Source organism: Actinotalea soli (assembly GCF_017565425.1).
Taxonomy (GTDB): Bacteria; Actinomycetota; Actinomycetes; order Actinomycetales; family Cellulomonadaceae; genus Actinotalea; species Actinotalea soli.
The window spans coordinates 1-55,129 of sequence record NZ_JAGEMK010000010.1 but is presented as its reverse complement, the minus strand read 5'-3'; the positions used below and the strand labels follow the sequence as shown (position 1 = coordinate 55,129).

Below are 55,129 nucleotides of genomic sequence, written 5' to 3'. Positions count from 1 at the left end.
CAGGCAGGAGGTCTGCAGCCCCGCCCGGCAGTGCGCGCAGGTGCCGTCGCTCCACATGAACGGCGCGATGACGACGTCGCCCGGGCGCACCGTGGTGACCTCGGCGCCGACCTCGGCCACCACGCCGAGGAACTCGTGCCCGATGCGTCGCGCCTCGCGCTGCCCCTCGCGGCGGTAGGGCCACAGGTCGCTCCCGCAGATGCAGGAGACGAGCACCTGGACGATCGCGTCGGTCGGCTCGAGCAGGGTCGGGTCGGGCACCTCCTCGACGCGGACGTCGCGGCCACCATGGATCAGCACAGCTCTCATGCCCGCCATCCTCGCACCGGCCCGGGCTTGCGAGGGCCCGGCTTTCCGAGGGCCCGGGCGGTCAGAGGGCCCGGTGGGTCCAGCGCCCCGCCAGCAGGGTCCCGGCCACCGGCATCGCCCGCAGGTCCGTCGCGGGGTCGGTGGGGTCGGCGTCGAGCACCACGAGGTCCGCGGCCTCCCCGACCGCGACCCGACCTCGCACCGAGGCGGCGACCGCCGTCGCGAGGTCGAGGCGCTGCTCGGGGTGCCACACGTCGCGCCCGTCGCGCGAGCGACGCACCGCGGCGTCGATCGCGGCCCAGGGGTCGAGGACGGCGACCGGGGCGTCCGAGCCGAGGGCCAGGGTCACGCCCGCCTGTGCGAGGGTCGCGAAGGCGAAGGCGTGCCCGGTGCGCCCGGCCCAGTGCCGGTCCGCCACGTCGCGGTCGTCCATGGCGTGCTCGGGCTGGATGCTCGCGACCAGCCCCAGGGCGGCCATGCGCGGGGCGTCCTCGGGGCGCAGCAGCTGGGCGTGCTCGACGCTGCCCCGCGCGCCGGTGCTCTCGAAGGCGTCCAGGACGAGGGTGTTCGCGAGGTCGCCGATGGCGTGGATCGCGCAGCGCAGCCCGCCCGCGTGGGCCCGGCCCATCAGCGGGACGAGCACCTCGGGGGGCACCGAGAGCACCCCGCGGGCCAGCGGGCCGGTGAGCCCCGGGTAGGGGTCGTGGCAGAAGGCGGTCCGGGTGTTGAGGGAGCCGTCGGTCACCACCTTGAACGGGCCGACCGTGACGAGCCCGTCGGGGGTGAGCGGGGTGCCGCTGGGGCGACCTGCGACGCCGTCGAGGTGCTCGGGCCACACCCCCGCCTCGACGCGCAGCGCGAGGGGCCCGGCCTCGGCCCGGCGCGGCCAGGTGACGAGGTTGTCGGCGATCTCGAGGTCCACCACGCCGACGACGCCGCGGGCCGCCGCCGCACGGGTCGCCTCGCCCACCCACGCGTCGAGCACCTCGACCGGGACGGCGTCGAGCAGGGCCGTGAGCGGCATCCACTCGGCCTCGCGCATCAGCCCCGTCGGGTGGTCGGCCACCCCGAGCTGCGCCAGGGCCGGGGAGCTCAGCCACCCGCAGTGCAGATCCCCCGAGACCGCGGTGACGGCGGTGGGAGGCAGTCCGGCAGCCGCGATCGCCTCGTCGAGCAGCGCGGCGGTCGGGGCGTCGGGCCACAGCCCGTCGCGGAAGCCGAAGGCCACGAGCATCGCCCCGTCGGGCACGGGCTGCTCGGCGAGGCGCCGGCACACCATCCCCGCGGCCTCGGCGGCGCTGCGGGCCTGGGAGACGTCGAGCCGCTGGCGGGCCAGGGCCCACTGGTCCATGTGGGTGTGGGCGTCCCAGAGCCCGGGCATCAGCCACCGCCCGGCGAGGTCGACGACCTCCTCCCCCGCCACCGCCGCGAGCGTGGGCCCGACCTCGGCGATCCGCCCGTCGACCAGGCGCACGTCCACCGGGGTGCCGGTCACGCTCGCCGGTGCGCCTGCGGGCTCGTGGCCGATCGGCACCAGCCGAGCACCGCGCAGGAGCATCGACGCGCCCGCCGCGCTCACCGCAGCTCCTCGGCGTCCTGCCGTGCCATCTCGGCCCGCATCTCCCGGGCCAGCGCCGGGTTCGAGTACGGGTGGTCCGCCTGCCCCGCCGGCTGCTCGAGGTGGGCGACGACGCGCTCGGCGACCTCGCGGGGCTTGTCCTGGCTGAGCTTCGCCTTGCCCTGCCAGCGGGTCACCCGCAGCCGGAAGCCGGCGGCCCCGGGGGCGATCCGGTGGGCGTACTCGGCGACGTCGGGCAGGCCGATCGGGTGGGGCATGGGGGCCTCGTAGCGGTCGGTGGTGTCCGAGAGCACGCGGTAGGTGTCCTCGGCGTCGAGCAGCTCGGGGGTGCCGTGCAGATGCACGGCCAGGTAGTTCCAGGTGGGGACCGCGGGGCTGGTGCCGTACCAGCCGGGCGAGACGTAGCCGTAGGGGCCCTCGACGACCAGCAGCACCTCGCCGGACCCGAGGCCGTGCAGGGCGTCGTCGGGCCGGCCCACGTGGCTGACCACGGTGAGCTCGGGGCCGTCCTCGAGCAGCACGGGCACGTGGGAGGCGACCAGGCCCTCGGCGGTGTGGCTGACCAGCGTGGCCCAGCCGTGCTCGGTGATGAGCTCCCGCACGCGCGCCTCGTCGGTCAGGGCGTAGTCGGGGGTGTCGATCATCGGCGGCCCTTCGGGTTGGGCGTCTCGCGGTCAGGGCCGACTGTGCCACGATCACGCCGCCCCAGGCTCACGGGCGCCCCGCGACGGCGGCGAAGGCTGCGGTCGCGACCAGGCCGCCCTCGTCCCGCGGCGTGAGCACGAGGGTGCCGCCGTGCGCGTCGAGGATCGACGTCACGATGGCCAGGCCGAGGCCTGCGCCGCCGTGATCGCTCGTGCGCGCCCGCCCCGCACCACGGTGGAACGGGGCTGTCAGCCGCACCACCTCCTCCGGCGTCAGGACGCCGCCGGTGTTCTCGACCGTGAGGCGGGCCTCGCCGCCCGAGCTGTGGGCGCCCACCTGGACCCACCCGCCGGTGGCCACATTGTGCACGACGGCGTTCTGGACCAGGTTGACGGCGAGCCGCTGGAGCAGGGCCTCGTCCCCGCGGACGACGGCGGGCCGCGCGTCGACCCGCAGCTCGACCCCCCGTGACTCGGCGAGGTGCGCGAGGGTCTCGACCGCGTCCTCCAGGACGAGGGCCAGGTCGACCTCGACCCGCTCGGGCGGGACGGCGTCCGTCCGCGCGATGAGCAGCAGGGACTCGGTGACGGCGACGGCCCGATCGTTCGCGGCGCGGAGCCGCGCGAGGACCTGCTGCGTGTCCACCTCCGGGTCGGCCGCGGCGACGTCGAGGACCGCCCTCGTGGTGGCCAGCGGGGTGCGGAGCTCGTGCGAGGCGTCGGCCGCGAAGCGTCGGTGCTCGTCGACGCTCCGCTCGATCCGTGCCAGCATCGCGTCGAAGGCCTCGGCGACCTCACGGAACTCGTCCTGCGGTCCGCGCGGTCCGATCCGGTGCGCCAGCGACCCCGCCGCGGCTCGCCGTGCCGCGTCGCCGAGGGCGGCGAGCGGCCGCAGCACCCGGCCGGCGAGCCACCACCCCCCGAGCATCCCGAGGGCGAAGGACAGCAGGATGCTGACGGCCGCCGCCGGCACGAAGGCGCGCAGGAGGTCGGACCGGTCGGGCACGAAGGTCGCCGACTGACCAGGTCCCAGGAGGACGATGTTGCCCTCGGGCACGTAGCGCAGGAGGAAGAGCAGGACGACCGCCAGCAGCAGCGCACTCACGACGGCGACGAGCGCCGCGTAGCTGAGGGTGAGCCGCAACCGCGCGGACAGGCCCCGCCTACCCACCCTCCACCTCCGCGGACCGGGCGGGCTCCCCGGTCTCGATGCGGTACCCCGCCCCCGGGACGGTGCCGATGAGCCAGGGTTCGCCCAGGCGCTTGCGCAGCTGCGAGATCGTGATCCGCACCGCGTTGGTGAAGGGGTCGGCGTTCTCGTCCCACGCCTGCGCGAGCAGCTGCTCGGCGCTGACCACACCACCACCGGCCGCCATGAGCACCTCGAGCACGGCGAACTGCTTGCGCGTGACCGCGACGTACCTGCCGCCCCGGAAGACCTCGCGCCGGAACGGGTCGAGCCGGAGGTCGGCGAGCTCGAGGGTCGGCGGGGTGTGCGGGGCGGCCCGGCGGCCGAGGGCGCGGACCCGCAGCACGAGCTCACGCATCGCGAAGGGCTTGGTCAGGTAGTCGTCGGCACCCAGCTCGAAGCCGCTGGCCTTGTCGTCCAGACGGTCGGCAGCCGTCAGCATGAGGATCGGCGTGCGCGACCCGGAGTCGACGATCCAGCGCGCGACGTCGTCACCCGAGGGGCCAGGGACGTCGCGGTCGAGCACCGCCACGGCGTAGGAGTTGATGCTCAGCAGCTCGAGGGCGCTGTCGCCGTCGTGCGCGACGTCCGCAGCGATCGCCTCGAGCCGGAGCCCGTCGCGGACGGCCGCGGCAAGGTCCGGCTCGTCCTCGACGATCAGCACGCGCACAGGGCGACCTTATGCGCGGGGGTGTATCGCCGGCGTATGCGAGAGCCGATACGCAGCGGCAACACCCTGCCCCGTTGGCTCGACCCATGCCCGTACGCACCGACCCCGCCCCCCAGCAGAGGACCGAGCCTCGCCCGGGTACCCCCCGAAGAGCTCGTCGTCGCACGGCCGCGACCGTCGCGGCGCTCCTGGCCCTCGGCCTCGGCCTCGCGTCCTTCCTCGGCGCGACCCTCACGGGAGGGCCGACCGAGCCCACGGCCGCCGACGGTCGCATCCCCGACGGCGAGACCGTCTCGCCGTTCGACGACTCCGTCCCCTCGGTCTCGCGTCTGGACCCCGCCCTCCTCGCCGCCCTGCGTGAGGCGGCGAGCGTCGTCGAGGCCGACGGGCGACCGCTGCACGTCACGAGCGGCTGGCGGTCCGCGGCCTACCAGCAGTGGCTGCAGGAGGACGCCCTGCGCACCTACGGTTCCGCCGAGGAGGCGGCCCGCTGGGTCGCCTCCGCCGAGACCTCGGCCCACGTGACGGGGGACGCCGTCGACGTCGGACCGTATGCGACGGCCGAGTGGCTCAGTCGCCACGGTGCCCCGTTCGGGTTGTGCCAGGTCTACGCGAACGAGGTGTGGCACATCGAGCTGCGGCCCGAGGCCCCCGAGGACGGGTGCCCAGAGCTGATCCCGGACGCGTCCGCGGCCCCGGGGGCGGGCGAGTGAGCTCCCGCGCGGCCACGACCGCGGTGCCAGGGCCCCCACCACCGCGCGACGCTCAGCTGCCCGTCGAGCGGGCAGAGCCCACGACCACGGGCCCGTCCGGTCCGGCCCTCCATGTCGACGCGGCAGCGATCGAGGCCAACGTCCGCACCATCCGCTCGCGCACCGACGCCCAGGTGATGGCCGTGGTCAAGGCCGACGGGTTCGGGCACGGCATGCTCACGGTCGCCCGTGCGGCGGTGGCGGCGGGCGCCTCGTGGCTGGGTGTCACCGACGTGGCCGACGCCGCGCTGCTCCGACGCGCAGGCATCACCCAGCCCGTGCTCAGCTGGCTGCATCCCGGAGGCATCGACGTCGACCTGGCCGCCCGCACCGGCACCGACGTGGCGGTCGGTTCGGTCGAGGACCTGCAGCACGTGGTGGCGGCCGCCCCGTCGGTGGTGCGGGTGCACCTGCACCTCGACACCGGGATGGCCCGCGGAGGGCTCCCCCGGGCGGACTGGCCGGTGGCGCTCCGGGTCGCGCAGCAGGCGCAGGAGCGGGGCCGCATCCGCGTCGTGGGCCTGATGGGACACCTGCCCGACGCCGACCACGGGGACCCCGCTCGCAACCGCACCGGGATCGGGGCCTACGCGGCTGGCCTGCAGGCCGCTGTGGCTGCGGGCCTGTGGCCTCTGCTGTCGCACCTGGGCACGACGGCCGCGACCCTGACCGACCCGGCGACGCACTTCGAGATGGTGCGGATCGGTGCGGGCCTGGTGGGGATCGACCCGTCAGGCACGACGTCGTTGCGCGGCGCCGCCACGTTGACCGCCCCCGTCGTGCACACCACCGAGGTCCCCGCGGGCACCCCGGTGGGGTACGGCGGCGCCCACGTGACGACCGCCCCGACCCACCTGAGCGTCCTGGGTGTCGGGTACGGCGACGGCATCCCGCGGGAGCTCGCCGCCGAGGCGTCGGTGGGGATCGACGGGCGCCGGTACCGCGTCGTGGGGCGCGTCTCGATGGACCAGGTCGTGGTCGACACGGGAGCCCGCGCGTTCCCGCAGGGGACGACCGCCACCGTCTTCGGCCCGCGGGGGACGAGCGCCCCGACGATCAAGGAGTGGGCCGGGTGGGCGGGGACCATCCCTCACGCGATCGTCACGGGCATCGGTCCGCGGGTGCCGAGGCAGGCACCATGAGTGAGCGCGTGGCAGTCATCGGGGGCGGGCAGAACGTCGAGCACCACGTCTCGGCCGCCTCGGCGGTCGCGGTGGCCGATGCCCTGTGGAGCTCGGGGCACTCGGTCCTCCTGCTCGAGATCGGGACGGACGGCGTCTGGCGGGCGGAGGGCGACGCGCTCGGGGCGACCGCCGGGGAGAGCCTCGTCGCGGCGACGTCGTTCCTGGCGGCTTCGGACGTCGTCTTCCCCTGCGTGCACGGGCCTCGCGGTGAGGACGGGGTCCTCGCGGCCCTGTGCTCGCTCGCGCAGGTGCGGGTCGTCGGGTCGGGGGTCACCACCGGCGCCGTGGGGATGGACAAGCACCTGGCCAAGCTCGTCGCGCAGGACGCAGGCGTGCGGGTCGCCCCCGGCGTCGTGGTGCCGGCGGTCGAGGCCGAGGCCGTGGCGTTCTCCCGGGAGGTCGTCGTGAAGCCGGTGGCCTCGGGCTCGAGCCACGGCGTCTCGCTCGCCCGGGACGCGTCCGAGCTCATGGCGGCCATCAGGGCGGCGGGCCGGGTCTCGGGCGACGGCAGGGTGCTGGTCGAGCAGCCGATCCGTGGTCGCGAGATCGACGTCGCCGTCCTGCGCGAACCGGACGGCTCTCGGTGGGCCGCCCCCGCCCTGGAGATCCACACGGACGGTCTCTTCGACACGCGCACCAAGTACGACGGCTCCGCACGGTTCACCGTCCCGGCGTTGCTCGCTCCCGAGGAGGCCGACGCCCTGACCCGTGCTGCGCTCACCCTCTTCGACGCGTTCGGCTGCGGCGGCGTCGCCCGGATGGACTTCTTCCTCACCGACGAGGGCGTCGTCTTCAACGAGGTGAACACCATGCCCGGTCTCACGGCGGCATCGCAGGTGCCGCGGATGTTCCGCGCCGCGGGGCTCGCGTACGAGGACCTGGTGGGCCGGCTCGTCGAGGGCGCGCGATGGCCGACGACGTGACGGCGAGCACCGGGGCCCGTGGCCGAGAGCTGTGGCCCGACGTCGCGAAGGGACTCTGCATCGTCCTGGTCGTGCTGTGGCACGTCGTCACCAAGCACTACCGCGACGTCGGGTGGGAGGCCGGTCTCGTCCCGGCCGCCTGGTCGTTCTCCACCGCGCAGCTGGCCCCGATGCGGATGCCGCTGTTCTTCGCCGTCTCGGGGTTGTTCGCCGCCTCCGCGGTGTCCGCGCCCTGGCGGGACCTGCTCCGGCGGCGGGTCTGGCGGTTCGCCGGGCTGTACGCGCTCTGGCTGCTGATCCACACAGCCCTCTTCTCCCTCACGCCCGGCGTCGACACCGCTCGTGCACGCTCCCTCACCGAGCTCGTCGAGCACCTGCTCCTCAGCCCGACGAACCTCTGGTACCTCTACGCCCTCGCGCTGTACTTCCTCCTGGCGAAGGTCACGGCGCGCGTGCCGACCGTCTGGCTGCTGCCCCTGGCGTTCCTGGTGTCCGCGGCGGCCTCCGCCGACCTCCTCCCGGACGGCGGGAACCGGTGGCAGGTCACCCAGAACCTGGTCTTCTTCCTCGGGGCGCTCCGCCTCCGCGTCCCGGTGCGGCGCTTCGCCGACCGCGCGACCGTGCCACGGACCGCGCTGGCCCTCGTCCTCTACGCAGGGGCCTCGGCGGCGATGGGCCTGCTCGGGGCACGGCAGGTCTACGGCGTCTGGCCGGCCGTGTCGGTGACCGCGGTCCTCTTCGGCGTCCTGCTGGCCGTCGTGGTCGCGCGTCGGATGCCGCGCGGGGCACGCGGCCTGGCGTGGCTGGGGACCCGCACCCTCCCCGTCTACGTGCTCCACCTCCCCCTGCTGGCCCTCCTCGACCGAGGAGCGGGCGCCCTCGGCGGGGGCATCCCGACGAACGGTCCGCTCGGGACGGTGCTCGCGGTCGTGGAGCCGCTCCTGCTCACAGCCCTGCTGGTGTGGCTGTGCCTCCTGGTGCACGGACGGCTGCTCGCCGTCGGGCTGGGAGGTCTCTTCGGTCCGACGGAGCACGGACCGCGAGGTCGACGGGCGGGGTCGGTCAGCTCTCCGCGCGGCCCTCGCGCCAGTAGCCCATGAACGCCACGGCACGGCGGTCGATCCCGAGGTCGCGCACCAGGTAGCGGCGGATCCCCTTGACCACGGCCGCCTCCCCCGCGATCCAGGTGTACACGCCGTCGGGGGCGCTCGTGGCGCGGGTGGTGTCCCAGAGGATCGCGTTGTCGACGTCGACGTCCTCGGGCTCGACCCCGGCGTGCCGGGCCCGAGCCAGGCGGGCCGCGGTGGTCTGGACGGCCTCGGTCATGAGGCTGCCGTGCGGCGCGACGCCCTCGCTGGTGCGGCGGGGCAGCCACCGCAGCTCGACGCCCTCGGGCAGGTGCACGTCGAGCTCGTCGTGCTCGGTGGGGACCTCGACGTAGGCGTGGGCTCGGGTGCCCGCGGGCAGCCGCTCGAGGATCGAGCAGATCGCCGGGGCGGCCGTCTCGTCCCCGGCGAGGAGCATGCAGGTCGCGTCAGCCGGGGGGCGCCACTCGATGCCCGCGCTGGGGCCCTCGTGCAGGGCGTTCGGGCCGATGAGCACCAGGGAGTCGCCGGGGCGGGCGGCCGCGCACCACTTCACGGCGGGGCCGACCTGGGCCTTGCACGCGCAGCCGATGAGCTGGGCCAGCCCGCAGCCCCGCGTGGTGACCGCGCCGGGGTCCACCCCGTGCAGCACGACGTCGACGTCGACCTCGCGCTCGAGGGGGCGCACCGCGCGCACGGTGTAGGTCCGCAGCGGGTTGCGCTGGTCGTCGGGGAGCTCGCGCCAGGCCGCGTACCAGTCGGCGCCGGTGAAGGCCGCGACGTCGACCTGGTCGCCGCAGGCGTTGGGGAGCACGAGCTTGATCCGCTGGTCCAGGCCCTCGGTGCCGAACTCGTCGAGGTCCGGGCCGGTGAAGGTCATCCGCAGGAAGCTGGGGCTCAGGCGGCGGGTGCGCGCGACCTGGACCTGGAACCCGCGGGACGCCGGCTGGACCCTGCGCTGCGGGTCGGCGGCGGCGACGACGGACATACGGCTCCTCAGGACGGCACGTGCTCGGGCCCTGCCAGTAGAGCATAGGCAAACCTAAGGAAGGTACCCCTCATCTCATCGGGGGCCGGTGACCTGGGTCACACGCTCGCCGATGGGTCAGGGCAGGACGAGGTCTGCGCCGGTCAGACGGCGGTACGCGTCGAGGTACCGGTCGCGGGTCCGCTCGACCACCTCCGCGGGCAGCGGCGGCGGCGCGGTGTCCGAGGCGCGGTCCCAGCCCGAGGCCGGTGAGGTCAGCCAGTCGCGGACGAACTGCTTGTCGAAGCTCGGCTGCGCCCGCCCGGGCTCCCACCCGTCCGCGGGCCAGAACCGGGAGGAGTCCGGGGTCAGCACCTCGTCACCGAGCACCACGGTCCCGGCGTCGGGCCCCTGGCTCTCCCGCCCGAACTCGAGCTTGGTGTCCGCCAGGATCACCCCCCGCTCACGCGCCACGGCCTCGGCCCGGCCGTAGACGGCGAGGGTCAGCGTGCGCAGCTCCTCCGCCTCGGCCCAGCCCAGCTGCGCGGCGACCACGTCGATGCTGACGTTCTCGTCGTGCTCGCCGACCTCGGCCTTGGTCGCCGGGGTGAAGATCGGCTCGGGCAGGCGCGAGCCGTCGACCAGTCCCGCCGGCAGCGGGATGCCGGTGACCTCGCCGGTCGCGCGGTACTCGACGAGCCCCGAGCCGGTGAGGTAGCCACGGGCCACGCACTCGACGGGGAACATCGTGAGCCGGCGGCAGACCATGGCGCGGCCCGCGACCTCGGGCGGCACGCCGTCGGGCGCCACCTCGGCCGTCACCACGTGGTTGGGCACCAGGTCCGCGAGCTGGCCGAACCACCACAGGCTCAGCTGGGTGAGCACCACGCCCTTGCCGGGCACGGGGGTCGAGAGCACGTGGTCGTAGGCGCTGATCCGGTCGCTCGCGACCACCAGGACGACGTCGCCGTGAGCGAGGGCCGCAGGGCTGCCGGGCTCGGGGACGTACAGGTCACGGACCTTGCCCGAGTAGGTGTGCAGCCAACCAGCCAGCTCAGGTGCCGTCGTCATGCGCGCCAGTCTCCCACCGCCGCCCGCCTCCCCCGCCACCGTGTCACCCCCTGAAGACCCACCCTCGTGTCAGAACGTGGGGATGCCCTGGGTATCCCAGCGTCTGACACGAGATCGGTGGGCGCTCGTGTCAGAACGTGGGGATGCCCTGGGTATCCCAGCGTCTGACACGAGATGGGGGTGGGGTCAGGGGGTGGGGTCAGGGGGTGGGCAGGTGGGTGGCGATGTCGGTGCGGTGGTGCGAGCCGCGCAGGGAGATCTGGTCGATCCCCGTGTAGGCCGACTCGCGGGCGGCCGCGAGGTCGGGGCCGGTGCCGACCACGGAGAGCACGCGGCCCCCGGCCGAGACGAGCGGGCCGTCCTCGGCCTGAGCGGTCCCGGCGTGCAGCACGTGCACCCCGGGCAGGGCCTCAGCCGCGGCCACGCCCTCGATCTCGTCCCCCGCCCGGACCGCGCCCGGGTAGCCGTGGGCAGCGACCACGACGGTCACGGCAGCGTCCTCGGACCAGCGCAGCGGGGGCTGCTCGTCGAGTCGACCGGTCGCGGCCGCGAGCAGCTCCTCGCACAGCGGCGAGGCGAGACGCGCGAGCACCACCTGGGTCTCGGGGTCCCCGAACCGGGCGTTGAACTCGATGACCCGCAGCCCGCGCGAGGTGAGCGCGAGCCCGCAGTACAGCACCCCGGCGAAGGGGGTCCCCCGCCGGAACATCTCGTCGACCGTCGGCTGGGCGACCCGCGCCACGACCTCCTCGACCAGGTCCTCCGGGGCCCAGGGCAACGGGGAGTACGCGCCCATGCCGCCCGTGTTGGGGCCCTCGTCCCCGTCCAGGGCCCGCTTGAAGTCCTGCGCGGGGGCCAGGGGCACCACGGTCCGCCCGTCGCTGAGGCAGAACAGGGAGATCTCGGGCCCGTCGAGGAACTCCTCGATGACCACGGCCGCACCGGCACCCCGCGCGAGGCAGCGCTCGGCGTGGCTGAGGGCCTCGTCACGGTCCTCGGTGACGACCACGCCCTTGCCCGCGGCGAGCCCGTCGTCCTTGACCACGTAGGGCGGGCCGAAGGCGTCGAGGGCCTCGCCCACCTGCCCGAGGTCGGTGCACACGTGGGCCATGGCCGTCGGGACCTCGGCGGCGGCCATGACCTCCTTGGCGAAGGCCTTGGACCCCTCGAGGGCGGCGGCCGCGGCGCTCGGGCCGAAGCAGGGCACCCCCGCCTCGCGCACCGCGTCGGCCACCCCGGCGACCAACGGCGCCTCGGGCCCGACGACGACGAGGTCCGCCCCGAGCTCGACCGCGAGGCCGGCGACCGCGGCGCCGTCGAGCGGATCGACCTCATGCAGGGTCGCGAGCGACGCGATCCCGGGGTTCCCCGGGGCCGCGTGCAGCTCGTGCCCGCTCGCCACGTGGCCGTCGAGCACCTCGGGGTCGTTCTCGCCGATCACGGCCGGGGTGACCTCGGTCGGGCCGGGGACGGCGCCGCTGGCCAGCGACCGGATGATGGCGTGCTCACGGGCGCCCGAGCCGATGACGAGGATCCGCACGGCTCAGCCCAGCAGGTCGTGCCGGACGATGGTGGCCTCGCGGCCCGGACCCACACCGATCGAGGAGATCCGCGCCCCGGACATCTCCTCGACGGCCAGCACGTAGCGCTGGGCGTTGACCGGCAGCTCCTCGAAGGTGCGGACGTGGGAGATGTCCTCCCACCAGCCGTCGAGCTCCTCGTAGATCGGGACCGCGTGGTGGAAGGCGGTCTGGTCCACAGGCATCTCGTCGTGCCGCACGCCGTTGACCTCGTAGGCCACGCACACGGGGACCTTCTCGAGGCCGGTCAGCACGTCGAGCTTGGTGAGCACCAGGTCGGTCAGGCCGTTGACCCGGCTCGAGTAGCGCGCGATGACCGCGTCGTACCAGCCGCAGCGGCGCGGGCGGCCCGTCGTCGTGCCGTACTCGCCGCCGGTCTTGCGGAGCCACTCCCCGGCGTCGTCGTCCAGCTCGGTCGGGAAGGGCCCCTCGCCCACCCGGGTCGTGTACGCCTTGATCACGCCGACCACGCGGTCGATGCGCGTGGGACCGACCCCCGAGCCCGTGCACGCCCCGCCGGCCGTGGCCGAGGAGGAGGTCACGAAGGGGTAGGTGCCGTGGTCGACGTCGAGCATCGTCGCCTGCCCCGCCTCGAAGACGACGGTCTTGTCCGCGTCGAGCGCCTCGTTGAGCACCAGGGCGGTGTCAGCGACCATCGGGCGCAGCCGCTCGCCGTAGGCCAGCAGGTCCTCGACGGTCTCCTCGACGGTGATCGCGCGCCGGTTGTAGACCTTGACCAGCAGGTGGTTCTTCTGGTCCAGGGCCCCCTCGACCTTCTGGGCCAGGATGTTCTCGTCGAACAGGTCCTGGACCCGGATGCCGACCCGGCTGATCTTGTCCGCGTAGGTGGGCCCGATGCCACGGCCCGTGGTCCCGATGCGGCGCTTGCCGAGGAAGCGCTCGGTGACCTTGTCGAGGGTCCGGTTGTAGGGCGCGATGATGTGCGCGCTCGAGGAGACCAGCAGCCGTGAGACGTCGACCCCGCGGACCTCCAGGGCGTCGAGCTCGGCGAACAGCACCTCGAGGTCGACCACCACACCGTTGCCGATGATCGGGGTGACCCCGGGCGACAGGATCCCCGAGGGCAGCAGGTGCAGGGCGTACTTCTCGCCGTCGATGACGACGGTGTGCCCGGCGTTGTTGCCGCCGTTGAACTTGACGACGTAGTCGACCCTCGAGCCGAGCTGGTCGGTGGCCTTGCCCTTGCCCTCGTCGCCCCACTGGGCTCCGAGCACGACGACGGCTGGCATGTGGTTCCTTCGGTCGGACGGCACGGTGGGCGCACCGGCCCCGAGGGGCCCGCACGCCGCACCGAGGCTACCGGAGCGCGGCCCGAGGAGGGCGGGACGCCCGCGACGGACCGCTCACCGGCACGCAGCGGTCAGCGCAGGGCGGTGACCTCGTCGACCGAGGTGCCGCAGTCGGCGAGCAGGGCCTGGCACCGCTCGGCCTCGGGCGCCTCGCCGATCCGCCCTGCGGCCTCGGCCAGAGCCAGCAGGGCCCGCAGGAACCCCTGGTTGGGCTCGTGGTCGACCGGCACCGGGCCGGTCCCGCGCCAGCCCGCGCGGCGCAGGGCGTCCAGGCCCCGGTGGTAGCCGGTGCGCGCGTAGGCGTAGGCCGCGACGGCACCGTCGAGGTCCGAGCCCTCAGCAGCCAGGGCCTCCTCGGCCAGCAGCGCCCAGAGCAACGAGGAGGCCGGCTGCTGCGGGACGACCTCACGGACCGTCGCCCCTGCCGCGAGGGACTCCCGAGCGGCGACGTCGGGGTGGTCGGTCGGCAGCAGGGTGGGCGGCGGACCGCCGAGCAGGTTCTCCATGCCCCCCATCCTGGACCCCCTCGGGGTGGAGGTGCACCACAGGCACCCCGTGGGTAGGGTCGACGACGGCCCCTGAACGGGGCCACCCCTCGAGAGAGCCGCTCCCCCCATGATCGAGATCTCGATGTCCGCCGCGACCACGACGATCGTCGTCTCGGGAGACCTCGACCTGAGCGAGCGCACGCAGTTCCCCGAGATCACCGCGCGGGTCACCGGGCTGCGCCGCCAGCTCCTGGTGATCGACATGTGCGGCGTGACCTTCATGGACTCGACCGGCGCGGCCTTCCTCATCTCCCTCGCCGACGCGGGCCGCAAGCGGGGCGGGGCCACCGTGCTGCGCGGCTGCGACGACCGCGACCTCTTCGTCCTCGAGGTGTGCGGCGCCCTCGACCTGTTCCGGATCGACGACGAGCACGTCTGCCCGCCCGAGACCGTCGTCGCCAGCACCTAGGCCCCCCAGGGCCCCGCACGCAGGGCCGCCGCACGGGGGCCCCGCACGCAGGGCCTCCGCAGGCCCGACGAACCGCCTCAGCCCTCGCGCCGCCCGCGTGCGCTGCTGATCGGCACCGGGTGCACCCGCGCCCAGACGAGCTTCCCCGAGCCGCTCGGCCGCCAGCCCCAGTCGGCGAGCCGCTCGACGATGCGCATTCCGTAGCCCCCGACGCGACCCGGGTGCCCGTCCGTGGCCACGGGCGGGGCGGGGTTGGAGTCCTCGACCTCGATGCGCAGGCCCTGGCCCGTGTCGTACAGGCGCAGCACCACGTGCCCCCACCCGTGCAGGACGGCGTTGGCGACCATCTCCGAGACCACCAGCTCAGCACTCGGCCCACCAGGGATGTCCCAGGCCTGGCACGAGCGCAGCACGGCCTGCCGGGCGCGGGCGATCGAGCTCGCCTCGCTCGGCAGGGACCAGCGGCGACGTCGCGGGGTCCCGGCCGCCGGGGCCGCCTCGCTCTCGGGGTCCGGCACGCGCACGACCACGACCGCGACGTCGTCCTCGGGGCTGTCGGCCAGGCGGGAGAGCAGCACCTCACCGGCCCCGGCGGCGTCATGCCCGTGCAGGCCGGTCGAGACCTCCTCCAGGGCTGCGAGCCCCTCGCGCTGACCGCGGTCACGACGCTCGATCAACCCGTCGGTGTAGAGCAGGAGGACGTCCCCCGGCCGCAACCGGTAGGCGGAGGTCTCGCGCGCGCGGCTGCCGAAGCCCACCAGGGCACCGCCCGCGCCGTCGAGCCTGGTCACCTCGTCCTGGCGGACGACGAGGGGCGGCAGGTGCCCGGCACGCGAGTACCGCAGCAGCCACCCCTCCTCGTCCCGCACGAGGGTGGCCAGGACCAGGCTCGCCGAGCGAGGGATCCGCATGCCCGCCACGAGCTTGTCGACCCGGTCGAGCACCACCCCGGGCTCGGCCATCTCGTGGGCGTAGGAGCGGACCACCGAACGCAGCTGACCCATCGCCGCGGCAGCTTCGACGTCGTGGCCCACGACGTCCCCGATGACCACGGCGACCTGGTCCTCGGCGACCTGCAGCACGTCGTACCAGTCGCCGCCGACCTGTGCGTGGGCCGAGCTCGGGGCGTAGTAGGTCCAGACGTCCAGGTCCTTGACGTCGTCCTGCTCGGGCAGCATCGCGCGCTGCAGGGCCTCCGCCAGGCCGTGCTCGCGGGCGTAGAGGCGGACGTTCTCGACCGCCATCCCCACGCGCCGCGCCACGAGGCCGAGCACCGCGTGCGCGGTCTCGTCGAGGTCCGAGGTCTGCGGGACAGAGACCAGCAGACCGGGGTTGCGCCGACGCCCCGGCACCACGTGCACGACGACGTGGCGCGGCGGCTCGGGCAGCCCCGCGGGGCCCGAGCGGAGGTGCTCGACGAGCCATGCGGTGGTCGGACCGGGATCGTCGGCGTCGAGGTCGAGCCGGAGCGGGCCCTCCGCGAGCCCGTCCAGGAGGTCCTGGACCTCGTCCCGAGGGGCGGTGCCGGCCCCGACCTGGCCGCCACGACCACGCCGCCCACGGGTCGCGGGGGCCGTGTCGAGGGCACCGACGTCGATGCCCAGCGCCGGCCGCAGCCCGCCGTCGTCGAGGAAGAAGCCGGACCAGGCGACCACGCGGCGCAGGAGCACCGTGATCTCGCGGAGCATGGCGGGCGCCTCGAGGTCGACGAGCAGGTCCGAGACCTGCGCCACGATCGCCAGCCCGGACCGGGTCCGGCGCTCGGCCTCGATCGAGCTCTGCTGGGCGTCGGCGTGCTGCACCTGCGCGGTCACGTCCACCTGGATGCCGACCCAGTGGCTGATCTCACCGTCGGCGTCAGGCACCGGGGAGACCGAGACCTGGTTCCAGAAGGTGGTGCCGTCCTTGCGGTAGTTGAGGACCGTCGCCGTGGCGTGCCGCCCCTCCTGGACGGCCAGGCCCAGGGTGCGCGCGGCGTCGCGGTCGGTGCCCGGGCCGTGCAGCAGGCTCGGGTCGCGTCCGAGCACCTCCTCGGCCGAGTAGCCGGTGATGCGGCAGAAGGCCTCGTTGACCCAGACGATCGGGCTCCCGACGGCCCGCGCGTCGGTCATCATGACGGCCACGTCGGTCGCGTGCAGGGCCCGGTCCCGGACCTCCGCGAGGTCGTCCAGGACGGCGTCCGGCGGAAACACGCCGTGACCAGGCGGGACGGAGTTGACCACCACACCCTCCGATCGTCTAGCGTTCGGACCAGACCCGTCGTGGGACCGATAGACCCCACGGTCCGCGGCAGCCCACCGGGGCGGCACGGGTCAGAGACCGAGGAGAACGACGTGCGCGACGTTAACAGCCGCTCGGGGGCTCGGCCCACCGAGGCGGGACACGCCTCGACCTCAGGCTCAGGGACCGGCGGCTCAGAGCCGGGCTCGGTCCACGTCATCGTGCACTCGGACCGCACCCGCATCGTGCTCTCGGGCGAGGTGGACGCCGACCTGGGGCCCGACCTCGCCGAGGCCACGGCCGACGCCGAGTCCACCGGTCTGCCGATCGAGGTCGACGCCCAGCACGTCACCTTCATGGACTCCTCGGGCATCGCCTTCCTGGCGCGGCTCGCGACCCGGGTCACCGACCGGGTGCGGATCATCCACGCCCCCGAGACCGTGCTCTTCCTGCTCGAGGTCACGCGCATCGGAGAGCTCCTCGACGTGGTGCCCGAGGGCCAGGAGGACGCGGCCCCGGTCACCGCCCCGGACCACGGCCTGCCCACCATCGGCCCCGGCGGACGGCAGTCGCCCGTCGGGCCGGACGACGTCGCCTGAGGCACCCCACCGGCAGCTCGGCCTGAGGCGAGAGGCTGCCCCGGACGACGAACGGCGCCGCCGCACCGAGGTGCGACGGCGCCGTTCGCGCGTCAGGCGGAGGACTCAGCCGAGCGTGTGGCCGGCCGAGCGCAGCTGGCGGCAGGCCTCGGCGATGCGCGCGGCCATGCCCGCCTCGGCGAGCTTGCCCCAGGCACGCGGGTCGTAGGCCTTCTTGTTGCCCACCTCGCCGTCGATCTTGAGCACGCCGTCGTAGTTGCTGAACATGTGGCTGACGACCGGACGCGTGAAGGCGTACTGGGTGTCGGTGTCGATGTTCATCTTGATGACGCCGTTGTCGACGGCCTCGGCGATCTCGGCCTCGGTCGAGCCCGAGCCGCCGTGGAAGACGAGGTCGAACGGGTTGGTCTTGCCGACCTTCGCGCCGACGGCGTCCTGGATCTCCTTGAGGATGGCCGGGCGCAGCTTGACCGCACCGGGCTTGTAGACGCCGTGCACGTTCCCGAAGGTCAGGGCCGTCAGGTAGCGGCCCTTCTCGCCCGAGCCCAGGGCGGCGACCGTGGCCAGGCCGTCCTCGACCGTGGTGTAGAGCTTGTCGTTGATCTCGGCCTCGTGGCCGTCCTCCTCGCCACCGACGACGCCGATCTCGACCTCGAGGATGGTGCGCGCGGCAGCCGAGAGCTCGAGGAGCTCGGCGGAGATCGCGAGGTTCTCCTCGAGGGGGATGTCCGAGCCGTCGAACATGTGCGACTGGAAGGTCGGCAGCTTGCCGCCCTTGACCTGCTGCGCCTCGATCTGGAGCAGCGGGCGCACCCAGGTGTCGAGGTTGCTCTTGGTGCAGTGGTCCGTGTGGAGGGCGACGGTGATGCCGTAGCCCTTGGCGACCTCGGCCGCGTAGGCGGCGAGGGCCAGCGAGCCGGCGACGCGGTCCTTGACGGTCGAGCCCGAGGCGTACTCGGAGCCGCCCACGGAGACCTGGATGATGCCGTCCGACTCCGCCTCGGCGAAGCCCTGGAGCGCGGCCGTGAGGGTCTGCGACGAGGTGACGTTGACGGCGGGGTAGGCGAAGCTGCCCGCACGCGCCCGGTCGATCATCTCGTTGTAGACCTCGGGAGTGGCGATAGGCATGGGGTCTCCTGCGGTGAGTGGGGTGGTTTTCGGTCCCATGGTGGCACGGATCGACCCCGTCGCGTCGGGACCTCCCGCCCGGTGGCGCGCGGGCCGCGAGGCCGGCGGAACCGCGGCAGACCGCCGGTTCAGGCGTGCTGGACCACCCAGGTGTGCATCGCGATCGCCGCCGCAGCCCCGGCGTTGATCGACCGGGTCGAGCCGAACTGGCGGATGTGCAGGACGTCCTGGCACGCGGCCCGCGCGGCCTCCGACAACCCCGTACCCTCCTGGCCCAGGAGGAGGACGCAGGCCCGCGGCAGCGCGTACCCCTCGAGGGCCACCGATCCCGGCAGGTTGTCGATGCCGAGCACGGGCAGCCCCGCCTCCTCGGCCCAGGCCGTCAGGTCGGCGATCTCGGGGTGGTGCCGCAGGTGCTGGTAGCGATCGGTGACCATGGCCCCGCGGCGGTTCCACCGGCGTCGGCCCACCACGTGCACCTCGGCCGCGGCGAAGGCGTTCGCGGTGCGGACCACCGAGCCGATGTTGAGGTCGTGCGCCCAGTTCTCGATCGCGACGTGGAAGGGGTGCCGTCGGGTGTCGAGGTCGTGGACGATCGCCTCGACCGTCCAGTAGCGGTACTCGTCGACCACGTTGCGGCGGTCCCCGTGCTCGAGGAGCTCGACGTCGTAGCGCAGGGCGCCGTCGACCTCGAGCGCCGGCCACGCCTCAGGACCGCCCGGCCAGGGGCCGACCCCGACCTCCTCGTCCTTGACCGCCGCGGGCCCCTCCACGGAACCCGTCACCGGAGGCCTCGACGCCAGGCGTCCCGGGCCGTGAGGCGGGAGGCGGTGTGCAGCACGGACCGCTCGTAGAGCCGCGTCCCGAGGACGACGAAGAGCCCGGCCGTGCCCAGCACGACCAGCGCCGCGACCACGGGCTCCCAGGGCTCGGCGTTGTCGAGCACCACGCGCGCGGGCATGAGCAGCGGGGCGGTGAACGGCACGTAGGAGAGCACCCGCTGCGTCGGGCCCGGGTCGATCGCGAAGATGGCCGCGAAGAACGGGGCGATCACCAGGACCTGCATGAAGATCGTGGTGGAGTTGAGGTCCTCGACCCTCGAGGCCAGGGCCCCCGCCGCCGCCCACAGGCAGGCGAGCATGGTGAAGCCGAGCAGGAAGAACAGGACGAACCAGCCCGAGGCCCCGAGCACCACCTCGACCAGCCGGCCCTGCCCCGCGAGGGTCGCGGCGAGCAGACCGGCCCCCAGGATCACCACGATCTGCCCCACGGCCATCAGGGTGTTGCCCAGCACCTTGCCGGCCAGCAGCCATCGCACCGGGACCGCCGCGACCAGCAGCTCGACCACCCGGGACTGCTTCTCCTCGACCACGCTCTGCGCGATCGACATGCCGAAGGTCAGCACCGAGAGGTAGAAGAGGAAGGCGAAGAGCAGCACGAGCAGCTGCGGGGGCACGACGCTCGCCGGCTGCGCGTCGAGGAGCACGACCTCGGGGGTCGCCGGGGTGGTCAGGGACCGCACCTCGGCCGCGCTCAGGCCCGCCTCGGCCGCCGCGCCCGCGACCTGGACCTCGTTGGCCGCCGCCCGGACCAGGGCCTCGAGCTCGACCGGCACCGCCTCGGAGCCGACCAGACGCAGGTCGGTGATCCGCTCCCCGAGCAGGGCTGCGGCGACGTCCCCCGACTCCACGAGGGCCGCGGCGTCCCCCTCGGGCTCGACCTCGACGGCCGTGACGTCCGCCGCGGGCAGACCGGGGGCGCCGAGCATCAGCAGGGCCGGTGGCAGGTCGGCGTCGGGCTGCTGCGCCTCGGCGCCGAGCTCCGCGGCGCGCTCGACCACCTCGGCCGCGGCCTGCCCCTGCACCGCGACCCTGATGCTCGGGGTCTGGTTCGAGATCAGCACCGGGATCACGGTCGCGGCGATCACGAGCAGCAGCAGGAACAGGGTCGACCCGAGGAAGGCCTTGTCCCGGAGCTTGACGGTGATCTCCCGTGCTGCCACCACGCGGACGGTCGTCCAGCCGCTCATCGCACGGCCTCCCGGAAGATCTCGGCGAGGGTCGGGAGGACCGGGCTCATCTCGCGGACGAGGCCGTGCCGTTGGGCCTCGGCGAGCAGGGCCTGGTCGTCGGCGTCCTCCGCGAGGTCCACGACGACGACCGTCCCGTCGTGCGCGTGCAGGCTCACCCCGGGCACCTGGTCGAGGAAGGCCGCGACCCCCGACGGCGCCTCGGCCAGGGCTGCGGGGTCGCTCGCCGGGCCGGTGGCCGGGTCCTCGGGGAAGGGGTCCACCCGGAGCCGGAGCCGGCGTCCGGCGCGCTCGGTCCGCAGGCCGTCAGCCTCCCCCGCGGCGACCACCCGGCCGTGGTCGATGATCACGACGTCGTCGCAGAGCCGTTCGACGAGCTCGAGCTGGTGGGAGGAGAAGAGCACCGGGACCCCGGCCGCGGCCCGCAAGCGCAGGATCTCGGCCATCGCGTCCACGGCGATCGGGTCGAGGCCCGAGAAGGGCTCGTCCAGGACCAGGAGGGTCGGCTCGTGGACGAGGGCGGCGGCGACCTGCACGCGCTGCTGGTTGCCCAGGGAGAGGGTCTGCAGCAGGTCCTCGCTGCGGTCCTCGAGGCCGAGGAGCTCGAGCAGGGCGCCGGCGCGCTGCCGGGCGGTGGCGCCGCCCAGGCCGTGCACCCGGCCCAGGTACACCAGCTGCTCGGCGACCTTCATCTTGGGGTAGAGGCCGCGCTCCTCGGGCATGTAGCCGAAGCGGCGTCGCATCCCCAGGTCGAGCTCGGTGCCGCCCAGCTCGACCCGGCCGGAGTCCGGGGAGAGCACCCCCATGATGATCCGCATCGCCGTGGTCTTGCCGGCCCCGTTGGCCCCCACGAAGCCGGTCATCCGCCCGGGGCGGACGGTGAAGCTCACGTCCTCGAGGGCTGTCCGGTCTCCGAAGGTGCGGGTGACCCCGCTGAGCGTGAGCTCTTCTGGCACGGCGCGCCCTCCTGATGGTTCGTGCAGCCGACCCTAGCCGCGGACGGCGGTCCGGGCGTGCCGGGCTCAGGCCTGCCCGGGAGGCACCCCGAGGCGGGTCAGGAGGACGCGCGGTCCAGCAGGTCGGCCGCCGCGTCGCGGGCCCGGGCGAACGGGGCCTCGAGGGTGCCCATCCCGACCGTGACGATCGCGCCCTCGTAGAGCAGCATCAGGGTCTGGGACAGGGCCCCGGGGTCGCTGACCTCAGCCTCGGTGAGCAGGCGCTCGAAGAGCCCGAGGAGCCACCGCTTCTGCCGGAGGCTCTCGCGGGAGACGGGGTGGTCGGGGTCGTCGGTCTCGGCGCGGGCGTTGACCGCGCTGCACCCCCGCGGGCTGTTCGCCTCGGACCAGGCGGCGGCCGCGTCGAAGACGGCCAGGACGCGGGCGGTCCCCCCGGCGGCGACCGCGTCGAGGACGCCCTCGAGGTGCTCGCGCCATCGGAGGTCACGCTCCTGCAGGTAGGTCAGCACGAGGGCGTCCTTGGAGCCGAAGCGGTCGTAGAGGGTCTTCTTGGTCACCCCCGCCGCCTCCGCGATCGCGTCGACACCGACCGCGTGGATGCCGCGGGCGTAGAAGAGGGCCGAGGCCGCCGTGAGGACGCGACGCGCGCCAGGGGTCATCGCCGGGAGGGGATCGGGCGTCGCCATGGCTCGACTATACAGATCGGTATAGTCTCGCCGCATGAGTACACCGATCGGTATACCTGCCCGCGTCGTCGTGCCCCTCGCCTCGGTCGCCTTCGTCCTGTGCTGGAGCTCGGGGTTCCTCGGCGCCAAGCTCGGCAGCCACGACGCCCACCCCGTGACCCTGCTCGTGTGGCGGTTCGTGCCGCTGCTCCTGCTGCTGCTCGCCCTCGGAGCCCTGCGCCGACGCCGGCCCGGTCACCGGCTCGAGCCCGGTGAGGTCACGACCCACCTGCTCGTCGGGCTGCTCTCCCAGGTGGGCTACGTGCTGCCGGTCTACCTCGCGATCGGTGCGGGGGTCGCCTCGGGCACCACCGCCCTCATCGACGCCGTGCAGCCCCTGGTCGTGGCGACGCTGGTCGGCCCGCTGCTCGGGCTCCGGGTGGTCGCCATGCAGTGGCTCGGCCTCGTGACCGGCGCCGTCGGCGTGGTGCTCGTGGTCGGGGCCGACCTCGCCACGGCCTCGGCCCCCGCCTGGGCCTACACCCTGCCGCTCGCGGCGATGGCGAGCCTGGTCGCCGCGACCTTCGTCGCGCGCCGTCGTCCGACGACGACCAGCCCCCTGACCGCGCTGACCCTCCACGGCGCCGTCGGGGTGGTTGTCATCGGCGGGATCGCGCTCGCCACGGGCACGGCGGCACCACCGGCCCAGGCCTCGTTCTGGGGCGTCGCGCTCTTCCTCGCCGTCGTGCCGAGCCTCGGGGGCTACGGGCTCTACTGGGCGCTGCTCACCCGCATCGGCGTCACGCGGCTCAACGCCCTGCTGTTCCTCGTCGCCCCGACCACCGCGGTCGCGGGCGCCCTGCTCTTCGGCGAGCCGTTCACCCTCGGGACTGCGGCGGGCCTGCTGCTCAGCGGCGTGGCGGTCGCCCTCGTGCTGACCCACGAGCAGGCGGAGACCGACACCGCGCAGCAGGCGCCGCCCAGGGCGGGGGCAGGGGCGACGGCCGACGGGCAGGGCGGGACGAGGGATCCGGCCCAGGCCGAGCGACAGCCTGCGTCGTAGGCTCGGCACGTGACCCGCGACCACACCGCCCCGCGCGAGATCCACAGCTGGCTGACGGACATGGACGGGGTGCTGGTCCACGAGGGCAAGGCGCTGCCCGGCGCCGCGGACTTCGTCCGGACCCTGCGCGAGGCCGGTCGGCCGTTCCTCATCCTGACCAACAACTCGATCTACACCGAGCGGGACCTGCGCGCCCGGCTGCGCGCCGCGGGGATCGACGTCCCCGAGGGGGCGATCTGGACCTCGGCCCTCGCCACGGCGCAGTTCCTCGCCGACCAGGTCCCCGGGGGCAGCGCCTACGCGATCGGCGAGGCCGGGCTGACCACGGCGCTGTACGAGGCGGGGTACACCCTCACCGAGACCGACCCGGACTACGTGGTGCTGGGCGAGACCCGCACGTACTCCTTCGAGGCGATCACCCGGGCCGTCCGGCTCATCCAGGGCGGGGCGCGGTTCATCGCGACCAACCCGGACGTGACCGGGCCCAGCGCCCAGGGTGACCTGCCCGCGACGGGGGCGGTGGCCGCGATGATCACGGCGGCGACCGGGCGGAGCCCCTACTTCGTCGGCAAGCCCAACCCGATGATGTTCCGCTCAGCCCTCAACCGGATCGACGCCCACTCCGAGACCACGGCGATGGTCGGGGACCGCATGGACACCGACGTCGTGGCGGGGATCGAGGCCGGGCTGCAGACCTTCCTGGTCCTCACCGGCTCGACCCAGGAGCACCAGGTCGAGACCTTCCCCTTCCGCCCCGGCGCCGTCGTCCCCTCGATCCAGGACCTCACCCCCCTGATCTGACCCCACCTCGTGTCAGAACCTGGGATACCTCCAGCACCCCCACCTTCTGACACGAGCTCAGCCCCGTCTCGTGTCAGAACCTGGGGTGCCCCTGGCACCCTCAGGTTCTGACACGAGATCGGTGGTCAGGGGGTGGGGGTGGTGCCGAAGTCGACGCGGGGGACGGCGCGGACGGCAGGGTCCTGGGCCTCGAAGTACTCGGCCCGGGTGAAGTGGAACATGCCCGCGACGATGTTCGCCGGGAAGGTCTCGACCTTGGTGTTCATGGCCCGGACGTTGGCGTTGTAGAACCGCCGGCCCGCCGCGATGCGGTCCTCGGTGTTGGTGAGCTCGGCCTGGAGCTGCATGAAGTTCTCGCTCGCCCGCAGCTGCGGGTAGGCCTCGGCGACGGCGAACAGCCGGCCCATCGCCTGGCTGAGCATGTCCTCCTGGACGGCCTGCTCGGCCGGGCCCGACCCCGGGGTCGCAGCAGCCGCGCGGGCCCGGGTCACCTCGTCGAAGACGCCGCGCTCGTGGGCCGCGTAGCCCTTCACCGCCTCGACCAGGTTGGGGATGAGGTCGTGGCGCCGGTGCAGCTCGACGTCGATCTGGCGCCAGGCCTCCTGCACGAGGTTCCGTAGCCGGACGAAGCCGTTGTACGTCGCCACCCCCCACAGCAGCACGATCAGAGCGATCGCGAGCAGGACGAGCAGGACGATGCCGATCGTGTCCACCAGAGCCTCCATCATCGGTTGAGGGGATCGTAGCCGTGGTCCTGCCACACGAAGCGGGGCACGGCCTCGACGATCGCGCTCATGACCCCCAGGCGTCGGGCCACGAGGTGGTGCTGGGGCGCCCCCAGCGACCAGCACAGCACGTCCTGGCCCTCGATCCGTAGGGCCAGGCCCAGGGCGTCCGGCCGGAGGAGGCGCTCCATGAGCCGGGGGCTCAGCACGTCGTGCGCGAAGCGCTCGTCGGGGGCCGCGATCCGCCACGCGCGGTTGAAGGCCTCGGACTCGAACTGGATGTCCTGCGCGCCGAAGACCTTCGCCAGCCGGGCCCCCACCCCCTCGGGGGTCAGCTCGAGGGTCGGCAGGTAGGCCGGCAGGTGCAGGGCCAGCACGTGGAAGGTCGTCGTGCTCCGGTTCTTGCCCGAGCCCGTGGTGTACCGGTAGGCGAAGGAGACCGCCTGGCGGCCCTGGTACGTCCCCGTCACGACCCGGGTGGCCTGCCGCCCGCTGCCCTGGCCGAAGGGCTGCCCGCGCCACCGGGAGACCAGCGACGGGTCCGAGCCCACGTACTGCCAGCCGACCTGGGCCGCCCACTCCTTGGTCTTCTTGATGCCCCGGAAGTGCCACCACAGGCCCCCGAGCAGGACCGCCGGGACGATCAGCACCATGGCGAGCGGCACGAGGAAGGACAGGACGCCGAACACCACGTCGACCATCAGCGTCTCCCCTCCCGGGCGCAGGTCACGGGGGCGGGCTCAGGCCAGGCCGAGGTCGGCCAGGTCGAAGAGGTAGTGGTAGCTCAGGCCCTCGGCCTCGATGCGCTCCCGGGCCCCGGTCCCGCGGTCGACGATCACGGCGACACCCGCGACCTCGGCCCCGGCCTCGCGCAGGGCCTCGACGGCGGTGAGGACCGACCCGCCCGTGGTGGAGGTGTCCTCGACGGCGACCACGCGGCGTCCGACGACGTCGGGGCCCTCGATGCGCCGCTGCAGGCCGTGGGCCTTGCCCTCCTTGCGGACGACGAAGGAGTCCAGGTCCTGCCCTCGCGAGGCCGCGGCGTGCATCAGAGCCGTGGCGACCGGGTCCGCCCCGAGGGTCAGGCCTCCGACGGCGTCGACCTCCTGCGTGCCCAGCCCGACCTCCTCGAGGCGGTCGAGCAGCAGGTGCCCCACCAGCGGCCCGGCACGGTGGTGCAGGGTCACGCGGCGCAGGTCGACGTAGTAGTCGGCCTCCCGCCCCGAGGACAGGGTCACCCGGCCGTGCACGACGGCGAGCTCGGTGATGAGCGCGCGGAGCTGCTCGCGGGGCGTGGGTCCGAAGGCGTCGTTCACGCGGTCAGGCTAGCGGTCCTCGGTGCCCTCCTGGGCGACGTGCCGGCGCAGGCGCCGGTCCCCCGAGATCGCCCGGATCGCCGCGCGCGGCAGGAGCCGGGTGACCTCCGAGACGATCCCGTAGCGCAGGCTCGGCGTCGAGATCACCGCACCGCGGCGGACGTCGGCCAGGGCGGCAGCGACCACGGCGTCGGCGTTGAGCCACGCGAGCTCGGGGTAGACCTCCTGGTCGATGCCGGCCCGCTCGTGGAACTCGGTGTGCACCAGCCCCGGGCACAGGGCCGTGGCCGTGACGCCCGTGCCGCGCAGCTCGACGGCGAGGGCCTCGGTGAACACCCGCACCCAGGCCTTGTCCGCCGAGTAGGTGCCCATCGCGGTGAGGGCCGCGATCGAGGAGACGTTGACGACGGCCCCGCGGCCGCGCTCGACCATGGCCCCGGCCGCGGCGTGCGAGAGCACCATGACGGCGCGGACCATCACCTCGTGGGCGTCCAGGTGCGCGTCGAGGTCCCCGCCGACGAAGCGGGAGCCCACGGACAGTCCTGCGTTGTTGACCAGCAGGCTCACCGGGTCCTCGGTGCTGCGCAGCCGCTCGGCGACGCGGGCGACCTGCTCGCGGTCGGCGAGATCGGCCGGGAGCACCTCGGCGTGCACCCCCGCGGCAGCGCGCAGCTGGCTCGCCAGCCGCTCCAGACGGTCTTCGTTCCGGGCGACCAGCACGACGTCGTGCCGGGCGGTGGCGAGCTGCCAGGCGAACTCCAGGCCCAGGCCAGCGCTCGCACCGGTGATCAGGACGGTAGCCATGCAGCCACCCTACGCAGTGGCCCCGTGCGGGTGGGTCAGGTCGAGCGGATCGGGGGGTGAAGGTGTCGAGGAGGTGCACCGTCGCCGACGCCCCGGGTCCGTCCCCCCGGGCCGCGAGAGCGTCGCCCCCGGGCGGTAGCGTGCTCGCCATGCGGATCGCGACGTGGAACATCAACTCGGTCCGGGCTCGCGCCGACCGGGCCGTGGCCTGGCTCGAGAGCAGCGGCACCGACGTGCTGGCGCTGCAGGAGACCAAGTGCAAGGACGAGCAGTTCCCGCACGCCGTCTTCGAGGCTGCGGGCTACGAGGTCGCCCACGTCGGGCGAAGCCAGTGGAACGGCGTCGCCGTGGTGTCCCGCGTCGGGATCGAGGACGTCGAGGTGGCCTTCGCCGACCAGCCGGGCTTCGGCGAGGACGGACCCGTGGTCGAGGCCCGCGCCCTGGGGGCGACCTGCGGCGGGGTGCGCGTGTGGAGCCTGTACGTCCCGCACGGCCGGTCCCCGGATCACCCGCACTACGCCTACAAGCTGGCCTGGCTCGAGCAGCTGCGCCGCAACGCGGAGGGCTGGCTCGAGGCTGACCCGGCGGCGCAGCTCGCTCTGCTGGGCGACTGGAACGTCATCCCCTACGACTCCGACGTCTACGACGTCACGGCCTTCGAGGGCCACACCCACGTGACCCAGCCCGAGCGGGACGCCTTCTTCGCCTTCGCCGACGCCGGGTTCACGGAGGTCTCCCGGGTGCACGTCCCCGAGGAGGGCAGGTACACCTACTGGGACTACCAGCAGCTCGCCTTCCCCAAGAACAAGGGCCTGCGGATCGACTTCGCCTACACCTCCCCGGCCCTGACCGACCGCGTCACGGGGGTCTCGATCGACCGCGAGGCCCGCAAGGGCAAGGGCGCCTCGGACCACGTGCCCGTGGTGGTGGACCTCGAGGACTGAGCCGCACGGGGGACGACCGCACCAGGAGGACGGTCCGGCCAGTAGGTTGGCCCGCATGAGTACGCCGCAGGGGAGCTACGGCCTCGACCCCCACTCGCGCCCCGGGGGCAGCGACCCGTCTGCAGGGCCCAACCCGTACGCCCCGCCGGCCGAGGGGTCCGGCGACGCGTCGTCTCCCCCGCCCGGGTACGGCGCCCCTCCAGGATTCGGTCCCCCTCCGGGCTTCGGTCCCCCGCCCGCGGGCTACGGCTCGGGCTACCCGGGGCCCGGCCATCCCGGCCAGGGGTACGGCGCCCCGGGGTACAGCGGTGCACAGCACAACCCCCAGCAGTACCTGGCCCAGGGTTGGGCCACCCCGCCGCCGCCGACCGAGGGCCTCGCGGTCGCCGCCCTCGTGCTGGGGATCATCGGCCTGGTGGTCATCCAGATCACCGGCCCCGTCGCAGTGGTGCTGGGCATCATCGCCCTGGTCCGCATCCGGCGGCTCGGCACGCGCGGCCAGGGGCTGGCGATCGCCGGGCTCGTCACCGGAGGGGTCGCGACCCTCCTGCTCCTGCTCTTCGGGGTGTTCCTGGTCGCCGTCCTCACGGACGGCGCCCTGAACGGGTTCTCGTGAGCGGGCAGGCCCCCCGACAGGACGGCTACTACCCGCAGGAGGCGTACTACGCCCCGGGGTGGCAGGCCCCGCACCAGCCCTCCCCCGAGGAGCAGGACCGACGACGACGCCGCACCCGGCAGATCCTGCTCGCAGGGGCGGCCGTGCTCGGCGTCATCACGCTGGTCGCTGTGGTGCTGGGCGCGCGGTACGCCCTCGCGGTGCGCCCGCTGGGCGAGGTCGACTCCCCGACCACCGCCCATGCGCGGCAGCTCGACCGTGGCCACTGCCTGCCTGCCCTGCCTGCCGACGGGACGGTCGGCGAGGTCGACGTGGTGCCGTGCGACGAGCCCCACGTGGCCGAGGTGGTGGGGGCCCACACCCTGGCGGACGGACCGTGGCCGGGGTCGGCCGAGGCCGCCCGCAGCACCGCGGCCACCTGCGAGATGGAGACGGCCCAGCGCGAGCTCGGCTTCGAGCCCGTGGTCTGGGCCCCGAGCGAGGCCGCCTGGGGCCAGGGCTACCGGACCGGGCTGTGCCTCGCGCACCTGCCCGAGGGCGAGGCGCGAGGCTCCTGGGCCTCGGGGGACGTCACGCTCGAGGAGGGCTGACGAGCCCTCCTCGAGGGGGACGACGGTCAGCCGTTGAGACCCGAGAGGTGCGGCACCGAGGCCGTGATGACCGTGCCGTCGGCCCGCGTGGTCCCCAGCAGCGCCGAGGCGTCGGGCTCGCCCTGGATGCGCGGCCCCTGCCCGTCGAGGGGCACCGTCACGGGTCCGCGGGCCGGCACCCGCACGGCCTCGCCACGGACCGTGACGTCGAGGCCGTCACCGATCTCGTTCTCGAGCTCGATCTCCTGGTGCCGCACGGTGACCTTGACCCGTGATCCCCGGACCGTGAGCCGGAAGGTCAGGGAGGGCCAGGTCTCGGGCAGGCGGGGGTCGAAGCTGATCCTGCCGCCGTAGTCGCGCATCCCGGCGAAGCCGTGGACCAGGGCTCCCCACACCCCACCCGCCGAGGCGACGTGCACGCCGTCGGAGGTGTTGTGGTGCAGGTCGCCCAGGTCGACGAAGAGGGCGTCGTGGAAGTACCGCAGGGCGAGCTCGTGGTAGCCGACCTCGGCCGCGATGATCGACTGGACGACCCCGGACAACGAGGAGTCCCCCGTGGTGATCGGGTCGTAGTACTCGAAGTCGGCGCGCTTCTCCTCGGCCGTGAAGTGCTCCCCCTGGAGGAAGAGCGCCAGCACGACGTCGGCCTGCTTGAGCACCTGGAACCGGTAGATCACCAGCGGGTGGAAGTGGAGCAGCAGGGGGCGCTTGCTCGCCGGGGTGTTGGGCAGGTCCCAGACCTCGCGCTCGTGGAAGTGCGAGTCCTGCGGGTGGATGCCCAGGTTGTCGTCGTACGGGATCGCCATGGCGTCGGCGGCCCGCTCCCACTCGGCGATCTCCTCGCGCTCGAGGTGCAGCCGGGACACCATGCGGGCGTGCTCCTGGGGCCAGTCCCGCTCGAGCTGGCACACGGCCTCGGCCGCGCGGCGCAGGTTGAACCGGGCCATGACGTTGGTGAAGAGGTTGTCGTTGACGACCGTCGTGTACTCGTCGGGGCCGGTCACCCCGTGGATGTGGAAGGAGTCCGAGCCGTTGCCCCGCCAGAAGCCCAGGTCCGCCCACATGCGCGCGGTCTGCACGAGGATGTCGATGCCCTCGCGGGCCATGAACTCGTCGTCGCCGGTCGCCTGGACGTACTTGCTGATCGCGAAGGAGACGTCGGCGTCGATGTGGTACTGCGCGGTGCCTGCCGCGTAGTAGGCCGAGGCCTCCTCGCCGTTGATGGTCCGCCACGGGAACAGGGCGCCGTGCTGGGTGAGCTCGGAGGCCCGGCGCACCGCGGCAGGCAGCATCGTGTACCGGAAGCGCAGGGCGTTCCGGGCGTACAGCGGCGTCGTGTACGTCAGGTAGGGCACCACGTAGACCTCGGTGTCCCAGAAGTAGTGACCGCTGTAGCCCGAGCCGGTCAGACCCTTGGCGGGGATGCCGTTGCCCTCGGCCCGGGCCGAGGCCTGCGCGAGCTGGTAGAGGTTCCAGCGCACGGCCTGCTGCACCTCGGGCTGGGCCTCGATCTCGACGTCGGACCGCTCCCAGTAGGCGTCGAGCCAGGCACGCTGGTCCGCGAACTGCTGCTCGACCCCCTCTTCACGGACCCGGTCCAGGGTGCGCCGGCACCGGTTGGTCAGCTCACGGGCCGGGACGTTGCGCGAGGTGTGGTACGCGATCGCCTTGGTGATGGTGATGGGCGACCCCGCCTCGGCGCGGATCCGGTAGACGTGCTTGGCGTGGTCCTCCTCGACCTGGGTGAAGACCTTGTACTCGTTCTCGGTGTCGATGGTGTGGTCGGCGCCGACCGCGAGGCTCATCCGCGAGTTGGTGCAGCGGTAGCCGAGCATCATCCGCTCGTCGTCGCCCCAGTGCTCGGTCGGCTGGAGCACCCGCTCCTCGAAACGCTCCGCGCGACGGGGGTCGTTCATGCCGAGGGGCTGGGGCTTGACGCGGAACTCGTCGAGACCGTCCTGGCGGTTGAGCACCTGGGAGGAGACGACGACGGGGACGTCACGGTCCAGGACCGTGACCTCGTAGGTGAGGATCGCGAGGTGCCTCTGCCGGAAGGACACCATGCGCTGGGAGCGGATGCGGACGCGGTTCCCGGCCGGGGTGCGCCAGACGACCTCGCGCCGCAGCACGCCGTCGCGCATGTCCAGGGTGCGCTCGTACTCGACCAGGTCCGCGACCGAGAGCAGCAGCGGCTCGTCGTCGACGTAGATCCGCATGATCTTGGTGTCGGGGGCGTTGACGATCGTCTGGCCGACCTGGGCGAAGCCGAAGGCCTCCTCCGCGTGCCGGATCGGCCAGGTCTCGTGGAAGCCGTTGATGAACGTGCCGTGGCTGTGGCTGTCGCGCCCCTCCTCGACGTTGCCACGCATCCCCAGGTAGCCGTTGCCGACCGAGAACAGCGTCTCCGTGACCCCCAGGTCGCCGTGCTCGTAGAAGGTCTCGGTCAGGCGCCACGGGTCGACGGGGAACCGGATCCGGTCCAGGTGCTCGGGCAGGGGCCCGAAGGAGGTCTGGGGCTCGGGGGACGCCGTCTCGTGGGCTGCGGGCTGGGTCATCGGACCACCAGCTCGGCCAGGTCCCCGACCACGACGTCGGCCCCGGCGTCGCGCAGCACCTGCGGTCCCGCACCGCGGTCGACCCCGACGACGAGCCCGAAGTCCCCGTGGCGCCCCGCCTGGACCCCGGAGACCGCGTCCTCGAGCACGACGGCCCGGGCCGCCGGGACCCCGAGGGCCTCGGCGGCGTAGAGGTACGTCGCGCCCGAGGGCTTGCCCTCCAGCCCGCGCGCGCGGGCCACCTCCCCGTCGACGACGACCTCGAAACGGTCCGCGAGGCCGGCGGCGGCCAGCACGGCCGGCGCGTTCCGCGAGCTCGAGACCACGGCGATCTCGGTGCCGCGGGTGGCCAGCAGGTCGAGCAGCAGCACCGAGCCCGGGTACGGCACCACCCCGTCGGTCGCGAGGATCCGGGAGAAGACCGCGTTCTTGGCGTTGCCCAGCCCGCAGACCGTCTCGGTCCCCGGCTCGTCGCTCGGGTCCCCCTCGGGCAGCACGAGCCCGCGCGAGGCGAGGGCCGAGCGCACGCCGTCGTAGCGGGGCTTGCCGTCGACGTACCGGAAGTAGTCCTCGTCGGTGTAGGCGGGCTCGACGTCGTGGGCCTCGAAGAAGGTGGTGAACATCTGGCGCCACGCGTGCATGTGGACGTCCGCGGTCGGGGTCAGGACGCCGTCGAGGTCGAAGAGTGCGGCGTCGTACTCGTCCCAGTTCATGGAGTCGACGCTAGTGCGTGAACCCCCGTGGTTGGCGAACCGCGCCGGGTGAGGTCTGGGCGCCGTGCCGAGCTCAGGCGGTGACCGCCGTGAGGACCAGCCCCTCGGCCCGCGCGCCACCCGGCGCGTCCACGGCCTCGGGCGCGGGGCGGTCGACCAGGACCGCGCCGCCGTCGGACACCTGCCCGGCGAGCAGCATCCGGGCCAGCTGGTCGCCGATCTGGCGCTGCACGAGCCGTCGCAGCGGCCGGGCGCCGTAGGCCGGGTCGAAGCCCTCGAGGGCCAGCCACTCCCGCGCCGCCGTGGTCACCTCGAGGCGCAGCCGACGGTCGGCGAGCCGGTCCGCGAGCCGGGTGATCTGCAGGTCCACGATCTGGCCGAGCTCGGCCAGGGTCAGGGCGTCGAAGATCACGACGTCGTCGAGCCGGTTGAGGAACTCGGGCTTGAAAGCGCCCCGCACCGCGGTCATCACGGCCTCACGCTTGGCCTCGACCGCGAGGGTCGGGTCCACGAGGAACTGCGAGCCGAGGTTCGAGGTGAGCACCAGGATCGCGTTGCGGAAGTCCACGGTGCGGCCCTGGCCGTCGGTCAGACGACCGTCGTCGAGCACCTGCAGCAGCACGTCGAACACCTCGGGGTGGGCCTTCTCGACCTCGTCGAGGAGCACCACCGAGTACGGGCGACGGCGCACGGCCTCGGTCAGCTGGCCGCCCTCCTCGTACCCCACGTACCCGGGAGGGGCACCGACCAGGCGGGCCACCGAGTGCTTCTCGCCGTACTCGGACATGTCGATGCGGACCATGGCCCGCTCGTCGTCGAAGAGGAAGTCCGCGAGGGACTTGGCGAGCTCGGTCTTGCCCACGCCGGTGGGCCCGAGGAAGAGGAAGGACCCGGTGGGCCGGTCGGGATCGGCGATCCCGGCCCGCGAGCGCCGCACCGCGTCGCTGACCGCGGTGACGGCCTGCTGCTGGCCGATGAGCCGCGAGCCGAGCACCTCCTCCATGCGCAGCAGCTTGGCCGTCTCGCCCTCGAGCAGGCGCCCGGTGGGGATGCCGGTCCAGGCCGAGACCACCTCGGCGATCTCGTCCGGGCCGACCTTCTCGGCGATCATCGGTGCCTCGGGCCGCGCTGCCCGCGGGGCGCCACCCTCGATCTGCAGGGTGTCCCCCGCACCGTCGCCCTCGGTCGGCTGGGCGCCGTGACCTGCCCCGCCGTGGTCGAGCTCCGCGGCCTCAGCCGCGGCGATCTCCTTCTCGACGGCGGGGATCTCGCCGTAGAGGAGCCGGGAGGCCCCCGCGAGGTCGCCGTCGCGCTGGTGCCGCTCGGCCGCGACCCGCAGCTCGTCGAGCCGCACGCGCAGGTCACCCAGGTGGTTCTGCCCGGCCTTCTCGCGCTCCCACCGGGCGGTGAGGGCGGCGAGGTCCTCGCGACGGTCGGCGAGCTCGGCCCGCAGCCTCTCGAGGCGGTCCCGCGAGGCGTCGTCGTCGGCCTCGGAGAGGTGCAGCTCCTCCATCGAGAGACGGTCGACGGCGCGACGGAGCTCGTCGATCTCGACCGGGGAGGAGTCGAGCTCCATGCGCAGCCGCGAGGCCGCCTCGTCGATGAGGTCGATGGCCTTGTCAGGCAGCTGGCGTGCGGTGATGTAGCGGTCGGACAGCGTGGCCGCGGCGACCAGGGCGGCGTCGGAGATCCCGACCTTGTGGTGGGCCTGGTAGCGCTCCTTGAGACCGCGCAGGATCGCGACGGTGTCCTCGACGCTGGGCTCGCCGACGAAGACCTGCTGGAACCGGCGCTCGAGGGCAGGGTCCTTCTCGATGCGCTCGCGGAACTCGTCGAGGGTGGTCGCCCCGATGAGCCGCAGCTCGCCGCGGGCCAGCATGGGCTTGAGCATGTTGCCCGCGTCCATGCTGCCCTCGGCAGCCCCGGCGCCGACCACGGTGTGGAGCTCGTCGATGAAGGTCACGACCTCGCCGTCGGAGGACTTGATCTCGTCGAGGACGGCCTTGAGCCGCTCCTCGAACTCGCCGCGGAACTTGGCCCCCGCGACCATCGAGGCGAGGTCGAGGGAGATCAGGCGCTTGCCGCGCAAGGACTCGGGGACGTCCCCGGCGACGATGCGCTGGGCGAGGCCCTCGACGACGGCCGTCTTGCCGACGCCCGGCTCGCCGATGAGCACCGGGTTGTTCTTGGTGCGGCGCGAGAGCACCTGGACCACGCGGCGGATCTCTCCGTCGCGGCCGATCACGGGGTCGAGGCGACCGTCGGCGGCCGCGGCGGTCAGGTCGACGCCGTACTTCTCGAGGGCCTTGTAGGTGCCCTCGGGGTCCGGGCTGGTGACCCGGGCGGTCCCGCGCACGGTCGGCAGGGCGTCGAGGAGCGCCTGCCGGGTGGCTCCGGCCGAGGTGAGCGCGTCCGCTGCGGCGGAGCTGCCCGCGGCCAGGCCCAGCAGCAGGTGCTCGGCGGAGATGTACTCGTCACCGAGGGCCTGGGCCTCGGTCTGGGCCGCCGCAAGGGTCGCGTTGAGGGACCGGGAGGAGGTGGGTTGGCCGACGGCCTCGCCGCTCACCGCAGGCAGGGCGGTCCGCACGGCCTCGACCCGCCGGGTGAGGGCGGCACGGTCGGCCCCCACGGCGTCGAGCAGGCCGACCGCGACGCCGCCGTCCTGCTGGAGCAGGGCGCCGAGCAGGTGGATCGGCTCGATCTGCGGGTTGCTCGAGGCGGACTGGATCGCGCCGGCGAGAGCCTCCTGGGCCTTGGTCGTGAACTTGGAGTCCATGGTGCGTGCGCCTCCGTGCAGGGTGTCGGTCGTCTGACCGGGTAACGAGCTCAGAGTTGAGTCTATTCCACTCAACTCTGACGAGCAGGTTCGGCTCGTCTGCCCGACCCCACCCTCGGGCCTGGAACGCGAGGAGGTGCCGCGCCCCGCCGTCGCGCCCTACAGTGCTGAGCCATGCGAACCCGTCGCCTGCTGGGCGCCACGACCGTGACCCTGCTGCTCGCCGCCACCCTGACCGGATGCGTCAAGGTCGACCTCGACCTGCAGCTCCAGCCGGACGACACCATCGACGGCTCCCTCGTCTTCGCCGTCTCCTCGGACCTGGCCGAGACGCTGGGCCAGGACGGCGAGACCCTCTCCGAGGGGGTCCAGGAGGAGCTGCTCGGTGAGGACGCTCCCGAGGGTGCGACCAGCGAGCCCTACGACGACGGGGAGTTCGTCGGCTCGACGCTGGCCTTCGAGGGCGAGAGCCTGGGCGAGTTCGCCGACGACGAGGACCTGCAGATCACCCGCGAGGGCGACGAGTTCGTCGTCACCGGGGTGCTGGACCTGACCGACACCGGCGCCGAGGAGCTGCCCGGCCTCGACCTCGAGCCCCAGGTCCGCATGGCCGTGACCTTCCCCGGCGAGGTCACCGAGCACGACGGCGAGCTCGAGGGCACCACCGTGGTGTGGACCCCGACCCCCGGGGAGCGCACCGAGCTCAACGCCCGCGGGTCCGCCCTCGCCGACGAGAGCCTCGCCGGTCAGGTCGGGGAGCTGATCGAGGACGTGACCGGGCAGGGCGACGGCGAGGGCAGCGGCCTGGCCTGGTGGCTGCTGGTCCCCGCGATCGGCCTCGCCCTGCTGCTCGTGATCGGCCTGGTCCTGGTCCTCGTGCTGAGTGCGCGCCGACGCCGACGCCAGGCCGCGGACCGGACCGAGGCGGAGGGCATCGCCAACGACCAGGCGACCTCCTACGGCCCGGTCGACGACGGGCCGGGCGAGCTGCGGTGAGTCAGGGCGGGGTGGCAGCCGGGGCGCCGAGCGAGCCGGCCGCCGACTGGCGACCCGACGTCCTCGGCGAGGACTGGGAGGCCCTCACCGTCCCGCTGCTCGCCGACGACCAGGGCGAGGCGGTCACGACCCTCGTCCGCCGGGTGCGCACCGACGGCGACCCGGGACGTCGTCGCGCCGTGCTGTACGTGCACGGGTACGTCGACTACTTCTTCCAGCGGCACCTCGCCGAGGTCTGGGAGGACGCCGGGTTCGACTTCTACGCCCTCGACCTGCGCAACCACGGTCGCTCGATGCTGGAGCACCAGCAGCCCAACGCGGTGACCGACATCGCCCTGCACGCCGAGGAGCTCGACCGTGCGGTGGCCGTGGTGCGGGCCGAGGGGCACGAGGTCGTCGTCGGGCACGGGCACTCGACAGGAGGCCTGGTGCTGAGCCTGTGGGCCCACGCCCGCCGGGACCGGCCGCAGGGCCCCGTCGTCGACGCCCTGGTCCTCAACAGCCCGTGGTTCGACCTCAACCGGTCATGGTTCGACCGGGTCGTCACGACGGCCGCCCTCGAGGTGGTCGGCGGCCTCGCCCCGCGCCTGGTGGTCGGGCAGCTCGCCCCGCACTACGGCACCCACCTGCACGTCGACAGCGGCGGCTCGTGGGAGTACGACCTGGCCTGGAAGCCGCACGACGGGTTCGGGGTCCGGGCCGGGTGGATGCGCTCGATCCGGCGTGGGCACCGCGCCGTGGCCCGCGGGCTCGCGATCGACGTGCCGGTGCTCGTGTGCACCTCGAGCGCGAGCGGCCCGCACGACCGGTGGCACGACGCCCTGGACAGCACCGACAGCGTGCTCGACGTCGACCAGATCCTCGCGCGGGCCCCCGGCCTGGGCCCCGACGTCACCGTGGTGCAGGTGCCCGACGGGGTGCACGACCTGATCCTCTCCGCCGAGCCGGCCCGTCAGGCCTACGCCGACGCCGTCACGGAGTGGCTCGCGCGACGACTGCCGGCATGACGACGGCGCCCCGGCGACGGGGGCCGGGGCGCCGTGGTCGAGCAGGCCGGTCGGACCGGTGCAGGGTCAGCGCTGGGCGCCCTCGAGGGAGCCGGTGACGTCGCCCTGCTCGTCGATGACGAGACAGAGGACCTCGCGGTCGTCGAGGCGGTCCCAGCTGTCCTGGGTCGGGTAGATCGACGTGACGCCGAGCTCGGAGGCGTCGTAGGGCAGGCCGATGAAGGTCTCGAACTCGTCCAGGCAGTAGGCCTCCGAGGCGGACACCACCCCCTGCAGACCGGGGAAGTCCCCGTCCTCGAACATCATGGCGGCGTAGGCCTCGGCGTCGTGGGGCTCGTCGCAGGGCACGGTCGAGACCGACGAGAGCTCCTCGTCTGCCACGTCGGGCGAGTTCATGCAGTCGCCCACCTCGAGGTCGAACACGCTCTCGCTGCAGCCCGAGAGGCCGACGAGCAGGAGGGCGGCCGAGGCGACGGCGGCCGGGCGGGTGAACGTGCGCATGGGTGTCCTTCGATAGCAGGGCGGGAGGGGCCGCGGGCTCCGATGCGCCGCCAGCCGAGGAACGCTATCGGAATGATCATCGCCACGGCACCCGTGGTCCACCGGATGCGCGAGAATTCACCTCGTGACCCCCGCCGACGACCAGCTGCCCGACTCCTTCGACCAGCTGCCCGGCCGCGCTCACCAGGACATCCGCACCTTCCACCCGCGCCGCGTGCCCCTGAGCCGCGCCCAGCGCGAGGCGCTGACCGACCACTGGCCGGCCGTGGGGTTCTCGGTGCACAACCCCGACAACGGCACTCCGCCGGTGACTCCCGAGGGGCACCTGGACACCGTCACCCTGTACGGACGTGCCGCACCGCTGGTCCTGGAGATCGGCTCGGGGATGGGCGAGGGGGTCGCCCAGATGGCCGCGGCCGACCCCGACCGCGACTACCTCGCCGTCGAGGCCCACGTCCCGGGGATCGCGGGGGCCGTGCAGCGCATCACCGAGGCGGGGCTCACCAACGTCCGCATCGCCCACGGCGACGCCCTGGCCCTGGTCCGCGCCCGCATCCCCGAGGGGTCCCTCGACGCGGTCCACATCTACTTCCCCGACCCGTGGCCCAAGAACCGCCACCACAAGCGCCGGATCGTCCAGACCCGGCACGTCGAGCTCCTGCGCGCACGGCTGCGGCCGGGCGGCACCCTGCACTGCGCGACCGACTGGGAGCACTACGCCGAGCAGATGCTCGCCGTCGTCGAGGCGGACCCCGGCCTGACCAACCCGCACGGCGGCTACGCCCCGCGGCCGGACCACCGACCGGTGACCAAGTTCGAGCAGCGCGGCATCGACCTGGGCCACACCGTGCGCGACGTCGTCGCCGTCCGCACGGGCTGAGCGGTGCGGACGGCCTGAGCCCAGGCCTCACCCCCCGACCGGGTTCAGCGCCGCGTCCTCCTCGTCGCTGAGCAGCCGCGAGCGCAGCAGGAAGCGCACCCCCTCGGGGGCCTCGAGGGAGAACCCGGCCCCCCGGCCCGGCACCAGGTCGACCGTCAGGTGGGTGTGGCGCCAGTACTCGAACTGGGCCCTGCTCATCCACATCGGCACGACGAAGCCCTCGCCGTCGGCCTCCCCCTCGGCCTCGACGCGCAGGTCACCGAGGTGGACGTCGGCGTCGCCGAGGATGAGGTCGCCGTCGGGGTAGCACATCGGGGAGGAGCCGTCGCAGCACCCTCCGGACTGGTGGATCATGAGCGCGCCGTGCTGGTCCCGGAGCTGCCGCAGCATGGCCGCGGCAGCTCCGGTCAGCGCGACCCGCTCGGGGATCGCGGTGGTCACAGCACCTCCAGGGTCGGCGGACCGGACGGGCGGCTCAGAAGAAGCCGAGCTTCTCGCCCGAGTACGAGACGAGCAGGTTCTTGGTCTGCTGGTAGTGGTCGAGCATCATGCGGTGGTTCTCCCGCCCGACCCCCGAGCCCTTGTACCCGCCGAAGGCTGCCGCGGCCGGGTACGCGTGGTAGCAGTTGGTCCAGACCCGACCGGCCTGGATGTCCCGTCCCGCGCGGTAGGCGATCGTGGCCTCGCGGGACCACACCCCGGCCCCGAGGCCGTAGAGGGTGTCGTTCGCCGTCGAGATCGCGTCGGCGTAGTCCGTGAAGCTCGTGACGGCCACCACCGGGCCGAAGATCTCCTCCTGGAAGATGCGCATCGAGTTCTTGCCCTCGAAGATCGTCGGCTGGACGTAGTACCCGTCGGCGAGGTCGCCGTCCAGGTGCGCCCGGGCTCCCCCCGTGAGCACCTTGGCGCCCTCCTCCTTGCCGATGTCGATGTAGGACAGGATCTTCTCGAGCTGGTCGTTGGAAGCCTGGGCGCCGATCATCGTCTCGGTGTCCAGCGGGTTGCCGGGACGGATGGCCTCGGTCCGGGCGATCGCGTCCCCCAGGAACTGGTCGTAGATCGACTCCTGGATGAGCGCCCGCGACGGGCAGGTGCAGACCTCGCCCTGGTTGAAGGCGAACATGACGAAGCCCTCGAGAGCCTTATCGTAGTAGTCGTCCCGGGTGCGGGCGACGTCCTCGAAGAAGAGGTTGGGAGACTTGCCGCCCAGCTCGAGGGTCACCGGGATGATGTTCTGGCTCGCGTACTGCATGATCAGCCGGCCGGTGGTGGTCTCCCCCGTGAAGGCGATCTTGCGGATCCGCGGGCTCGAGGCCAGGGGCTTGCCCGCCTCGACGCCGAACCCGTTCACCACGTTGAGCACCCCGGGCGGCAGGATGTCCGCGAGCAGCTCCATGAGCACCAGGATCGAGACCGGGGTCTGCTCGGCGGGCTTGAGCACCACGCAGTTGCCGGCCGCGAGGGCCGGGGCCAGCTTCCACACCGCCATGAGCAGCGGGAAGTTCCACGGGATGATCTGGCCGACCACACCCAGCGGCTCGTGGAAGTGGTAGGCGATCGTGTCCCCGTCGATCTCCGAGATGGACCCCTCCTGCGCGCGGATGGCCCCCGCGAAGTAGCGGAAGTGGTCGATCGCGAGGGGCAGGTCGGCGCCGATGGTCTCCCGGACCGGCTTGCCGTTCTCCCAGCTCTCCGCGATGGCGAGCTGCTCGAGGTTGGCCTCCATCCGGTCCGCGATCTTGTTGAGGATCACGGCCCGCTCGGTGGCGGTGGTCTTGCCCCAGGTGCGGGCGGCCCCGTGCGCGGCGTCCAGGGCCCGCTCGATGTCCGCCCCGTCCCCCCGGGCGACCTCGGCGAAGGTCTTGCCGGTCACGGGTGTCGGGTTCTCGAAGTAGCGACCGGACTCGGGGGCGACGTACTCCCCGCCGATCCAGTGGTCGTAACGCTCGCGGAAGCTCGCGGGGCTGCCGGTGGTGCCCGGCGCGGCGTACACGGTCATCGGTGACCTCCATGCGGGTGGGCTGGGCGCAGGTCGTGCGCCCAGGGGCGCCGCACCGTTGCGGCGCGCCACGAGCGCGACGCTAGGTCCGCGAGGGTTGCAGGACCGTTGCAGGCCGGGCCAAAGCAGCTCAGGCCAGGCGACGGTCGAGCAGCGAGCGCCGGGCCTCGGCCCGTACCGCGGCGCACGAGCCGGGTGGCTCGAGGTCCGCCAGCCGGCGCCACGCGCTCCAGTGCTCGGACCCTGCGGGGGACCGCGTCCACCGCCCGAGGGCCGCGGCGTCATCGGTGGCCTCGAGGGCGGCGGCCATCTCGGCGGCGAGCTCCTCGCGCAGGGCCACCACCCCGGGGGCCTGCGAGCGCGGCAGGACGGGCCCCGCGTAGGCGGCGACCGCCCCGGCGGCGTCCCCCCGGTCGAGCCGGGCACGCACCAGGTCGAGGTCGGTGGTCAGCTCGCCGGCCAGCCGGTAGGGCCGCGACCCACCGAGCAGCGGCCCGACGGCGCGACGCAACCGCGAGATCTCCGCGCGCACCGTCACCACCGAGACCTCCCCGGGGTGCAGCAGCACCGCGAGCTCCTCGGCGCCGAGCCCCTCGGGGTGGCGGCTGAGCAGCAGCAGGATCTCGGCGTGGCGCAGGGTCAGGTCGACGCCACCGACCCTGCCTGTCGTGCGCCCGAGCACGGTCAGACCTGGCCTGCCGGGTGGTGCGGGTGCACGCAGGGCGGCGAGGGCGAGCTGAGCCTCGACGGCCATCACCGTGGCCCGGACCAGGGCCATCATGTGCGGGGCCGCGGCCTGGTCCCCACCCGTGAGGTCGAGCACCCCGAGCACCGCCCCGGTCGTGGGGTCGTGGACGGGGGCCGCCGAGCAGCTCCACGGCTGGACGGCGAGGCTGAAGTGCTCGGCGGCGAAGACCTGCACCTCGTGGTCGGTCGCGAGCGCGATGCCGGGGGCACTCGTCCCGACCGCCCCCTCGAGCCAGCACGACCCCTCGACGAACCCCGCGCCGTCGAGCCGCCGTCGTACGCCACGGTCCCCCTCGACCCAGAGCAGACGTCCGGCCGCGTCACCGAGGGCGACGACCACGCCGTCGGTCCCCGGGCCCTCGAGCAGGGCGCGCCGCACCACCGGGAGGGCGGCGGCGAGGGGGTGCTGGTCACGGTGGTCCACCAGCCCGCGGCCCGTCAGGTCGACCTCGACCCGGGGGTGCTCGGGATCGACCCCGCTGCGTCGGCTGCGCCGCCACGAGTCCAGGACCACCTGGCGCACCGGCGCCCCCGCCCGCCCGCCGAGGAAGGCCTCGTGGGCGCGGCGGGTCCGGACGGCGAGCTCGTGCGGGTCCGCTCCGGCCGGCCAGGCCAGCCACGGGTCGACAGTCATGCTCCCCCTTCGACGACGTTGTCGGTGGGAACGCCCGATCAGGCGTTGGGCGCAGCGTACGTCGCCGTGGCGGAGCAGGGAACAGGCGGGGCACGATGGTCCCTGGCAGCACTCCGGCCGACCGCACCGCACCCCACACCGACGGAGCACCATGACCGACCTGCACCCCGCCCTGGCCGCCATGACCCTCGAGGAGAAGGTCTCGCTGCTCGACGGCGCGGACTTCTGGCACACCCAGGGCCTGGACGACCACGGCGTGCCGTCGATCATGGTGACCGACGGCCCGCACGGCCTGCGCAAGCAGCCCCAGGAGGGTGACCACCTGGGCGTGGGCGGCAGCATCCCTGCGACCTGCTTCCCGCCCGCAGCCGGACTGGCCTCGAGCTGGGACGTGGACCTGCTGCGCCGGGTCGGGGTGGCGCTCGGGGACGAGTGCCGCGCGGAGAACGTCTCGGTGCTGCTGGGCCCGGGCGTCAACATGAAGCGCACCCCGCTGTGCGGGCGGAACTTCGAGTACTTCTCCGAGGACCCGTTCCTGGCCGGCCGCTTGGCCGCGGCGATGGTGCAGGGGGTGCAGTCCCGGGGTGTGGGCACCTCGCTCAAGCACTTCGCGGCCAACAACCAGGAGACCGAGCGGATGACCGCCTCGGCCGAGGTCGACGAGCGGACCCTGCGGGAGATCTACCTGCCGGCCTTCGAGCACGTGGTCCGCACCGCCCAGCCCTGGACGGTGATGTGCTCCTACAACCGGATCAACGGGGTCTACGCCTCGGAGGACCCGTGGCTGCTCACCGAGGTGCTGCGCGACCAGTGGGGCTTCGAGGGCCTCGTGGTCTCGGACTGGGGCGCGGTCAACGAGCGTCCTGCCGCGGTGGCCGCCGGCCTCGACCTCGAGATGCCCTCCTCGAGCGGGGCGGGGACGCGTGCGGTGCTCGAGGCCGTGGCCGCGGGGACCCTGACCGAGGCCGAGGTCGACCTCGCGGCGAGCCGGGTGCTCGCCCTGGTGGACAAGGCCCGTCCGGTCCTCGAGGCCACCGAGAGCCTCGACGTCGAGGCGCACCACGCCCTGGCCCGCGAGGCCGCCGCTGCCAGCGCCGTGCTCCTCGAGAACGAGGGCGACCTGCTGCCGCTGGACCCGAGCTCGGGCGGCCGGGTCGCCGTGATCGGCGAGATGGCCCGGACCCCGCGCTACCAGGGGGCCGGGAGCTCGCAGGTGGTGCCCACGCAGCTGGACGACGCGCTCACGGCCCTGCAGGAGCAGCTCGCGGGCCGACGCGAGGTCAGCTTCGCCCAGGGGTACGTCACCGAGGCCGAGGAGGCCGACCCGCGCCTGGTCGACGAGGCGGTCCAGTCCGCCCGCGGGGCCTCGGTCGTCCTGCTCTTCCTCGGGCTGCCGGCGGCCGCCGAGTCCGAGGGCTACGACCGCACGCACCTCGACCTCCCGGCCCAGCAGGTGGCCCTGCTCGAGGCCGTGGCCGAGGTGAGCCGGGACGTCGTGGTCGTCCTCGCGAACGGGTCGGCGGTGTCGATGCCGTGGCGCGGGCGGGTGCGCGCCGTGCTCGAGGGGTGGCTGCTCGGGCAGGCCGGGGGCTCGGCCCTCGCGGACCTGCTGCTGGGGCGGGTCTCGCCGTCGGGCCGCCTGGCCGAGACCATCCCGCTGCGCCTCGCGGACACCCCCGCGGTCGGGGCCTTCCCCGGCGAGGAGGGGGTGGTGCGCTACGGCGAAGGGCTGCTCATCGGCTACCGCTGGTACGACGCGCGGCAGATGGAGGTCGCGTACCCGTTCGGCCACGGCCTGACGTACACACGCTTCGAGCACACCGACCTCGAGGTCACCGCGGTCGACGCCGGGGCCGCCCAGGTGCAGGTGAGCCTGACGGTCACGAACACCGGGCCACGTGCGGGGGTCGAGACGGTGCAGGTCTACGTCTCGGACCCCGCCAGCAGCGTGTACCGCCCCGAGCAGGAGCTCAAGGGCTTCGCGCGGGTGCCCCTCGCGCCCGGGGAGAGCCAGCGGGTCACGGTGCCCCTCGACGCACGGGCCTTCGCGTGGTGGAGCACCCGCGAGCAGCGCTGGGTGGTCGAGGGTGGGGCCTTCGAGGTGCGCGTCGGGGCCTCCTCGCGGGACGTGCGGGCGACCGCGAGCATCGAGCTGCCGGGGGACCGGACAGCCCCGGCCCTCGACCTGCTCAGCCCGGTCGGCACCTGGCTCGACCACCCCGAGGTCGGCCCGCGGCTCCGCGAGCACCTGGGCACCGGCCCCTTCGAGGCGATGCTCGACGACCCGACCCACGGCGAGATGATGCGGGCGATCCCGGTGATCCGGATGAGCCGCTTCCCGGGCTTCCCGCTGGACGAGGCCGAGCTCGAGGGCTGGGCCGCCCAGGTCAGGGGCTGAGGCGGGCCGGGGTCAGGCACGGGGCTCGCGCGTCCGCGCCTAGGCGCGGCTAGCCCTACGACGATTCCGGACGGCCGAGACGGCTGCCGTTGCGGCGAACAGCACGACAGCGCCCGCTGCTATCGGCAGGCCGAGCGGGGCAGCCTGCGAGCTGGGGAACGCATCGCTGAGGAGAAGCGTCCATGTGACCGTGACGATCGCGGAAGAGGCAACCACGGCCAGGGCGAGGAGCACGTGGGCGGTTCTGGCGTCCGTCAGAGAGCTGAGGAAGCCCAATCCCGCCGAGAGAACGATCCACAAGCCCAGCGGAAAGGCCAGTGCCCCCAGGAGGCCGCTGCCGTCGTAGTCCCACCATGCAGCGTCTGCGAGGACGGGATCGACCACGACGACGACGGCGGCCGTGATAGCCCAGGCGATCACTGGTGGGGCCGCACGGCGGAGGCGACCTACCAGTTGCATGCCACCGACACCGCCCTGGGGTCACCCTTGCGGATGGCAGTGCCGAGCGCCTTGAAGATCTCCGTCTGGCGCCAGTTCGGCTTGCTGGCCCGCCATCCCTCAAGATCGATCTTGAACGTCGCGACCAGGCCCACGGCGTGGCACTCCCACTGCTGGGCCATGGTTGCGGTCCTCATGCTTCGAGGCTAGTGCTCGCGCAGATCGGCGAGCCCTGCGTGGATGAGGCGCAGGACTCACCGGTACGCCATCAAGCGATCGAGAAGCACACCCTGAGCTACCGCGCCGGAGCCACCCTCGTCGGCTCGGCAGAGGGGTCACCTCGGTCACACCCGGGCGGCGTGCACCAGCACCATCTGCTCGGGGTTGAGGGCAGGCATCTGCAGGCCGACCTCGGCCAGCACCCTCCCCGGGAGGGTCACGCCGTCGGCCCACCAGGCCACGGCGCCCTGAGAGGTTCGACCGCCGGTGACGTCCCCGGGGGGCAGGGGGCGCACGTGGTAGCGAGCCTCGGGGTCCAGGCCAGGCAGCCGGAGGCGTCCGGGCGGGGCGGCGACGGGGGTCGCGAGGGTGGTGAAGGTGAAGATCGCGGCGGACGCGTCCTGGGCGACCACGCCGTGGAGCCACAGCGCGGGGTCGGGCTGGTCGGAGTGCACCACGACCCCGGAGTGCAGCAGCGCCCGGTGCTCCTGGTGAGCCGCGACCCAGGTGGCCAGGCGGGCGAGGTCCTGCTCCTCGGCGCGGGTGATGTCCCACTCGATGCCCAGGTGGGAGAAGAACGCGGTGCCGGCCCGGTAGTCGAGGCTGTGCGCGCGGCCCGTGGTGTGGCTGATCGGCGAGGCGATGTGCGAGCCGAGCAGCTCGGGGGGCAGCAGCAGGTGGGCGCCTGCCTCGATGAGCTGGCGCTCGAGTGGGTCGATGCAGTCCGAGGTCCACACCCTGTCCGTGCGGGCGACGACGCCCAGGTCCACCCGGCCCCCTCCCCCGGCGCAGGACTCGATCTCCAGGTCGGGGTGCGCGGCGCGGATCTCGTCCATCAGCCGGTACGCGGCGAGGGTCTGCTCGTGCACGCGGGCCTGGCCGGTGGGCTGGTGCGCGGCCTCGACGAGGTCACGGTTGTGGTCCCACTTGATGTAGTCGATCCGGTGCGCGGCGAGCACCGCGAGCATCTGGTCCCGCACGTGGGCGTACGCGCCGGGGTGGGTGAGGTCGAGCACCTGCTGGTCCCGCGCGGGGATGGGCAGCCGGCTCGGCGGGGCGAGGATCCAGTCCGGGTGGGCGCGGGCGAGGTCGGAGTCCGGGTTGATCATCTCGGGCTCGAACCACAGGCCGAACTGCATGCCCAGGCCGTGCACGTGGTCCACGATCGGGCCGAGCCCCTCGGGCCACACCTCGGTCGAGACCTCCCAGTCTCCCAGCCCCGAGGTGGCGTCGCGGCGCGAGCCGAACCAGCCGTCGTCGAGCACGTACCTTTCGACGCCGAGGGCCGCCGCGCGGTCGGCCAGCTCGGTGAGCCGGGCCAGGTCGTGGTCGAAGTACACGGCCTCCCACACGTTGATGAGCACCGGCCGGGCCGAGCGCGGGTGCTCGGGGCGCGCGCGCAGGTAGGTGTGGAAGCGGGCCGCCATCGCGTCGAGCCCGTCGCCGACCGAGCCGTAGACCCAGGGCCCCTCGTACCTCTCGCCCTGCGCGAGGCGCACCTCCCCCGCGAGCAGCAGCTCCCCGGCAGCGAGCATCGAGGCGCCGTGGTTGGTGCGCTCGGCGTAGGTGCGGGTGTTGCCCGACCACGCCAGATGGACCGCGCGCACCTCGCCGCTGCGCCACCCGAAGCCCTGGGCCCCGGCCGCGACGACCAGGCTCGCGTCGTGGCCGCGCCCCCGGCGGCTCTCGCGCAGGTGCGTGCCGAGGGTGAAGGCGTGGCGCTGCTGGGCCCGCTCGCGCAGGTGGCGTCCGGTCAGGTCGAGGATCTCGTCGGCCTCGGTCGGGACCGGCAGGGCGAGGTCGAGCCCCGCGAGGTCGAAGACCCCCGCCCCCGTGTTGGTGACCTCCCCGCGCATCCGCACCAGGCCCGAGACGAGCATCTCGACGTGCAGGACCAGGGTGAGCTCGGCGTCGTCGTCGGCGGCCTCGATGCGCAGACGGTGCACGACGACGGGGTCTCCGGTCGGCTGCTCGTGCTGAGCGCTGCGCACGGTGAAGGCCGTGGTGAAGTCAGCACCGGCGCGGTGCCCCGTGAGCCCCGGGGTGCCCATCCACCCGGCGGACTGCTCGGGCACGAGGGACAGGGGCACGACGGCGTCGAGCTGGCCGGTGACGATGGGGAGCACGCTGGCCCGGGCGAGGTCGCGCAGCTCGCCCTCGCCGAGCTCACCGAGGTCCGCGCCCCAGTGGTGGACCTGCGGCAGACGACCGTCTGACCAGTCGAGCACCAGGCTCACGCCCCCGGCGCGCAGGTGGCTCAGGCCCGACGGCGACCCGCCTGTCGACGCAGGGCCCGACGGGGCGCTGTGGGCGGCCGGGACGGTGACGGTGGGGTCGGCAGGCACCCAGGGGCTCCTCGGTCGTGCGGGCAGGTCGGTGATGCAGTCGTGATCAGGCCGTCCTTCGAGCGGCCGTCCGAGCCTAGGGCGTGGCGCCCACGCGCCGCGCCGCGTCCACCGGGACCGCCGGGCCGGTCCGGAGCTCGAGCCGCCCGCTCACCAGCACGATGGCCAGGCCGACCACGGTCAGCCCGAGCCCGACCCACGCCGGGGCGAGGAACCCGAGCCCCGCAGCGATCACGGCCCCGCCGAGGAAGGCCCCGGCCGCGTTGCCCGCGTTGAGGGCCGAGTGGCACAGCGCCGCCCCGATCGAGGGGGCCGCGGGGGCGAGGTCCATCAGGCGGGCCTGGAGGGCGATGCCGAGCACCTGCGAGGACACCCCGAGCCCGACCAGGGAGACCAGGGCTCCGGCGACGGTGGCGCTCGTGGTCGCGACCAGCAGCAGGGCGAGGATCGTCCCGACGAAGCCGAGCCGCACGGCCAGCACGACCGAGCGGTCCACCACGCGGCCACCCACGAGCGTGCCCACCGTCATGCCGATCCCGAACAGGGCCAGCACCCACGGCACGCTCCGTTCGGCGAGGCCGGTGACCTCGGTCGTCAGCGGGGCGACGTAGGAGTACACGGCGAACATCCCGCCGAACCCGATCGAGCCCGCGGCGAAGGCCGTCCACAGCCGTCCGTTCGCGAGGGCGCTGAACTCCCGACGGATGCTCGCGTCGCTCGCCGAGGGCACCGTCGGGATCCACCGCACGAGAGCGAGCAGGGTCGCCAGCCCCAGCACCCCGACGACGACGAAGGCCGCCTGCCAGCCCATCCGCTGCCCGAGGGCTGTCGACAGCGGCACGCCGACGACGTTCGCCACGGTCAGGCCGACCATCATCGTCGCGACCGCCATGCCCCGGCGGGACGGCCCGACGACGGCGGTTCCGGTGACGGCGCCGACGCCGAAGAACGCCCCGTGCGGCAACCCGGCGAAGAACCGCCCGACCACGAGCCACTCGAGGGTGGGGGCCAGGGCTGAGAGCAGGTTGCCGATCGTGAAGGTGACCATCAGCGCCACGAGCAGCGTGCGCCGGTCCCAGCGGGCCGCGAGGGCGGTCAGGGCCGGGGCCCCGAGCACGACGCCGACCGCGTAGGCCGTGATCACGTGGCCTGCGGCGGGGATGGAGACGCCGAGGTCAGCGGCGATGCCGGGCAGCAGGCCCATGGCCGCGAACTCGGCCGTCCCGATGCCGAAGCCGCCCAGGGCCAGGGCGCCGAGGGCGAGCCGGGCACGAGGGGCGGTGGCCTGCGTGGGCGCGCGCAGATCGGCGTCGGGCATCGAGGCGCTCCGTCCTGCTCGGGCCGGGTCTTGACGGACCGCGGCTCGAATCGATTCGAGGGGACCCGGGAGGAGCGCCGTCGACCATCACCGGGATGGCACGACGGTACCCCGTGCGCGCGGCGCCCGTGGGCGGCATCCGCGGCGACCTCGGCCGGCACGTGGCGGCCAGACCTGAGCCGCTCCTCGGGAACACCGGCACCGCTGCGCGCGTTGGCGTCATGGCTCAGGAGTGCCGACGACACCGCCGCACCCCCGCGCCACCGACGACGACCCTCTCGACCGGAGCACCTGTGACCGACGCTGCCCGACCCGCACCCCGCACCGGCGCGGACCTCCTCGACCCACCGACCGGGGAGCCCCTGGCACCGCCGTCGCCCCCCACCACCATGGGGCCCCGCGAACGCCTCGCCGTCGGGCTGCTGCTCGCCTCGGCCTTCGTCGTCATCCTCAACGAGACGACCATGGGGGTGGCCCTGCCCAACGTCATGGCCGACTTCGGCATCCCCGCGAGCACCGCCCAGTGGGTCACCACGGTGTTCCTGCTCACCATGGCCGTGGTCATCCCCATCAGCGGATTCGTGATGCAGCGGCTCGGCACCCGGGCGACCTTCCTCACGGCGATGAGCCTGTTCACCCTCGGAACCCTCGTGTGCGCCCTGGCCCCGGTGTTCCCCGTGCTGCTCGGCGGGCGCGTGATCCAGGCGAGCGGGACAGCCGTGATGATGCCGCTGCTCATGACGACGGTCATGGCGGTCACCCCGCCCACGGCTCGGGGCAAGACGATGGGCAACATCTCCGTGGTCATCGCGGTCGCCCCCGCCCTGGGGCCCACCTTCTCGGGCTTCGTCCTCAGCGTGCTGCCCTGGCGTGGCCTGTTCGTCATCATGCTGCCGATCGCGGCCCTCGCCCTCACCCTGGGCGCCCTGCGACTGCCGGCCCTGACCAGCCCCCGGGCCGCCCGGGTGGACCTGCTGTCCATCCTCGTCTCGGCCCTCGCCTTCGGCGGACTGGTCTACGGGCTCACCGAGCTGGGCGAGTCCGCCGCCCACGGTGGGGGCGGGGCCGGCGGTACCGCGATGGCCCTGCTGCCCGTGGTCGTCGGGCTCGTGGCCCTCGGCCTCTTCGTGTGGCGGCAGCTGCGCCTGCAGCGGCGCGACGCCGCCCTGCTGGACCTGCGGACCTTCGCCACGCGCACCTTCTCGGTGGCGATCCTGCTCATGGCCGTCAGCATGGGCGCCCTGTTCGGCACGATCATCCTGCTGCCTCTCTACGCCCAAGACGTCCTGGGCCTGGCCCCGCTCCAGGCGGGCCTGATCCTGCTCCCCGGCGGTCTGCTCATGGGCCTCGCGGCCCCCTTCGTCGGACGGGCCTTCGACCGGTTCGGCGCGCGGGTGCTCGTCGTACCCGGCACGGTGCTCGTGAGCGCCGCCGCCTGGGGCTTCGCGATGCTGAGCGCGACCAGCCCGGCGTGGATGCTCGTCGTCTGCCACGTGGTGCTCAGCGGCGGCCTGGCACTGATGTTCACGCCGCTGTTCACCTCGGCTCTCGGCTCGCTGCCACCCCACCTGTACCCGCACGGCAGCGCCACCATCGGCACCGTCCAGCAGGTCTCGGGGGCGGCCGGGACGGCGCTGTTCGTGACCGTCATGACCATCCAGGCCGCCGCGCTCACCTCGACCGGGGCGACCCAGGTCGAGGCGACGGCCGGCGGGACCCACGCGGCGTTCCTGGTCGGCGCGGGAATCATGCTGCTGACCATCCCGATCGCCTTCGCGGTGCGGGCTGCTCGCCCGGCGCCGACCGAGCCGGGCCTGCCCGCCGCGCACTGACAGCCGGCCCGGCGCGGTCAGCCCGCCGAAGGCTCCGGCGCTCCGGCGGGGGGCTCGGCGGGCTCGGCCGTGACGACGTAGGAACGGCCGTCGGGTCCGGTGACACGGCGCAGCTCCCCGGTGAGACGGTCGGCCCTGTCCCGCTGCGCGGGGCTGACCTCGCTGCCCCGGCGCAGGTCCCCGAGGTCTGCCGGACCGGTGAAGGGCAGCAGGAAGCCTTCGGTGAACCTCAGGCCGCGTGACCGGCGAGATCTTCGAGCCGGGTCGCCGGCCCGCTCGGGGCGGTCGACGTGACGCACATGACCCCCTGACGGTGCGCGGCAGCACGGGCGGGCCCCGCGGGCCCTCCTGGACGAGAAAACGGCCCCAGGACGCTGATCCTGGGGCCGTTCTCTCTCTGTGCGCCCGGAGGGATTCGAACCCCCAACCTTCTGATCCGTAGTCAGATGCTCTATCCGTTGAGCTACGGGCGCGTGGTCATCTGGACCGCGCATGAGAATACATGGCGCGACGCTCAGCAACCAATCGGCCCAGCACCCGTCGGGCGCTGGTCCTGACCTGTGCGCGGGACCACCCCCTGGGGGGCGGCCCGCGCGACGCGGAGACGGTGGGATTTGAACCCACGGAAGGCTTGACACCTTCACGGCCTTAGCAGGGCCGCGCACTAGACCTGACTATGCGACGTCTCCAGTGTGCGGATCAGGGTACCTTCCGTCCCGACCCGCGAGCAAAACCCCACCCCGCCCCTCCCCTCGTGTCAGAACCTGGGATACCCAGAGGCACCCCAGCCTCTGACACGAGACGGGGCTGATCTGGTGTCAGAAGCACGGGGTGCCAGGGGTATCTGAGCTTCTGACACGAGGTGGGGTCAGCGGTCGTAGGCCCAGGCGCGGTCGGTGAGCATGCGGGCAGCCGCGAGGCCCACGGCGATCGAGATGACGACGAAGATCGCCTGGACCCCCGAGGTCACCGCGACCTCGGCGTCACCGTTGTTGAGGCCGACCACCGCCCGGTAGGCCGCAGCCCCGGGCACCATGATCACGACGGCGGGCACCGAGATGGTGATGCGCGGCACCTTGATCAGCGGGGCCACCCACGCGGCCAGCAGCCCCACGACGACCGTCGCCATCATGGTCGCCGCCTGGATCGCGACACCCAGGTCCGCGACCTCCAGGCGCAGCACGTTCGCGACCATCCCGATGCCTGCGGCCGCCAACGCCATCCGCAGGGGCGAGTTGAACATCAACGCGAAGCCCAGCACCCCGAGGAAGCTCGCGAGCATCCGTAGCGCGATCCCCACCAGCACGGGCAGCTCGGCGGCGGGGGCCGGGGAGGGGTCGAGCCCGGCCACCCAGGAGACCCCCCACACCGCGAGCGCGGCCGAGGTCAGGATCATCAGCGCGTAGACCGTCCGGGCCACCCCGGCGGAGAAGTCGAGCTTGGCGAGGTCCAGGGCCCCGGTGACCAGGGGGAACCCGGGCACCAGGAACAGTACCGCCGAGATGTACCCGGCCTCGTGGCTCGAGCCCGCTCCCCCGGCCACGGCGTCGAGGGTCAGCACGTAGCCGAGGTACACCAGACAGGCGACCGCCGCGGCGATCATCGTCACCCCGAACTGGTTGACCCGCCGGTGCAGGAAGAACCGCCGCACGAACTGCCCGAGCCCCGCGGCGAGGAACACCCCGGTGACCTCGATGACCCCGCCGTCGTTGAGGTACGCGAAGGCTCCGCAGGCCATGGCGGCGAACAGCGCGTTCGCCACGGCCGGGTACAGGGGCGGCAGGCTCTCGATGCGGTCGAGCTCGCTGTTGATGTGCTCGACGGCGACCCCCGGCCGCAGTCCGTTGCACAGGTCGGTGAGCTCCTGCAGGCGGTGGGAGTTCACGCCGATCTGGCGGACCTCGGCGACCTCGGTGCGGAAGATCGGCCCACGGTGGGAGGTCGCGGTGATCTCGGTCAGCGTCACGTGGGCCTGGTGCCGGTCGAGCCCGACGGCGCGGGCCACCTGCTGCATCGCCGTCTTGACCCGGTAGCTGCCGGTGCCGGAGGACAGCATCGCGCGGCCCATCCGCAGCACCGTCCCGGACTGCCGGATCAGGCTGACGGGCTCGAGGGCGTCCTCATCACGTGCGCTCACCATGGGCCCCATCCTGGTGGGTCGGTCCGGGCCGAGGACAGGACGAGGGTCCGCCCGCCCTCTCACCAGCGGCGCAGCACGGTCCAGAGGTTGTGGTCGCCCACCCGGTCCAGGGTGAGCTCGTGAGCCGCCCGTCGCGCGAGGGCCAGGCCACGGCCGGACTCGGCGAGGTCCTCGGGAAGCCCCGCGTCGAGGTCGATGTCCAGGGCCGGGCCCGTGTCGAGGATCTCGGCCCAGGCCGCGTCTCCTTCGACGCCGAGCCGGACCGTCGCCTCGAAGCCGCGCCCCTTCGGAGCGTGCTCGACGACGTTGCCCACCACCTCGACGACCGCGATCTCGAACATCATGCGCGCCTCGTCGGTGGCCTGCGGGGCGCCCTCCCACAACCGGACGATCGCGTCCTGCACGTGGTCGAGGCACTCAGGGGCCACGCAGCCCTCGATGCGCAGCACCCCGGGGGTGTCACCCCGCGGCGAAGGCATCGTCCACCGTCACGTACGGGGTCAGGACCCGGTCCATGGTCGTCAGCTCCAGCACGGTGCGCACCTGGGTGCCGACCCGGGCGAGCCGCAGGTCCCCGCCCGCGGCTCGGGCCACCCGCAGCCCGCCGACCAGAGCGCCGAGCCCCGAGGAGTCGAGGAACTCGGTCTCCCCGAGGTCGATGACCAGGAGGTGGTGCCCGTCCGCGACCGTCCCGTCGATCGCCGTCTTGAGGGTCGTGGCCGCGCCCATGGTGAGACGACCGCGGGGCCGGAGCACCGCCGTCGTCGGGCTGGGCAGCTCACGCTCGAGATTCATGTGTGGTGGTCTCCTCGGACTCGATGTAGCCGCGGTACCGCAGCCCCTGCACGATCACGCTCAGCACGAGCAGGTCGTAGGCGACCCACGCGAGGTTCACGACGGTACCGACCCACAGCGAGTACCCGAGGCTCGCGCGGACGATGCCGACCACGGCGGCGACGACCAGCACGACCATCGCGGTGAGCTGGGGCAGGACCAGGCGCCAGGCGCCGGTGCCGTCCTGCCGGACCTTGGGGGTCACGGCGAAGCCGAGCGGACGCCCCCACCACACGTTGGCTGCCGCCGTCGTCACGGCCTTGATCCACACCGGGAACAGGGCCAACGAGTACTGCTGCCCGCGCCAGGTCTGGACGCCCTGCGCGGCGACCAGGAACAGCACCTGGCTCGCGAGGAAGAAGGGGATAAACCGGATGAAGAAGTCGACCGTCCAGGCCGTCACCGGCAGCACCCCGAAGCACAGGAAGATCACCGGCGCCGCCAGGTACACCACGGCCGCGAACCCCGAGAGGTAGCTCCACATCGTCGAGAAGTACATGAGCCGCTGACCCAGGCTCAGGCCCTTCTGCACCAGGGGGTTCTCCTTGAGCATCACCTGGAGGGTGCCCTGGGCCCAGCGCAGGCGCTGGGTCATCATCGTGGCCATGTCCTCGGGGGCCAGGCCGTAGGCGAGGCGCTCGTGGTGGTAGACGGTCCGCCATCCCAGGGCGTGCAGCCGCATGGCGGTGGCCATGTCCTCGGTGACCGACACCGTTGCCACGGGGTTGACCGGCAGGGCCTCCTCCGAGCGCCCGACGTCGACCGCACCCACCAGGGCCTGCACCTCGGCCATGGCATGGAGCGGGGACAGCTCCCGGGTGGCGAGCCGGGCGAGGGCGGTCTCGTCGACCAGCGTGGCCCCCAGCTCCTGGTCGGTCGCGATCGGCAGGGGCCCGACCTCACCGCCCAGGTCCAGGGCGGCGAGGTCCGCGCGGATCGCCGCGAGGTCGGCATGCACCATGCCCGCGGAGACCTCGTCGAGGCGACGCTGGAAGTCGTAGGTCACCGCGGCCACCGGCTCCCCCGCCGCGATGCGCTCGAGGGCGTCGTCGACGGCCTTGCGGACCTGGCGCAGGGCCATGGCCTCGCGCGGGTCCTCGGCCTGCTTGCTCGCCCGGTGCAGCAGGGACCGGCCCGTCGTCAGGGCCTCGCGCACCGCGCGCTCGGTCTCGCGGACGTAGCCCACCAGGCCCAGCTGCATGAGGGCGTCGCGCCGGAGCACCGCGTTGGACCCGCAGAAGAAGGCGGCGTTCCAGCCGTCCTTGCCCTGCTGGATGGGCCCGTAGAAGAGGGGGGCCTGGCTGCCCAGGGGGTCGGCCTTGGAGACGTTGGTGAAGTACTGCGGGGTCTGCACGAGGGCGACCTCGGGGTCAACGAAGTACCCCAGGGTGTTGTCGAGGATCTCCGGCTCGGGCACCTGGTCGGCGTCGAGCACCAGGAAGAACTCGCCCTCGGTCTGGAACAGCGCGTTGTTGAGGTTCCCGGCCTTGGCGTGCCGTGGGCGGTCTGCCCAGTCGATGGTTCGTTCGATGTACCCGGCCCCGAGGGCCTCCGCGGCCGCGCGCATCTCAGGCCTCGACCCGTCGTCCAGGACCCAGGTGTGGTGCGGGTGGTGGATGGCGAGGGCGGCCTCGACCGTCCGGGTGACCAGCTCGACGGGCTCGTTGTAGGTCGTGATGAAGACGTCGACCGTGGCCCCGGGCGGCGGCGGCGGGGGCGCGGGGCGGGTCTTGGCCTTCCACATGGTGGTGCCGAAGAGCAGGACGTCGATCAGGCTGTACGTCTCGGCGATCACCAGCGGGATCGCGATCCACCAGGCCGACCAGTTGACCGACTCGAGCCAGCGCCAGGTCACGTAGTTGACGCCCAGGATCGCGGTGACCACCACGATCACGCGGAGCAGGAGCTGGCGACCCATCAGGCCCGCGCCCCGGCGAGCTCGCTGCTTCTTCTCCGCCGGCTCATGCGAAGACCCTAGCCAGCCATGCCACGGGCCGCGCGGGAGCCGCGCAGGTACGCACCCGAGGGGTTCCGGACGTGACGTGGTCCGTCCTGGTATGACCCGGTGCGTGCGGCGGCAGTGCCACCTGCCGCCGCACGGAGAGGAGTCACGCTGGTTGG

General features: G+C 73.4%; 52 protein-coding genes and 2 tRNA genes (1 of these 54 cut by a window edge). 16 read left to right on the top strand and 38 right to left on the bottom strand.

Going from position 1 to position 55,129, the window contains the following annotated elements; all coding sequences use genetic code 11:
• The 5 genes from J4G33_RS15110 to J4G33_RS15090 form a co-directional block, all read right to left on the bottom strand.
• Window positions 1-309 carry the 5' end (the start) of a zinc-dependent alcohol dehydrogenase family protein gene (locus tag J4G33_RS15110; RefSeq protein WP_208056818.1) on the bottom strand. Its footprint begins 726 nt before the window's first position, so only the first 309 of its 1,035 coding nucleotides appear in the window; it begins with the start codon at window positions 307-309; its stop codon lies off the left edge, out of view.
• Window positions 310-370: 61 nt separating this feature from the next.
• On the bottom strand, window positions 371-1,867 hold the full coding sequence (locus J4G33_RS15105; RefSeq protein WP_208056900.1) for an amidohydrolase: 1,497 nt from the start codon (window positions 1,865-1,867) through the stop codon (window positions 371-373).
• A 17-nt stretch (window positions 1,868-1,884) separates the two neighbouring features.
• Entirely contained in the window at window positions 1,885-2,532 is a 648-nt protein-coding gene (locus J4G33_RS15100; protein ID WP_208056817.1) for an FMN-binding negative transcriptional regulator, read from the bottom strand.
• 67 nt (window positions 2,533-2,599) lie between these two features.
• Window positions 2,600-3,703: a sensor histidine kinase gene (locus J4G33_RS15095; protein ID WP_307793944.1), complete on the bottom strand. Its 1,104-nt coding sequence runs from the start codon at window positions 3,701-3,703 to the stop codon at window positions 2,600-2,602.
• The gene (locus tag J4G33_RS15090) at window positions 3,696-4,391 is read right to left on the bottom strand and encodes a response regulator transcription factor (RefSeq protein ID WP_208056816.1); all 696 of its coding nucleotides are present in this window, start codon (window positions 4,389-4,391) and stop codon (window positions 3,696-3,698) included. The genes J4G33_RS15095 and J4G33_RS15090 overlap by 8 nt, the downstream gene beginning before the upstream one ends.
• A gap of 86 nt (window positions 4,392-4,477) precedes the next feature.
• Here J4G33_RS15090 and J4G33_RS15085 point away from each other — a divergent pair, with 86 nt between their 5' ends.
• Genes J4G33_RS15085 through J4G33_RS15070 form a run of 4 tightly spaced genes read left to right on the top strand, consistent with a single transcriptional unit; the run spans window position 4,478 to window position 8,350 of the window.
• Window positions 4,478-5,104, top strand: coding sequence for a M15 family metallopeptidase (locus J4G33_RS15085; protein WP_208056815.1), 627 nt, complete (start codon window positions 4,478-4,480; stop codon window positions 5,102-5,104).
• On the top strand, window positions 5,101-6,285 hold the full coding sequence (gene alr, locus J4G33_RS15080) for an alanine racemase (RefSeq protein WP_307793943.1): 1,185 nt from the start codon (window positions 5,101-5,103) through the stop codon (window positions 6,283-6,285). Before J4G33_RS15085 ends, alr begins: the two co-directional genes overlap by 4 nt.
• Window positions 6,282-7,250 carry a D-alanine--D-alanine ligase family protein gene (locus tag J4G33_RS15075; RefSeq protein ID WP_208056814.1) on the top strand — a complete coding sequence of 323 codons (969 nt, stop codon included), beginning with the start codon at window positions 6,282-6,284 and terminating at the stop codon, window positions 7,248-7,250. Before alr ends, J4G33_RS15075 begins: the two co-directional genes overlap by 4 nt.
• Window positions 7,235-8,350, top strand: a complete 1,116-nt coding sequence (locus J4G33_RS15070) for an acyltransferase family protein (protein ID WP_208056813.1) — start codon at window positions 7,235-7,237, stop codon at window positions 8,348-8,350. The genes J4G33_RS15075 and J4G33_RS15070 overlap by 16 nt, the downstream gene beginning before the upstream one ends.
• Here J4G33_RS15070 and J4G33_RS15065 read toward each other — a convergent pair.
• The 5 genes from J4G33_RS15065 to J4G33_RS15045 all read right to left on the bottom strand — a co-directional run bounded on the left by J4G33_RS15065 (window position 8,313) and on the right by J4G33_RS15045 (window position 13,778).
• Entirely contained in the window at window positions 8,313-9,323 is a 1,011-nt protein-coding gene (locus J4G33_RS15065) for a siderophore-interacting protein (protein WP_208056812.1), read from the bottom strand. The genes J4G33_RS15070 and J4G33_RS15065 overlap by 38 nt on opposite strands.
• 117 nt (window positions 9,324-9,440) lie before the next feature.
• Entirely contained in the window at window positions 9,441-10,373 is a 933-nt protein-coding gene (locus tag J4G33_RS15060; RefSeq protein ID WP_208056811.1) for a phosphoribosylaminoimidazolesuccinocarboxamide synthase, read from the bottom strand.
• A gap of 199 nt (window positions 10,374-10,572) precedes the next feature.
• Entirely contained in the window at window positions 10,573-11,913 is a 1,341-nt protein-coding gene (purD, locus tag J4G33_RS15055; RefSeq protein WP_208056810.1) for a phosphoribosylamine--glycine ligase, read from the bottom strand.
• A 3-nt stretch (window positions 11,914-11,916) separates the two neighbouring features.
• Window positions 11,917-13,203: an adenylosuccinate synthase gene (locus tag J4G33_RS15050; protein WP_208056809.1), complete on the bottom strand. Its 1,287-nt coding sequence runs from the start codon at window positions 13,201-13,203 to the stop codon at window positions 11,917-11,919.
• 131 nt (window positions 13,204-13,334) lie between these two features.
• Window positions 13,335-13,778, bottom strand: coding sequence for a DUF3151 domain-containing protein (locus J4G33_RS15045; protein WP_208056808.1), 444 nt, complete (start codon window positions 13,776-13,778; stop codon window positions 13,335-13,337).
• A gap of 100 nt (window positions 13,779-13,878) precedes the next feature.
• On the opposite strand from J4G33_RS15045, the gene J4G33_RS15040 reads away from it, so the two are divergent.
• A complete protein-coding gene (locus J4G33_RS15040; RefSeq protein WP_208056807.1) occupies window positions 13,879-14,220 on the top strand; it encodes an STAS domain-containing protein in 342 nt (113 codons plus the stop codon).
• A 77-nt stretch (window positions 14,221-14,297) separates the two neighbouring features.
• Here the strand turns inward: J4G33_RS15040 and J4G33_RS15035 are convergent, their stop codons facing one another.
• Window positions 14,298-16,445 carry a SpoIIE family protein phosphatase gene (locus J4G33_RS15035; RefSeq protein WP_307793942.1) on the bottom strand — a complete coding sequence of 716 codons (2,148 nt, stop codon included), beginning with the start codon at window positions 16,443-16,445 and terminating at the stop codon, window positions 14,298-14,300.
• 108 nt (window positions 16,446-16,553) lie between these two features.
• On the opposite strand from J4G33_RS15035, the gene J4G33_RS15030 reads away from it, so the two are divergent.
• The gene (locus J4G33_RS15030) at window positions 16,554-17,039 is read left to right on the top strand and encodes an STAS domain-containing protein (RefSeq protein WP_208056806.1); all 486 of its coding nucleotides are present in this window, start codon (window positions 16,554-16,556) and stop codon (window positions 17,037-17,039) included.
• A gap of 105 nt (window positions 17,040-17,144) precedes the next feature.
• On the opposite strand, the gene fbaA is transcribed toward J4G33_RS15030, so the two are convergent.
• From fbaA to J4G33_RS15005, 5 genes are all read right to left on the bottom strand, one after another.
• Window positions 17,145-18,167: a class II fructose-bisphosphate aldolase gene (gene fbaA, locus J4G33_RS15025; RefSeq protein WP_208056805.1), complete on the bottom strand. Its 1,023-nt coding sequence runs from the start codon at window positions 18,165-18,167 to the stop codon at window positions 17,145-17,147.
• 128 nt (window positions 18,168-18,295) lie between these two features.
• Window positions 18,296-18,952 (bottom strand): TrmH family RNA methyltransferase, encoded by a 657-nt coding sequence (locus J4G33_RS15020; protein ID WP_208056804.1) that lies wholly within the window; start codon window positions 18,950-18,952, stop codon window positions 18,296-18,298.
• Window positions 18,949-20,196 carry an ABC transporter permease gene (locus J4G33_RS15015; protein ID WP_208056803.1) on the bottom strand — a complete coding sequence of 416 codons (1,248 nt, stop codon included), beginning with the start codon at window positions 20,194-20,196 and terminating at the stop codon, window positions 18,949-18,951. Before J4G33_RS15015 ends, J4G33_RS15020 begins: the two co-directional genes overlap by 4 nt.
• Window positions 20,193-21,152, bottom strand: coding sequence for an ABC transporter ATP-binding protein (locus J4G33_RS15010; protein ID WP_307793941.1), 960 nt, complete (start codon window positions 21,150-21,152; stop codon window positions 20,193-20,195). The genes J4G33_RS15015 and J4G33_RS15010 overlap by 4 nt, the downstream gene beginning before the upstream one ends.
• Before the next feature lie 98 nt (window positions 21,153-21,250).
• Window positions 21,251-21,838, bottom strand: a complete 588-nt coding sequence (locus J4G33_RS15005; protein WP_208056802.1) for a TetR/AcrR family transcriptional regulator — start codon at window positions 21,836-21,838, stop codon at window positions 21,251-21,253.
• Between the two features lie 34 nt (window positions 21,839-21,872).
• Here J4G33_RS15005 and J4G33_RS15000 point away from each other — a divergent pair, with 34 nt between their 5' ends.
• Together J4G33_RS15000 and J4G33_RS14995 are read left to right on the top strand one after the other, a co-directional pair.
• Window positions 21,873-22,880, top strand: a complete 1,008-nt coding sequence (locus J4G33_RS15000; protein ID WP_243759208.1) for a DMT family transporter — start codon at window positions 21,873-21,875, stop codon at window positions 22,878-22,880.
• 60 nt (window positions 22,881-22,940) lie between these two features.
• Window positions 22,941-23,681: an HAD-IIA family hydrolase gene (locus tag J4G33_RS14995; RefSeq protein WP_208056895.1), complete on the top strand. Its 741-nt coding sequence runs from the start codon at window positions 22,941-22,943 to the stop codon at window positions 23,679-23,681.
• A gap of 125 nt (window positions 23,682-23,806) precedes the next feature.
• Here J4G33_RS14995 and J4G33_RS14990 read toward each other — a convergent pair whose 3' ends face one another.
• From J4G33_RS14990 to J4G33_RS14975, 4 genes are read right to left on the bottom strand one after another with little or no spacing between them, the layout of a single operon-like run.
• Complete coding sequence (locus J4G33_RS14990) at window positions 23,807-24,394, bottom strand: LemA family protein (RefSeq protein WP_307793940.1); 588 nt, start codon at window positions 24,392-24,394, stop codon at window positions 23,807-23,809.
• Between the two features lie 11 nt (window positions 24,395-24,405).
• The gene (locus J4G33_RS14985; protein WP_208056801.1) at window positions 24,406-25,107 is read right to left on the bottom strand and encodes a hypothetical protein; all 702 of its coding nucleotides are present in this window, start codon (window positions 25,105-25,107) and stop codon (window positions 24,406-24,408) included.
• A gap of 39 nt (window positions 25,108-25,146) precedes the next feature.
• Window positions 25,147-25,722 (bottom strand): orotate phosphoribosyltransferase, encoded by a 576-nt coding sequence (pyrE, locus tag J4G33_RS14980; protein WP_208056800.1) that lies wholly within the window; start codon window positions 25,720-25,722, stop codon window positions 25,147-25,149.
• Window positions 25,723-25,731: 9 nt separating this feature from the next.
• Window positions 25,732-26,526 carry an SDR family NAD(P)-dependent oxidoreductase gene (locus tag J4G33_RS14975; protein WP_208056799.1) on the bottom strand — a complete coding sequence of 265 codons (795 nt, stop codon included), beginning with the start codon at window positions 26,524-26,526 and terminating at the stop codon, window positions 25,732-25,734.
• 149 nt (window positions 26,527-26,675) lie between these two features.
• Between J4G33_RS14975 and J4G33_RS14970 the strand changes: the two genes are divergently transcribed.
• Genes J4G33_RS14970 through J4G33_RS14960 form a run of 3 tightly spaced genes read left to right on the top strand, consistent with a single transcriptional unit; the run spans window position 26,676 to window position 28,676 of the window.
• The gene (locus tag J4G33_RS14970) at window positions 26,676-27,470 is read left to right on the top strand and encodes an exodeoxyribonuclease III (protein WP_208056798.1); all 795 of its coding nucleotides are present in this window, start codon (window positions 26,676-26,678) and stop codon (window positions 27,468-27,470) included.
• Window positions 27,471-27,525: 55 nt separating this feature from the next.
• Window positions 27,526-28,086: a DUF4190 domain-containing protein gene (locus J4G33_RS17655; RefSeq protein ID WP_208056797.1), complete on the top strand. Its 561-nt coding sequence runs from the start codon at window positions 27,526-27,528 to the stop codon at window positions 28,084-28,086.
• The gene (locus J4G33_RS14960) at window positions 28,083-28,676 is read left to right on the top strand and encodes a septum formation family protein (RefSeq protein ID WP_208056796.1); all 594 of its coding nucleotides are present in this window, start codon (window positions 28,083-28,085) and stop codon (window positions 28,674-28,676) included. The genes J4G33_RS17655 and J4G33_RS14960 overlap by 4 nt, the downstream gene beginning before the upstream one ends.
• 26 nt (window positions 28,677-28,702) lie before the next feature.
• On the opposite strand, the gene J4G33_RS14955 is transcribed toward J4G33_RS14960, so the two are convergent.
• The 3 genes from J4G33_RS14955 to J4G33_RS14945 all read right to left on the bottom strand — a co-directional run bounded on the left by J4G33_RS14955 (window position 28,703) and on the right by J4G33_RS14945 (window position 34,720).
• Window positions 28,703-31,231 (bottom strand): glycoside hydrolase family 65 protein, encoded by a 2,529-nt coding sequence (locus J4G33_RS14955; RefSeq protein WP_208056795.1) that lies wholly within the window; start codon window positions 31,229-31,231, stop codon window positions 28,703-28,705.
• The gene (locus tag J4G33_RS14950; protein ID WP_208056794.1) at window positions 31,228-31,944 is read right to left on the bottom strand and encodes an HAD family hydrolase; all 717 of its coding nucleotides are present in this window, start codon (window positions 31,942-31,944) and stop codon (window positions 31,228-31,230) included. Before J4G33_RS14950 ends, J4G33_RS14955 begins: the two co-directional genes overlap by 4 nt.
• Before the next feature lie 73 nt (window positions 31,945-32,017).
• Window positions 32,018-34,720, bottom strand: coding sequence for an ATP-dependent Clp protease ATP-binding subunit (locus tag J4G33_RS14945; protein WP_208056793.1), 2,703 nt, complete (start codon window positions 34,718-34,720; stop codon window positions 32,018-32,020).
• A 174-nt stretch (window positions 34,721-34,894) separates the two neighbouring features.
• On the opposite strand from J4G33_RS14945, the gene J4G33_RS14940 reads away from it, so the two are divergent.
• Together J4G33_RS14940 and J4G33_RS14935 are read left to right on the top strand one after the other, a co-directional pair.
• Window positions 34,895-35,716 carry an LppM family (lipo)protein gene (locus tag J4G33_RS14940; protein ID WP_208056792.1) on the top strand — a complete coding sequence of 274 codons (822 nt, stop codon included), beginning with the start codon at window positions 34,895-34,897 and terminating at the stop codon, window positions 35,714-35,716.
• Complete coding sequence (locus J4G33_RS14935; protein WP_307793939.1) at window positions 35,713-36,723, top strand: alpha/beta hydrolase; 1,011 nt, start codon at window positions 35,713-35,715, stop codon at window positions 36,721-36,723. Before J4G33_RS14940 ends, J4G33_RS14935 begins: the two co-directional genes overlap by 4 nt.
• A 66-nt stretch (window positions 36,724-36,789) precedes the next feature.
• Here J4G33_RS14935 and J4G33_RS14930 read toward each other — a convergent pair whose 3' ends face one another.
• Entirely contained in the window at window positions 36,790-37,224 is a 435-nt protein-coding gene (locus J4G33_RS14930) for a septum formation family protein (protein ID WP_208056791.1), read from the bottom strand.
• Between the two features lie 124 nt (window positions 37,225-37,348).
• On the opposite strand from J4G33_RS14930, the gene trmB reads away from it, so the two are divergent.
• On the top strand, window positions 37,349-38,104 hold the full coding sequence (gene trmB / locus J4G33_RS14925) for a tRNA (guanosine(46)-N7)-methyltransferase TrmB (protein WP_307793938.1): 756 nt from the start codon (window positions 37,349-37,351) through the stop codon (window positions 38,102-38,104).
• 27 nt (window positions 38,105-38,131) lie between these two features.
• Here trmB and J4G33_RS14920 read toward each other — a convergent pair whose 3' ends face one another.
• From J4G33_RS14920 to J4G33_RS14910, 3 genes are all read right to left on the bottom strand, one after another.
• The gene (locus J4G33_RS14920) at window positions 38,132-38,494 is read right to left on the bottom strand and encodes a DUF779 domain-containing protein (protein ID WP_208056891.1); all 363 of its coding nucleotides are present in this window, start codon (window positions 38,492-38,494) and stop codon (window positions 38,132-38,134) included.
• A gap of 85 nt (window positions 38,495-38,579) precedes the next feature.
• A complete protein-coding gene (exaC, locus tag J4G33_RS14915; RefSeq protein ID WP_208056790.1) occupies window positions 38,580-40,103 on the bottom strand; it encodes an acetaldehyde dehydrogenase ExaC in 1,524 nt (507 codons plus the stop codon).
• A 130-nt stretch (window positions 40,104-40,233) separates the two neighbouring features.
• Window positions 40,234-41,484: a helix-turn-helix domain-containing protein gene (locus J4G33_RS14910; protein WP_243759207.1), complete on the bottom strand. Its 1,251-nt coding sequence runs from the start codon at window positions 41,482-41,484 to the stop codon at window positions 40,234-40,236.
• A 151-nt stretch (window positions 41,485-41,635) separates the two neighbouring features.
• Here J4G33_RS14910 and J4G33_RS14905 point away from each other — a divergent pair, with 151 nt between their 5' ends.
• On the top strand, window positions 41,636-43,882 hold the full coding sequence (locus J4G33_RS14905; protein WP_208056789.1) for a glycoside hydrolase family 3 C-terminal domain-containing protein: 2,247 nt from the start codon (window positions 41,636-41,638) through the stop codon (window positions 43,880-43,882).
• Between the two features lie 39 nt (window positions 43,883-43,921).
• On the opposite strand, the gene J4G33_RS14900 is transcribed toward J4G33_RS14905, so the two are convergent.
• From J4G33_RS14900 to J4G33_RS14885, 4 genes are all read right to left on the bottom strand, one after another.
• Entirely contained in the window at window positions 43,922-44,302 is a 381-nt protein-coding gene (locus J4G33_RS14900; RefSeq protein WP_208056788.1) for a hypothetical protein, read from the bottom strand.
• A gap of 26 nt (window positions 44,303-44,328) precedes the next feature.
• A complete protein-coding gene (locus J4G33_RS14895) occupies window positions 44,329-44,517 on the bottom strand; it encodes a hypothetical protein (protein WP_208056787.1) in 189 nt (62 codons plus the stop codon).
• A 147-nt stretch (window positions 44,518-44,664) separates the two neighbouring features.
• Window positions 44,665-46,884, bottom strand: coding sequence for an alpha-galactosidase (locus J4G33_RS14890; RefSeq protein ID WP_208056786.1), 2,220 nt, complete (start codon window positions 46,882-46,884; stop codon window positions 44,665-44,667).
• Between the two features lie 76 nt (window positions 46,885-46,960).
• Window positions 46,961-48,202, bottom strand: a complete 1,242-nt coding sequence (locus J4G33_RS14885) for an MFS transporter (RefSeq protein ID WP_208056785.1) — start codon at window positions 48,200-48,202, stop codon at window positions 46,961-46,963.
• Between the two features lie 95 nt (window positions 48,203-48,297).
• Here J4G33_RS14885 and J4G33_RS14880 point away from each other — a divergent pair, with 95 nt between their 5' ends.
• Window positions 48,298-50,034 (top strand): MDR family MFS transporter, encoded by a 1,737-nt coding sequence (locus J4G33_RS14880; protein ID WP_307793937.1) that lies wholly within the window; start codon window positions 48,298-48,300, stop codon window positions 50,032-50,034.
• Window positions 50,035-50,051: 17 nt separating this feature from the next.
• Here the strand turns inward: J4G33_RS14880 and J4G33_RS14875 are convergent, their stop codons facing one another.
• The 7 genes from J4G33_RS14875 to J4G33_RS14845 form a co-directional block, all read right to left on the bottom strand.
• The gene (locus J4G33_RS14875; RefSeq protein WP_208056784.1) at window positions 50,052-50,333 is read right to left on the bottom strand and encodes a hypothetical protein; all 282 of its coding nucleotides are present in this window, start codon (window positions 50,331-50,333) and stop codon (window positions 50,052-50,054) included.
• Window positions 50,334-50,434: 101 nt separating this feature from the next.
• Window positions 50,435-50,507: transfer RNA gene (locus J4G33_RS14870), tRNA-Arg, on the bottom strand.
• Window positions 50,508-50,633: 126 nt separating this feature from the next.
• Window positions 50,634-50,723 (bottom strand) — tRNA-Ser (locus tag J4G33_RS14865).
• 179 nt (window positions 50,724-50,902) lie between these two features.
• On the bottom strand, window positions 50,903-52,174 hold the full coding sequence (locus tag J4G33_RS14860; protein ID WP_208056783.1) for a threonine/serine exporter family protein: 1,272 nt from the start codon (window positions 52,172-52,174) through the stop codon (window positions 50,903-50,905).
• Window positions 52,175-52,233: 59 nt separating this feature from the next.
• Entirely contained in the window at window positions 52,234-52,653 is a 420-nt protein-coding gene (locus J4G33_RS14855; RefSeq protein WP_208056782.1) for an ATP-binding protein, read from the bottom strand.
• Window positions 52,634-52,969, bottom strand: a complete 336-nt coding sequence (locus J4G33_RS14850) for an STAS domain-containing protein (protein WP_208056781.1) — start codon at window positions 52,967-52,969, stop codon at window positions 52,634-52,636. The genes J4G33_RS14855 and J4G33_RS14850 overlap by 20 nt, the downstream gene beginning before the upstream one ends.
• Entirely contained in the window at window positions 52,953-54,926 is a 1,974-nt protein-coding gene (locus J4G33_RS14845) for a glycosyltransferase (protein WP_208056780.1), read from the bottom strand. Before J4G33_RS14845 ends, J4G33_RS14850 begins: the two co-directional genes overlap by 17 nt.
• Window positions 54,927-55,129: the final 203 nt, after the last annotated feature.

Coding starts and splice junctions, on each gene's coding strand:
- J4G33_RS15105 (WP_208056900.1), bottom strand. CDS start 1,867: ATGCTCCTGCGCGGTGCTCGGCTGGTGCCGATCGGCCACGAGCCCGCA.
- J4G33_RS15100 (WP_208056817.1), bottom strand. CDS start 2,532: ATGATCGACACCCCCGACTACGCCCTGACCGACGAGGCGCGCGTGCGG.
- J4G33_RS15085 (WP_208056815.1), top strand. CDS start 4,478: ATGCCCGTACGCACCGACCCCGCCCCCCAGCAGAGGACCGAGCCTCGC.
- J4G33_RS15075 (WP_208056814.1), top strand. CDS start 6,282: ATGAGTGAGCGCGTGGCAGTCATCGGGGGCGGGCAGAACGTCGAGCAC.
- J4G33_RS15070 (WP_208056813.1), top strand. CDS start 7,235: ATGGCCGACGACGTGACGGCGAGCACCGGGGCCCGTGGCCGAGAGCTG.
- J4G33_RS15065 (WP_208056812.1), bottom strand. CDS start 9,323: ATGTCCGTCGTCGCCGCCGCCGACCCGCAGCGCAGGGTCCAGCCGGCG.
- J4G33_RS15060 (WP_208056811.1), bottom strand. CDS start 10,373: ATGACGACGGCACCTGAGCTGGCTGGTTGGCTGCACACCTACTCGGGC.
- J4G33_RS15050 (WP_208056809.1), bottom strand. CDS start 13,203: ATGCCAGCCGTCGTCGTGCTCGGAGCCCAGTGGGGCGACGAGGGCAAG.
- J4G33_RS15045 (WP_208056808.1), bottom strand. CDS start 13,778: ATGGGGGGCATGGAGAACCTGCTCGGCGGTCCGCCGCCCACCCTGCTG.
- J4G33_RS15040 (WP_208056807.1), top strand. CDS start 13,879: ATGATCGAGATCTCGATGTCCGCCGCGACCACGACGATCGTCGTCTCG.
- fbaA (WP_208056805.1), bottom strand. CDS start 18,167: ATGCCTATCGCCACTCCCGAGGTCTACAACGAGATGATCGACCGGGCG.
- J4G33_RS15015 (WP_208056803.1), bottom strand. CDS start 20,196: ATGAGCGGCTGGACGACCGTCCGCGTGGTGGCAGCACGGGAGATCACC.
- J4G33_RS15005 (WP_208056802.1), bottom strand. CDS start 21,838: ATGGCGACGCCCGATCCCCTCCCGGCGATGACCCCTGGCGCGCGTCGC.
- J4G33_RS15000 (WP_243759208.1), top strand. CDS start 21,873: ATGAGTACACCGATCGGTATACCTGCCCGCGTCGTCGTGCCCCTCGCC.
- J4G33_RS14995 (WP_208056895.1), top strand. CDS start 22,941: ATGGACGGGGTGCTGGTCCACGAGGGCAAGGCGCTGCCCGGCGCCGCG.
- J4G33_RS14985 (WP_208056801.1), bottom strand. CDS start 25,107: ATGGTCGACGTGGTGTTCGGCGTCCTGTCCTTCCTCGTGCCGCTCGCC.
- J4G33_RS14975 (WP_208056799.1), bottom strand. CDS start 26,526: ATGGCTACCGTCCTGATCACCGGTGCGAGCGCTGGCCTGGGCCTGGAG.
- J4G33_RS14970 (WP_208056798.1), top strand. CDS start 26,676: ATGCGGATCGCGACGTGGAACATCAACTCGGTCCGGGCTCGCGCCGAC.
- J4G33_RS17655 (WP_208056797.1), top strand. CDS start 27,526: ATGAGTACGCCGCAGGGGAGCTACGGCCTCGACCCCCACTCGCGCCCC.
- J4G33_RS14955 (WP_208056795.1), bottom strand. CDS start 31,231: ATGACCCAGCCCGCAGCCCACGAGACGGCGTCCCCCGAGCCCCAGACC.
- J4G33_RS14950 (WP_208056794.1), bottom strand. CDS start 31,944: ATGAACTGGGACGAGTACGACGCCGCACTCTTCGACCTCGACGGCGTC.
- J4G33_RS14945 (WP_208056793.1), bottom strand. CDS start 34,720: ATGGACTCCAAGTTCACGACCAAGGCCCAGGAGGCTCTCGCCGGCGCG.
- J4G33_RS14940 (WP_208056792.1), top strand. CDS start 34,895: ATGCGAACCCGTCGCCTGCTGGGCGCCACGACCGTGACCCTGCTGCTC.
- J4G33_RS14930 (WP_208056791.1), bottom strand. CDS start 37,224: ATGCGCACGTTCACCCGCCCGGCCGCCGTCGCCTCGGCCGCCCTCCTG.
- J4G33_RS14920 (WP_208056891.1), bottom strand. CDS start 38,494: ATGCTGCGGCAGCTCCGGGACCAGCACGGCGCGCTCATGATCCACCAG.
- exaC (WP_208056790.1), bottom strand. CDS start 40,103: ATGACCGTGTACGCCGCGCCGGGCACCACCGGCAGCCCCGCGAGCTTC.
- J4G33_RS14910 (WP_243759207.1), bottom strand. CDS start 41,484: ATGACTGTCGACCCGTGGCTGGCCTGGCCGGCCGGAGCGGACCCGCAC.
- J4G33_RS14905 (WP_208056789.1), top strand. CDS start 41,636: ATGACCGACCTGCACCCCGCCCTGGCCGCCATGACCCTCGAGGAGAAG.
- J4G33_RS14895 (WP_208056787.1), bottom strand. CDS start 44,517: ATGAGGACCGCAACCATGGCCCAGCAGTGGGAGTGCCACGCCGTGGGC.
- J4G33_RS14885 (WP_208056785.1), bottom strand. CDS start 48,202: ATGCCCGACGCCGATCTGCGCGCGCCCACGCAGGCCACCGCCCCTCGT.
- J4G33_RS14880 (WP_307793937.1), top strand. CDS start 48,298: ATGGCACGACGGTACCCCGTGCGCGCGGCGCCCGTGGGCGGCATCCGC.
- J4G33_RS14860 (WP_208056783.1), bottom strand. CDS start 52,174: ATGGTGAGCGCACGTGATGAGGACGCCCTCGAGCCCGTCAGCCTGATC.
- J4G33_RS14855 (WP_208056782.1), bottom strand. CDS start 52,653: ATGCCTTCGCCGCGGGGTGACACCCCCGGGGTGCTGCGCATCGAGGGC.
- J4G33_RS14850 (WP_208056781.1), bottom strand. CDS start 52,969: ATGAATCTCGAGCGTGAGCTGCCCAGCCCGACGACGGCGGTGCTCCGG.
- J4G33_RS14845 (WP_208056780.1), bottom strand. CDS start 54,926: ATGGGTCGCCAGCTCCTGCTCCGCGTGATCGTGGTGGTCACCGCGATC.